At 62.3% G+C, this 54,943-nt stretch carries 52 protein-coding genes and 1 tRNA gene; 27 read left to right on the top strand and 26 right to left on the bottom strand.

The annotated features are described in order from the left end of the window. From WD767_03740 to WD767_03720, 5 genes are all read right to left on the bottom strand, one after another. On the bottom strand, positions 1 to 518 hold a 518-nt coding region (locus tag WD767_03740; GenBank protein ID MEX2615188.1), incomplete at its 3' end, for a PIN-like domain-containing protein. Positions 519 to 679: 161 nt separating this feature from the next. Then, positions 680 to 847 (bottom strand): hypothetical protein, encoded by a 168-nt coding sequence (locus tag WD767_03735; GenBank protein MEX2615187.1) that lies wholly within the window; start codon positions 845 to 847, stop codon positions 680 to 682. 95 nt (positions 848 to 942) lie between these two features. Further along, positions 943 to 1,686 carry a sulfite exporter TauE/SafE family protein gene (locus WD767_03730; GenBank protein ID MEX2615186.1) on the bottom strand — a complete coding sequence of 248 codons (744 nt, stop codon included), beginning with the start codon at positions 1,684 to 1,686 and terminating at the stop codon, positions 943 to 945. A gap of 280 nt (positions 1,687 to 1,966) precedes the next feature. Further along, the gene (locus WD767_03725; protein ID MEX2615185.1) at positions 1,967 to 2,233 is read right to left on the bottom strand and encodes a type II toxin-antitoxin system ParD family antitoxin; all 267 of its coding nucleotides are present in this window, start codon (positions 2,231 to 2,233) and stop codon (positions 1,967 to 1,969) included. A 126-nt stretch (positions 2,234 to 2,359) separates the two neighbouring features. Continuing rightward, positions 2,360 to 3,940 (bottom strand): PAS domain S-box protein, encoded by a 1,581-nt coding sequence (locus tag WD767_03720; GenBank protein ID MEX2615184.1) that lies wholly within the window; start codon positions 3,938 to 3,940, stop codon positions 2,360 to 2,362. 203 nt (positions 3,941 to 4,143) lie between these two features. Between WD767_03720 and WD767_03715 the strand changes: the two genes are divergently transcribed. Next, entirely contained in the window at positions 4,144 to 4,905 is a 762-nt protein-coding gene (locus WD767_03715) for an SDR family NAD(P)-dependent oxidoreductase (GenBank protein MEX2615183.1), read from the top strand. A 13-nt stretch (positions 4,906 to 4,918) separates the two neighbouring features. On the opposite strand, the gene WD767_03710 is transcribed toward WD767_03715, so the two are convergent. Then, a complete protein-coding gene (locus tag WD767_03710) occupies positions 4,919 to 5,770 on the bottom strand; it encodes a TauD/TfdA family dioxygenase (protein MEX2615182.1) in 852 nt (283 codons plus the stop codon). A gap of 62 nt (positions 5,771 to 5,832) precedes the next feature. Then, positions 5,833 to 6,249 carry a cupin domain-containing protein gene (locus WD767_03705; GenBank protein ID MEX2615181.1) on the bottom strand — a complete coding sequence of 139 codons (417 nt, stop codon included), beginning with the start codon at positions 6,247 to 6,249 and terminating at the stop codon, positions 5,833 to 5,835. A gap of 102 nt (positions 6,250 to 6,351) precedes the next feature. On the opposite strand from WD767_03705, the gene WD767_03700 reads away from it, so the two are divergent. Next, a complete protein-coding gene (locus WD767_03700) occupies positions 6,352 to 6,777 on the top strand; it encodes a nuclear transport factor 2 family protein (GenBank protein MEX2615180.1) in 426 nt (141 codons plus the stop codon). Between the two features lie 37 nt (positions 6,778 to 6,814). Here WD767_03700 and phnN read toward each other — a convergent pair whose 3' ends face one another. Continuing rightward, positions 6,815 to 7,378, bottom strand: a complete 564-nt coding sequence (gene phnN, locus WD767_03695; protein ID MEX2615179.1) for a phosphonate metabolism protein/1,5-bisphosphokinase (PRPP-forming) PhnN — start codon at positions 7,376 to 7,378, stop codon at positions 6,815 to 6,817. Between the two features lie 610 nt (positions 7,379 to 7,988). On the opposite strand from phnN, the gene WD767_03690 reads away from it, so the two are divergent. Further along, positions 7,989 to 8,804 carry an aldolase/citrate lyase family protein gene (locus WD767_03690; GenBank protein MEX2615178.1) on the top strand — a complete coding sequence of 272 codons (816 nt, stop codon included), beginning with the start codon at positions 7,989 to 7,991 and terminating at the stop codon, positions 8,802 to 8,804. A gap of 250 nt (positions 8,805 to 9,054) precedes the next feature. Further along, a complete protein-coding gene (locus tag WD767_03685) occupies positions 9,055 to 10,740 on the top strand; it encodes a PAS domain-containing protein (protein ID MEX2615177.1) in 1,686 nt (561 codons plus the stop codon). A gap of 202 nt (positions 10,741 to 10,942) precedes the next feature. On the opposite strand, the gene speE is transcribed toward WD767_03685, so the two are convergent. Both speE and speD read right to left on the bottom strand, forming a co-directional pair. Further along, positions 10,943 to 11,794, bottom strand: coding sequence for a polyamine aminopropyltransferase (gene speE, locus WD767_03680; protein ID MEX2615176.1), 852 nt, complete (start codon positions 11,792 to 11,794; stop codon positions 10,943 to 10,945). Beyond that, the gene (speD, locus tag WD767_03675) at positions 11,791 to 12,210 is read right to left on the bottom strand and encodes an adenosylmethionine decarboxylase (protein ID MEX2615175.1); all 420 of its coding nucleotides are present in this window, start codon (positions 12,208 to 12,210) and stop codon (positions 11,791 to 11,793) included. The genes speE and speD overlap by 4 nt, the downstream gene beginning before the upstream one ends. Positions 12,211 to 12,475: 265 nt before the next feature. Between speD and hutG the strand changes: the two genes are divergently transcribed. The 5 genes from hutG to WD767_03650 all read left to right on the top strand — a co-directional run bounded on the left by hutG (position 12,476) and on the right by WD767_03650 (position 15,505). Next, positions 12,476 to 13,279, top strand: coding sequence for an N-formylglutamate deformylase (gene hutG, locus WD767_03670; protein MEX2615174.1), 804 nt, complete (start codon positions 12,476 to 12,478; stop codon positions 13,277 to 13,279). A gap of 38 nt (positions 13,280 to 13,317) precedes the next feature. Then, a complete protein-coding gene (locus WD767_03665) occupies positions 13,318 to 13,698 on the top strand; it encodes a carboxymuconolactone decarboxylase family protein (GenBank protein ID MEX2615173.1) in 381 nt (126 codons plus the stop codon). Positions 13,699 to 13,728: 30 nt separating this feature from the next. After that, the gene (locus WD767_03660; protein ID MEX2615172.1) at positions 13,729 to 14,517 is read left to right on the top strand and encodes an enoyl-CoA hydratase-related protein; all 789 of its coding nucleotides are present in this window, start codon (positions 13,729 to 13,731) and stop codon (positions 14,515 to 14,517) included. A gap of 126 nt (positions 14,518 to 14,643) precedes the next feature. Then, positions 14,644 to 14,973: a heat shock protein HspQ gene (gene hspQ, locus WD767_03655; GenBank protein ID MEX2615171.1), complete on the top strand. Its 330-nt coding sequence runs from the start codon at positions 14,644 to 14,646 to the stop codon at positions 14,971 to 14,973. A 196-nt stretch (positions 14,974 to 15,169) separates the two neighbouring features. Next, positions 15,170 to 15,505, top strand: coding sequence for a hypothetical protein (locus WD767_03650; protein MEX2615170.1), 336 nt, complete (start codon positions 15,170 to 15,172; stop codon positions 15,503 to 15,505). A 27-nt stretch (positions 15,506 to 15,532) separates the two neighbouring features. Here WD767_03650 and WD767_03645 read toward each other — a convergent pair whose 3' ends face one another. From WD767_03645 to WD767_03605, 9 genes are all read right to left on the bottom strand, one after another. Then, a complete protein-coding gene (locus tag WD767_03645) occupies positions 15,533 to 16,609 on the bottom strand; it encodes a tartrate dehydrogenase (GenBank protein MEX2615169.1) in 1,077 nt (358 codons plus the stop codon). Between the two features lie 299 nt (positions 16,610 to 16,908). Then, the gene (locus WD767_03640; GenBank protein ID MEX2615168.1) at positions 16,909 to 17,397 is read right to left on the bottom strand and encodes a F0F1 ATP synthase subunit B; all 489 of its coding nucleotides are present in this window, start codon (positions 17,395 to 17,397) and stop codon (positions 16,909 to 16,911) included. Continuing rightward, positions 17,397 to 17,888: a F0F1 ATP synthase subunit B' gene (locus tag WD767_03635; protein MEX2615167.1), complete on the bottom strand. Its 492-nt coding sequence runs from the start codon at positions 17,886 to 17,888 to the stop codon at positions 17,397 to 17,399. Before WD767_03635 ends, WD767_03640 begins: the two co-directional genes overlap by 1 nt. A 44-nt stretch (positions 17,889 to 17,932) precedes the next feature. After that, entirely contained in the window at positions 17,933 to 18,157 is a 225-nt protein-coding gene (locus WD767_03630; protein ID MEX2615166.1) for an ATP synthase subunit C family protein, read from the bottom strand. Positions 18,158 to 18,214: 57 nt separating this feature from the next. Further along, positions 18,215 to 18,937, bottom strand: a complete 723-nt coding sequence (locus WD767_03625) for a F0F1 ATP synthase subunit A (GenBank protein ID MEX2615165.1) — start codon at positions 18,935 to 18,937, stop codon at positions 18,215 to 18,217. Positions 18,938 to 18,965: 28 nt separating this feature from the next. After that, a complete protein-coding gene (locus WD767_03620; protein ID MEX2615164.1) occupies positions 18,966 to 19,346 on the bottom strand; it encodes an AtpZ/AtpI family protein in 381 nt (126 codons plus the stop codon). A 140-nt stretch (positions 19,347 to 19,486) separates the two neighbouring features. Beyond that, positions 19,487 to 22,948 (bottom strand): chromosome segregation protein SMC, encoded by a 3,462-nt coding sequence (gene smc / locus WD767_03615; protein ID MEX2615163.1) that lies wholly within the window; start codon positions 22,946 to 22,948, stop codon positions 19,487 to 19,489. A 6-nt stretch (positions 22,949 to 22,954) separates the two neighbouring features. Continuing rightward, entirely contained in the window at positions 22,955 to 23,560 is a 606-nt protein-coding gene (locus WD767_03610; protein ID MEX2615162.1) for a DsbA family protein, read from the bottom strand. Positions 23,561 to 23,656: 96 nt separating this feature from the next. Continuing rightward, a complete protein-coding gene (locus WD767_03605; GenBank protein MEX2615161.1) occupies positions 23,657 to 24,187 on the bottom strand; it encodes a DciA family protein in 531 nt (176 codons plus the stop codon). A 39-nt stretch (positions 24,188 to 24,226) separates the two neighbouring features. Here WD767_03605 and mutY point away from each other — a divergent pair, with 39 nt between their 5' ends. Next, entirely contained in the window at positions 24,227 to 25,315 is a 1,089-nt protein-coding gene (mutY, locus tag WD767_03600) for an A/G-specific adenine glycosylase (GenBank protein ID MEX2615160.1), read from the top strand. On the opposite strand, the gene WD767_03595 is transcribed toward mutY, so the two are convergent. The 4 genes from WD767_03595 to WD767_03580 form a co-directional block, all read right to left on the bottom strand. Then, complete coding sequence (locus tag WD767_03595) at positions 25,312 to 26,421, bottom strand: site-specific DNA-methyltransferase (GenBank protein MEX2615159.1); 1,110 nt, start codon at positions 26,419 to 26,421, stop codon at positions 25,312 to 25,314. The genes mutY and WD767_03595 overlap by 4 nt on opposite strands. Positions 26,422 to 26,499: 78 nt before the next feature. Further along, a complete protein-coding gene (locus WD767_03590; protein MEX2615158.1) occupies positions 26,500 to 27,102 on the bottom strand; it encodes a ribonuclease HII in 603 nt (200 codons plus the stop codon). Next, on the bottom strand, positions 27,095 to 28,534 hold the full coding sequence (locus WD767_03585) for a cation:proton antiporter (protein MEX2615157.1): 1,440 nt from the start codon (positions 28,532 to 28,534) through the stop codon (positions 27,095 to 27,097). Before WD767_03585 ends, WD767_03590 begins: the two co-directional genes overlap by 8 nt. Positions 28,535 to 28,642: 108 nt before the next feature. Continuing rightward, positions 28,643 to 29,722: a PA0069 family radical SAM protein gene (locus WD767_03580; GenBank protein MEX2615156.1), complete on the bottom strand. Its 1,080-nt coding sequence runs from the start codon at positions 29,720 to 29,722 to the stop codon at positions 28,643 to 28,645. 82 nt (positions 29,723 to 29,804) lie between these two features. Between WD767_03580 and WD767_03575 the strand changes: the two genes are divergently transcribed. After that, on the top strand, positions 29,805 to 30,491 hold the full coding sequence (locus tag WD767_03575; protein MEX2615155.1) for a TIGR04283 family arsenosugar biosynthesis glycosyltransferase: 687 nt from the start codon (positions 29,805 to 29,807) through the stop codon (positions 30,489 to 30,491). After that, a complete protein-coding gene (locus tag WD767_03570) occupies positions 30,488 to 31,084 on the top strand; it encodes a TIGR04282 family arsenosugar biosynthesis glycosyltransferase (GenBank protein ID MEX2615154.1) in 597 nt (198 codons plus the stop codon). The genes WD767_03575 and WD767_03570 overlap by 4 nt, the downstream gene beginning before the upstream one ends. Here WD767_03570 and moaB read toward each other — a convergent pair. The 3 genes from moaB to WD767_03555 form a co-directional block, all read right to left on the bottom strand. Beyond that, positions 31,081 to 31,608: a molybdenum cofactor biosynthesis protein B gene (gene moaB / locus WD767_03565; GenBank protein MEX2615153.1), complete on the bottom strand. Its 528-nt coding sequence runs from the start codon at positions 31,606 to 31,608 to the stop codon at positions 31,081 to 31,083. The two genes, WD767_03570 and moaB, sit on opposite strands and share 4 nt — an antisense overlap. Continuing rightward, positions 31,598 to 33,427 (bottom strand): lytic transglycosylase domain-containing protein, encoded by a 1,830-nt coding sequence (locus tag WD767_03560; GenBank protein ID MEX2615152.1) that lies wholly within the window; start codon positions 33,425 to 33,427, stop codon positions 31,598 to 31,600. Before WD767_03560 ends, moaB begins: the two co-directional genes overlap by 11 nt. A 124-nt stretch (positions 33,428 to 33,551) precedes the next feature. Then, a complete protein-coding gene (locus tag WD767_03555) occupies positions 33,552 to 34,379 on the bottom strand; it encodes a uracil-DNA glycosylase family protein (GenBank protein ID MEX2615151.1) in 828 nt (275 codons plus the stop codon). A gap of 103 nt (positions 34,380 to 34,482) precedes the next feature. On the opposite strand from WD767_03555, the gene WD767_03550 reads away from it, so the two are divergent. The 15 genes from WD767_03550 (at position 34,483) to WD767_03480 (ending at position 54,790) form a co-directional block, all read left to right on the top strand. Then, entirely contained in the window at positions 34,483 to 36,132 is a 1,650-nt protein-coding gene (locus WD767_03550; protein MEX2615150.1) for an electron transfer flavoprotein-ubiquinone oxidoreductase, read from the top strand. 95 nt (positions 36,133 to 36,227) lie between these two features. Beyond that, complete coding sequence (locus tag WD767_03545) at positions 36,228 to 37,922, top strand: tetratricopeptide repeat protein (protein ID MEX2615149.1); 1,695 nt, start codon at positions 36,228 to 36,230, stop codon at positions 37,920 to 37,922. Further along, positions 37,919 to 38,800, top strand: a complete 882-nt coding sequence (locus tag WD767_03540) for a 4-(cytidine 5'-diphospho)-2-C-methyl-D-erythritol kinase (GenBank protein ID MEX2615148.1) — start codon at positions 37,919 to 37,921, stop codon at positions 38,798 to 38,800. The genes WD767_03545 and WD767_03540 overlap by 4 nt, the downstream gene beginning before the upstream one ends. Positions 38,801 to 38,984: 184 nt before the next feature. After that, complete coding sequence (locus WD767_03535; protein MEX2615147.1) at positions 38,985 to 40,244, top strand: hypothetical protein; 1,260 nt, start codon at positions 38,985 to 38,987, stop codon at positions 40,242 to 40,244. A gap of 152 nt (positions 40,245 to 40,396) precedes the next feature. Beyond that, positions 40,397 to 40,473, top strand: a tRNA-Gln gene (locus WD767_03530). 184 nt (positions 40,474 to 40,657) lie between these two features. Further along, positions 40,658 to 42,091, top strand: coding sequence for a cytochrome ubiquinol oxidase subunit I (locus WD767_03525; GenBank protein ID MEX2615146.1), 1,434 nt, complete (start codon positions 40,658 to 40,660; stop codon positions 42,089 to 42,091). 4 nt (positions 42,092 to 42,095) lie between these two features. Then, positions 42,096 to 43,100: a cytochrome d ubiquinol oxidase subunit II gene (gene cydB / locus WD767_03520; protein ID MEX2615145.1), complete on the top strand. Its 1,005-nt coding sequence runs from the start codon at positions 42,096 to 42,098 to the stop codon at positions 43,098 to 43,100. A 247-nt stretch (positions 43,101 to 43,347) separates the two neighbouring features. Next, entirely contained in the window at positions 43,348 to 45,768 is a 2,421-nt protein-coding gene (locus tag WD767_03515; protein MEX2615144.1) for an ATP-binding protein, read from the top strand. Further along, complete coding sequence (locus tag WD767_03510) at positions 45,765 to 46,604, top strand: universal stress protein (GenBank protein MEX2615143.1); 840 nt, start codon at positions 45,765 to 45,767, stop codon at positions 46,602 to 46,604. The genes WD767_03515 and WD767_03510 overlap by 4 nt, the downstream gene beginning before the upstream one ends. Positions 46,605 to 47,099: 495 nt before the next feature. Beyond that, positions 47,100 to 47,351 (top strand): hypothetical protein, encoded by a 252-nt coding sequence (locus tag WD767_03505; protein MEX2615142.1) that lies wholly within the window; start codon positions 47,100 to 47,102, stop codon positions 47,349 to 47,351. 107 nt (positions 47,352 to 47,458) lie between these two features. Further along, entirely contained in the window at positions 47,459 to 47,977 is a 519-nt protein-coding gene (locus tag WD767_03500) for an RNA polymerase sigma factor (protein MEX2615141.1), read from the top strand. 125 nt (positions 47,978 to 48,102) lie between these two features. Beyond that, the gene (locus WD767_03495; protein MEX2615140.1) at positions 48,103 to 49,131 is read left to right on the top strand and encodes a FecR family protein; all 1,029 of its coding nucleotides are present in this window, start codon (positions 48,103 to 48,105) and stop codon (positions 49,129 to 49,131) included. A 151-nt stretch (positions 49,132 to 49,282) separates the two neighbouring features. After that, positions 49,283 to 51,838, top strand: coding sequence for a TonB-dependent receptor (locus tag WD767_03490; GenBank protein ID MEX2615139.1), 2,556 nt, complete (start codon positions 49,283 to 49,285; stop codon positions 51,836 to 51,838). An 81-nt stretch (positions 51,839 to 51,919) separates the two neighbouring features. Next, a complete protein-coding gene (locus WD767_03485) occupies positions 51,920 to 53,128 on the top strand; it encodes a hypothetical protein (protein MEX2615138.1) in 1,209 nt (402 codons plus the stop codon). A 54-nt stretch (positions 53,129 to 53,182) separates the two neighbouring features. Beyond that, entirely contained in the window at positions 53,183 to 54,790 is a 1,608-nt protein-coding gene (locus WD767_03480; GenBank protein ID MEX2615137.1) for a PepSY-associated TM helix domain-containing protein, read from the top strand. Positions 54,791 to 54,943 lie beyond the last annotated feature (153 nt).

Here is a 54,943-nt window from a genome sequence, read left to right as displayed (position 1 = left end):
AGCCTGCTCTCAAGCGGATAGGGGCCGTAACATTGCGTTTTTCCGCAGCCTGCTAATGCTGTTTCAAGCCGCTGCACAACATCGTCATTCTTCTCGTAGTCAGGGATTACTGTTCTTTCTTTGTCGATCTTTGCACGGATATCCCCGCACGCTTTCTGAATATCTTTCTCGAAATTCTCAATCAATTCTTTTGGGACAACCCGGCAGCCCCTAATAGCATTGACAGCTGTGCTCATCGCCTTTTCGACTTCCTCGACATGTTTCTTGGCTTTGTCGAAGTCGTTCTCCATGTCAGTAATGACAACGCGTCGGTTCTTCACGAACTCTTTGGCTGTCTGGTGTGATATCCAAAACCTTCCGTTGAAACTCTCCAGCGCAGCCAAAAGCGCGTCGCGCGTCGATTTGTTATAACGGTAGAGATCAAGCATCACGTTGGTATCAACGGTGAGGATACCTTTATCCCAAGCTGCATCGTAATCTGTCTGATCAAGAAAATACCAAGGGAATCTATCGCGCATTTTGCCTCCACCTATGTTACCTGAACTGTGGACCTCGAAATAACTTCTTTCAAGAGGCTGAGTTGGGTGTCCGCTCCAGTGCCTTCCGTAGGCGGGGTCAGATCTTGTTTTGTGCAAGGCTCCCGTCAAAAAAGTAGTCATCAACGAATTCGGCAAAAACCTTACCCCGAAACCGCCGCCACCGAAATCCGCTGCCCCAGCGCGTGAAACGCCGCGTCGATCCGGTCCATGCGCGACGCGTGGTTGAGGTCGAGCAGGCGGTCCACCTGCGGGGCGTGGCAGTGCAGGCGTTTCGCCAGTTCGGCCCTGGTGACGCCGCCGCAGCGCATGGCATTCCGGGTGGGCGATGCGCGCGGCGAATTGGTAAGGCTTCCAACCGGCGACCGAACGTTCCGCACAAATCAAGACCTGCGCCCGGGATGCGTCAGTGGAACGCCTGCCACAACAGGACGACACCGCCGGTGACGATGGCGGCGTCGAAGATGCCGTTGTGAAATTCCGCGGTGAAACGGCGGCTGATCCAGCGCGCGGTCAGGGTCCCCGGCGTCGCCATTGCGCCGATCAGGACCGCCAGCAGCACCATGTTCCATGGCAGCGCGCCGAAACCGGCATAGATGCCCGTGCGGACGACGCCCAGCACGGCGGAAATGGCGGCGTCGGTGGCGATCACCTGGGTTCCGGCCAGTCCCGCCGCCATCAGGATCGACAGCAGGACAACGCCGGTGCCCGGAGTCGCGCCCATCAGGAAGCCGAACCCGAACGACGCACCGATAAATCCGGCGCCTGCCAGCCGCACCCGCAAACGCCGCAGCAGGTACCGCAGCGGCACCATGACAATCAACAGGCAGCCGATCAGTATCTGCGCGCCGCGGCCGGTCAGCAGGGTGAACCAGTACGCCCCCGCCGCCGTCGCCGGCAGGGCGCAGAGAACGACGATAACCGCCTTGCGGCGGTCGATATCCTTCCAGAAGGTGATCGCGCGGGTCGGGTTGCTGATCAGCGCGGCGAGGGATATCACCGGCACCGCCGCCTCCGCTCCGATCAGCGGCACGAGGATCAGCGGCATCAATAGCCCCGTTCCGTATCCGGCGATCCCGCCGACGATCTGTGTGCCGAAGGCCGCGACGGCGACCATCAGCAACTGGGAACAGGACAGGTCGGCGAACATGCGCGCTTCCGGGCAATGGAAAGGCCAAACACGGCAGTCGTGTCGGATCGAAACCGACTACCTCCAGGCGGGGTCAGATCCTGATTTATGCAGGGCTCCCGTCAAGAAAGCAGTCATCAACGAATTCCGCAAAGACCTTATCCGGAAACCGCCGCCACCGAAATATACAGCCCCAGCGCGTGAACCGCCGCGCCGATCCGAGTGAACCGTGCCGAAACGGTCGTCGCCAAATTGCGCGATCTCCCGCAAGTCTTCCGCGGCCCGGCCGGCAAGCCGGTATTCAGCCACGCGTCGCCCGGTGGCGCTGGCGTGCGTCGTCCCATATCTCGTCCACCGTCCGGTCACTGAAACCGCTGCGCTCGCCGTCGATCAAGGCTGCGCGGATGGCCTCTATTTCGCCTGCCGCTTCCCCTTCGCGAATCTGCCGTTCCCGGATCAGTTCCCGGAAGACCTCGCTTTCATTGCCGTAATGGCCGGACTCAATCTGCGCCTTGATCCTGGCATCCTGCCGGTCCGTGACCGATATGCATTTCTTGACCATGGACATTGTGCGGCTCCCGCTGTGATAGGCGTATTATATACTACCAGGTAGGAAAAACCAGATTTGCCGTTTAAATGACCCGCCGACGCGCCTCGACAGCGGCGCGGGGACGCAAGCATACCGGACCGGTCATCAGGATTGATGAATGGCGCGCGGCAGGTACAGGTTCACGGTCGTCCCCTGGCCGACCGCGCTGCGGATCGTCACATGGCCGCCGGACTGCTTGACGAAGCCGAACACCATGGACAGACCGAGCCCGCTGCCCTGGCCGACGTCCCTGGTCGTGAAAAACGGCTCGAAGGCGCGGTCGAGCGTTTCCCGCCCCATGCCCGTACCGGTATCGGATACCGCCAGCAGCACATAGTCGCCCCGGGTCAGGTCCGGATCCGCCGCCGGATCGTCTGTATCGAGGCGCAGATTGGACGTCGCCAGGGTCAGCATTCCGCCGTCCGGCATGGCGTCCCGGGCATTGACCGCCAGGTTGAGCACGGCGCTTTCCAGATAATATGTATCCACATCCGTCAGCCACAGCCCGTCCGCCGGTTCCGTCCGGATCTCCGTCGTGTCCCCGAGTGTCCGGCGCAGCATGCCCAGCATTGCGGCGATACTGTCGTTCAGGTTCACCGGCCCGGGCGACAGGGGCTGCTGGCGGGCAAAGGACAGCAACTGCCGGTTCAGCGACGCGACGCCAAGGGCCGCCTTCATCGCGGGCGCCACCAGGGCAAGGAGGTCGGGACGGTCCCTTAGCGCCTCTTCCAGAAAGTCGAGATTCCCGATAATGACCCCCAGCAGGTTGTTGAAGTCATGCGCGATGCCGCCGGTCAGCTGGCCGACCACTTCCATTTTCTGCGCCTGACGCAGCGAAGCCTCCAGCTCCCGCTGCCGCGCCTCGGCTTTCCTGCGCTCGGTGATATCCAGCAGCGTCACCTGGACCGCTTTCCTGCCCCGCCAGCTGATGGACCTGGAAATCGCCTGGAGATGCACGATTTCGCCGTCCCTGCGGACACCGTCATATTCATAATGGGTCGGGACATCGTTTCCCTGCAGCCGTTCCATGCGGTAAACCGCCAGCCTCTCGCGGTCATACGGCGCCGCCAGGATCGCCGTGCTTTCCAGTGCCAGCACCGCCTCCGCCGATTCATAACCGAATATTTCAGCATAGGCCTGGTTGACATAGAGCGGCTTGCGCGCCGGCGAGATGATGCTGACGCCCTGCAGCGACCCTTCGACAAGATTGCGGAAATTCTCTTCGCTTTCCTCCAGCGACAATTCGGCTCTCTTGCGATCCGTGATTTCGGCGCGAATGGCGACGGTCCCGCCATTCGATGTCCGCCGCTCCTCGCACCGGTACCATTTGCCATCCGTGCTGGCATATTCGTACCGGCCGGCGGGGTTGCGGAAGCGGTCCAGCCTTCTTTTGAAGAAATCATCGGCGTCGCGATAGGCGGGCGGCACGAAATCATGTGCGATCCCGGCGCGCAGGATTTCGGAAAAACTGACCCCGGGCCGCAGGATGCCGAGCGCCGCCAGGCGGGGAAGCGAATCGCGGTAGGCCCTGTTGCAGTACACCAACCGCTCGTCGGTGTCATAAATGGCAAGCCCTTCCGACAGCGCCTCTATCCCCTCGGACAGTTGCGAATGCAGGGCCGGCGCGTCGCGCGCCGCAAGCGCGGCTTCCCCAATTCCTGGTACCTGTTGAACGCCATCTGACATGCCGGAGCCTTCAAGACGCGCCCTCCGTATCCTGAAATACCGCGATACGGAGCCATCGTCGCTTTGTAAAAAGGGGCAATATGGGCCCCTTTTGTTAACATTCCCTTGATCCGGGAATGCCGCGATGATCAGCGCCTACTATCGCATTATCGGCCCCACTCCGCTACCGTCGACGTCTCAGACACGCAAGGGAGGAACACAACATGCGGTTTCGGGGCAGGACGGTCGTCGTCACAGGGGCGGGCGGCGGGATCGGGCGGGAAGTCTGCCTGCAGTTTGCGCGCGAGGGCGCGAAGGTGGCCGCCGGCGACCTGGATACCGCGATGGCGGAACGGGTCGCGGCGGCGGTGACCGGCGAGGGCGGCACGGCGCAGGGCTTCGCGGTCGATGTGACCAGCCCCGATTCGGTCGACGGATTCATCGCCGATGCGGATGCCGCTTTCGGCGGGCTGGACGTGCTGGTCGCCAATGCGGGCGTGCGGGAGATCGTGCCGGTGCTGGAACTGTCCTTCGAGGAATGGAACCGGGTAATCGGCGTGAACCTGACCGGGGTGTTCCTGTCCTGCCAGGCGTTTGCCCGCAACCTGGTCGCCGCCGGGCGCAAGGGGGCCATCGTCAACCTGGCCTCGACGCTGGGCGTGACGGCGGCGCCGAACCGCGCGGCCTACACCGCGTCCAAGCATGCGGTGGTCGGGCTGACGAAAGAAATGGCGATGGAACTGGGCAGGCAGGGCATCCGCGTGAACGCGGTCGGCCCCGGCGTCACCCGCACGCCGATGACCGAACGCTATTTCCAGGACGCCGACGACGCGGAAAAAATCCGCTCGATCCACGCGCTGCACCGCTGGGGCGAACCGCATGAAATCGCCAGCGCGATCCTGTTCCTCGCCTCCGACGACGCCGGCTTCTGTACCGGCACGACCCTGATGGTCGATGGCGGCTGGACGGCGGGGAAAAGCTTCTAGGACCCGACGACAATCAGACCGGCACGTCGCCGATGATCGTGGTGCGGTGCATGTGCCTTGTATAGGCCGGGTTGTAGGGCACCGCGTTGTGCATGGTGCAGCGGTTGTCCCAGAAGATCAGGTCATGCGGCTGCCAGACATGGCGGTAGATGAATTCCGGCCGCTTGCTGAATTCGAACAGTTCCTGCAGCAGCGCCTCGCTTTCCTCCGGGTCCATGTCCTTGACGTATTCGGTGTGCCCTTCGGACACATACAGCGCCTTGCGCCCGGTTTCCGGATGGGTGCGGATGATCGGGTGGGTGGCGCCCGTGGTGCGGGCGATCTGTTCCGGGGTCAGCGCCTTGCGGTCGGCATTGCCGGATTTGAAGCGGTTGTATTCGCGCTGGTAGTTGAAGACCGCATATTTCCCTTCGATCCGGGCGCGCAGTGATTCCGGCATCGCCTCCAGCACCGCGTACATGTTGCAGAACAGGGTGTCGCCGCCTTCGGGGGGGATCTGCTGCGCGTGCAGCAGCGAACCCATGGCGGGGATGCGTTCATAGGCCTGGTCGGAATGCCAGTGCCGCCCCGCATCGGCGATGCCGACGGCCTTGCCGTTTTCGCGCTTGTTGGAAATGCGGGTGATTTCCGGGTATCCGGGCAACTGGAAATCGGTCAGCACATGGACCGACAATTCGCCGAATCGTTTCGAGAAGGCAATATGATCGTCCGGCGCGATATGCTGGTCGCGGATCACGATGATGCCGTTATCCAGCAGCGCCCGGTGCAGCGCCGCCGCCTGCGCGTCGTCTTCCTGCCGCGACAGGTCGGCGCCGATGACTTCCGCGCCCAGAACCGCCGACAGGCGGTTTACCGTCAAGTCCATTTTCTTCTTCCTCCCGGGATAAGGGCCGGGCGGAGTGGTAACCCCGCCCGGGTCTTGCGGCGCTACGCGACCGGCGCCGGTTTGGCGTTGTAGTCCTCATCGCTGACATGCTCGAACCACTGGGTGCCGTTGCCCTGGTCGTCGATTTCGGACATCGCCAGATGGGTGAACAGCCGGTCGCCGGCCGAACCGTGCCAGTGCCGCGTGTTGGGCGGAATCACGGCGGTGTCGCCCGGATGCAGTTCCTGCACCTGCTCGCCTTCAAGCTGCACCCGGCCGACGCCGGAGACAACATAGAGTGTCTGTCCCACCGGGTGCGAATGCCATGCGGTGCGTGCGCCGGGGGTGAAGGATACGTTGGTCGCCCTCATGCGCGACGGCGCCTTGCCGACGATGACAGGATCCTGCAGCACGACGCCGGTGAAATTGTCCGCCGAGGCCTGCTTGGTCTGGCGCGAATTGGCCCTGTGAAGCTCCATCTTGAATTCCCTCCTGTGGTTTTGTTAGCCGTTGCGCGCAACAGTAGCGCAAACGAACCGCGCGTGTCATCGTGCTGTTAAACCTGATTGCAGGAGAATGTCATGGCGACGCCGTCGGTCGAGGACCGCAATGCGATCAACGATCTGTTCGTGCGCTATATGTGGGCGCTGGACGCGGGCGATGTGGAAGGCGTGATCGGCTGCTTCGCGCGGGACGGTTCGCTGGAAAGCCCCTCGGTCGGCAGGTACAGCGGCCAGGCGGGGCTGCGCGAATTCGCGACGCGCTTCGCCGGGTTCCGCCGGCGCGGCACGGCCCTGCGCCATTTCATCACCAACATGATCATCGACGTGACCGGCGATACGGGCCGCGCGCAATGCTACCTGGCGGTGTTCCTGGTGAAGGACGGGGCCAGCCGGCTGCTCGCCCCCGGCCGCTACGACTGCACGCTTGTGCGCGAGGACGGGATCTGGCGCTTCCAGAACCGCCTGGTGGTCATGGACCACGACTACGAACTGGAAGGTATCTGAACGAAAAAGGCGCCGGCATGGCAAGAAGTTGTTCCGGCTATCGGAGGGAAAGGCGCGTCAGCACATCCGCGAAGGCGGTGATCGCCTGTTTCACAGGCAGGTCGTTGCGAAATACCACATCGCCGACGCCCGCCGACGCCACCTTACGGTCCAGCCGCCGCTGCGACTGTTCGGCCGATTCCCGCCCGCGGCTGGACAGCCGTTCGGCGATCACGTCGCGGGATGCGGTGACATGCACCGCGTGGAACGGGCTGATCCGCGCGCGCGCATCCTCGACAACCCCGCGCGACCCGTTGACGACAACGGCGCAGCCATTGCGAAGGTCATCGACAATGGCGCCGGGCACGCCGTAATGGAACCCGTGCGCCGACCAGTGCAGCAGGAATTCGCCGCCGGACAGCATCAGATTGAATGCCTCCGGGGTTACCGGCACATGATCCTCGCCGCCGTAATCGGCGGGCCGCGTGATATAGCGCCGGGGAAAAACGAACCGGCCGGCATCGCCCAGCTGCGCGCGGGCCCCGGCGATCAGCGTGTCCTTGCCGACGCCGCTGGGTCCGACGACCAGGATCAGGGGTCCCTGTTTGCGGGCCTTGGACATTGACTGCGAACCTTCAATTTTTAACGCCACCTACAGGACCTTCACAGGTTTGTTGGATCGCCACAGGCGATTCCGACCGGACACGATCTGATCTGGGCCATAGTCATAACTTCGCAGCCAAATCCGTAAAGACGCAAGTTTCACCGCGGCGAGGAAGATGAGCGGGTTTTGTCATAACGGGTGGTGATGACCCGGAACTATTTTGAATTTATCGAAGAAACGATCGATCTGATTGCGCTGGCGGTGGAGCCACCTGCTGAAGGCGAAGGTCTCCTTCCTGGTGCGCTTGGCGGGAATGTTGGCCCAGGCGCTGCTATCCCAGGCGCTGCTATCATTGTCGCGGACGGTGACTCTTTCGTGACAGGCAGATGACAGTTTTCTTGACGTTTTACCGGAGGCGACAGTGTCGCGGCTTCCGCTTTTGCTACAGCGGGCCGTTACGCTACAATCGCGGCGCTTTTGTTTTACACACGCAACGGGTCGCGAATGTTGAAGCCGGTTCGGCCCGATTTTCGCCGCAACGTCATGCAGGAAAAATTCGATACGCAACGATCCGGCACGACCGGCGCAGGCCTGCCTTCCAACGCATTTGACAACACGAGGTGACCCCATGAACGCGACGAAGCTCAGACGTACCCTGAAATCAGGCGGCCGCGTGTTCGGCTGCATGCTGTCCCAGATGGCGTCGACACGGTTCGAATCCGTGCTGGCCGGCAGCACGCTTGATTACGCGATTATCGATTCCGAGCATGGTTCGCGCGACCGCGCCGAAATCCAGCAGCTCTGCGGGATGCTGCGCCGCGCGGATATCACGCCGGTTGTCCGCGTGCCGATCCCGAAATCGGAATGGGTCGCCATGGCGCTGGACGCGGGCGCCGCCGGCGTGCTGGTGCCCTATTGCGAAACGGTGGAAGAAGTGCAGGCGGTCGTCGCCACGGCGAAATGGCATCCGCTGAAAGGCGAATACCTGCGCCGCGCGGTGGAGGAAGGCGTCCTGCCCAGCCCGGAGACGAAAAAGTACCTGACCAACCGGCGCAAGGAATCCTTCGTCATCATCGGCATCGAATCCGAACCGGCCTACCGGAACCTCGATGCGATCCTCGATGTCGGCGGCATCGACGGCGTGTTCATCGGACCGAACGACATGTCCACCTCGCTCGGGGTGCCGGACGACTATTCGAACAAAAAATACCTCAACGTGGTCGCGGATATCATCAAACGCTGCGAGGCGCGCACGATCCCGGTCATGGTCCACCAGCAGACGATCGAAACGTCCAGCAAGGCGATCGAACTGGGCGCGCGTTTCGTGCTTCATTCGTCTGACGGCCGGATGCTGCAGCGCATTATCCAGAACGAAATGAACGCCCTGCGCAAGGCCGCCGGCGCGGGCGCGGCCAAAACGAAGGATACGGTGGAAACGGTTTAGCGGCCGGTCATGCGCCGTCCTTCTTTCCGGCGACGGGAGGGACGCAACCCCGCCGCTACCGTCGCTCGCCTATAACGGGCATCCGTCATGACTGCAAAACATTTGCCGGATTTGCGGAATCTTTCGCCATGCCGCGAGTGTTAACCATATTTTAGCACTAAAAGTTGATAATCTGCCGCGCCTGCATCCATGCTGAAGAGCATCGGCGCCACTCTGACGCGTTTGGATCACCTGACGGAAAGTCCAGCCCATGGCGAACGACGTCGCGGAAGAACAGAAACTGCGAGTAACGGCGCTGGAGAGTTCGGCAATGCCGTCCGCGGGGAAAGCGGCGTACTGCGGCCCGTGCGCCAGCCCGGACGATATCCTGGCGATTGCTCCCGGACGATGGACAGACGAGAAGGCGCTGCGCGACAGCGAGGCATATCTGCGGGCGATTGTCGAAAATTCGCCCTGGTGCATCTCCGTCAAGGACACCGAGGGACGCTATCTCGTCATCAATGACGCCTATGCCAGATGGCTAAATACCGACGGCGCGCAGATCGTCGGGAAGACCGGATCGGAAGTCGAAAACCTGCGCGATGCGGACAAGATCAGGGCCCATGACAACGAAGTCATTCAACAGCGCCGGGCCATAACCTATGAACGCGATGCGCAGCGCCATGACGGCGCCCGCCAGATATGGTCGGTCAGCAAGTTTCCGGCCATGGACAGGGACGGAAAGCTCTTTGGCGTCGCAACGATCGGCATCGACATCACGGCGCACCGGGAACTTGAAACCTCGCTGCGCCAGGCCCAGAAGATGGAATCCGTCGGGCAACTGACCGGCGGTATTGCGCATGACTTCAACAATATCCTGGGTATCATCATCGGAAATCTCGATCACCTGTCGGAAGCGCTGGCGGAGGATTCCGACCTCCACGGGCTGATCGAACCCGCGGTGCGGGCGGCGCTCAGCGGCGCGGCGCTGAACCGTCAGTTGCTTTCCTTTTCGAGTAAGCAGGCGCTGATGCCCGAGGTATTGAACCTGAACGACGGCGTCTCGGCGATGCTGGGCATGCTGGACCGCACGCTCGGGAACGCCGTGGAGATCGAGGCGAAACCGGATGACGGACTGTGGCTGACCTATGTGGACCCCCATCACCTGGAAAGCGCGCTGCTCAACCTCGCCATCAATGCCCGCGACGCCATGCCGGCGGGGGGGAAGCTGACCGTCGAGACATCCAACCTGCGGCATGACGGCGCCGGTACGGCGGCGCCGGCGGATCTTCGCCCCGGCGAATACGTCGTCATGACAATAACCGATACCGGAACCGGCATGGCGCCGGATGTCCTGGAACACGCCTTCGAGCCGTTTTTCACGACCAAGCCGGTCGGCCAGGGCAGCGGACTGGGACTTTCCATGGTGTTCGGCTTCGCCAACCAGTCCGGTGGCCATGCGGCGATCGTCAGCGCGGCCGATCAGGGGACGACGGTAAGACTGTACCTGCCGCGCGCGACCCGCCTGGACGCACCCGTCGAGAAAGATCGGGGCGAAGGACCGCAGATCGGAAGCGGAACGGTGCTGGTCGTCGAGGATGACCTGAACTACAGGGATGTCGTCGCCCGGTTGCTTCGCGACCTGGGCTACCGGGTCCTGACGGCGCATGACGGTGTGTCCGGTCTCGAAAAAATCGCGCAGGCGGCGCCTGTCGATATCGTCCTGGTCGACGTGGTCCTGCCCGGCGGCATGAGCGGCCCGGAATTCGCCGCCGAGGCCGCCCGGCGCCAGCCGGACATCAGAATCGTATACATGTCCGGCTACCCGCGGGCCGCCGCGGCGCAGCGCAGCGGTTTGCACAATGGCGCAACGATTCTTGAAAAGCCGTTCCAAAAGGCCGAATTCGTTGCCGGATTACGCAGTGTCCTCGGCGATGGCCCCGCACCCGTAGCATAACCGGCGCGGACGCGCGTCCGGAACCATCCCTGTTCCATATTGGTTTATTCAGTGCATGGGTAACACTTCTGGCTTTTGGCTGGACGTGTGATGCCGTGGAGAGAGACTTCGGCGATGGAGGAACGTCTGCGTTTTGTCGCCCGGTACCGGTATCGTCTCTACATAACACGACCGGCATGGAAAACATGCATCCGGTGTAATGTCAGCCGATCAGATCCTGAACATATCGCGGCAGGGCGAATGCCGCCTGATGAACCGAAGGGCAATAATAGCGTGTTTCGATACTGGCATCCTCGAAACGCGATTCCAGTAGCGGCAGGCCGGTGGTGCGCAGCGCTGTGTCATCCGTCGCCCAGCCGAACGCCATGCTGCCGCCCATATAAGTCGGAACCGCCGCCAGATAGCAGCCGGCATCCGCGAACAGGGCGCGCATCGCCGCCACGGATTTCGCCAGTTCTCCCGGCTGCATGAAGGGTACGCCGTTCTGCGTCACCATCACCCCGCCCGGCGCAAGACACCGCCGGCAGGCCCGGTAAAAACGATCGGAAAAAAGCGCCTCGCCCGGCCCGATGGGATCCGTCGAATCGACGATGATGACGTCATAGCGGTCATGGGTCGTTTCAGCGTGAAACAGCCCGTCGGCGATGACGATACTGGTGCGCGGATCGTCAAACGCATCGCCGCAGATCGCGCCGAGGTATTTTTTAGAAAACTCGATAACCCCGGCATCGATTTCCACCAGGGTGACGCGGCTGACGGTGCGATGCTTCAGGACCTCCTCGATCATGCCGCCGTCGCCGCCGCCGATGACCATGACCTCGCGCGCCTGCCCGTGCGCCAGCACCGGCACATGGGTCAGCATTTCATGATAGATAAATTCGTCCGCTTCGGTGGTCTGGACGACGCCGTTCAGCGTCAAGACCCGGCCGAAGCGATCATTTTCGAACAGTTCGAGGCGCTGGTGTTCGCTATCGCCCTGATACAGCAGCCTGTCTATACGGAGCCGGGAATGTACGCCGGGGTAGAGCGTTTCCTCGAACCAGTCATCGCTCACAACCTGCCCCGGCGATGTTCCCCCACTTCAATACGTTCCGGCTTGAAGGCGCGCCGCAGGACTTCAACAGCCAGATGCGGCTCCGTTTCGCCGCACATGAACACATCCATTGCCGCATAGCCGTATTCCGGCCAGCTATGGATACTGATATGGGATTCCGCCAGAACGGCCACGCCGGATACGCCGCTGTTTTCCGTGAAATGATGCAAATGCAGATGCAGCAGGGTGGCGCCCGACACCTTGATACAATCCCGCAACGTCGCGTCGATGAATTTGATATCGTCCAGCCGCTTTGCACCGAACAGGTCGATAATCAGATGCTTTCCTGCGAATCGGACACCATCCTCTTCCACGAAATGATCGGTATTGGGTGTAAAGCTCGGTGCCGTCTCCGGGTTCGTATCGACGGAATCCATCGATACCAGAGGGTACTCGGCGGTGAGGTTTTCGGTCATCGGGCGCATTCCCTACTCAATGGCGAAACCGGCGTCGCAAGAGCCGCGCTATATGCCGTCAAGCTGGCTCGTTTGCAAGGGAAAACTGGTCATTCCGCCATGATTTTGTCTCGCGGGAAAATTACATGCGCCGCAATTCATCGCCGTATCGTGCATCGCGGGAAATTTGCCGATATGCTGCACCTGTCGCAGCAGGCGTCAGTATTGTGAATGGCAGCAATTCAGCATGAAACTTTATGAAACGTCGAAGGGTCGTTCGCCCCTGCTGATCAGCGTTCCGCATGCCGGCACCCATATTCCCGAAACTTTGGCGGCCCGCATGACGGCGTCCGCGGTGACGTCGCCCGACGCCGACTGGCATGTCGATCGCCTGTACAATTTCGCACATGACCTCGACGCATCCTTCATTGTCGCAACGCATTCGCGCTATGTCGTCGACCTGAACCGACCGCCGGATGGCAGTTCCCTGTATCCGGGACAGGACGTCACGGAGCTCTGCCCGCTGCTGCAGTTCGACAAATCGCCGATTTACCGGCCCGGGGCAGCGCCGGACAAGGCGGAAACCGCAGCGCGGCGCGATGCCTATTGGCAGCCCTATCATGACAGGCTTTCCGACACCCTTGCGGAGATCCGCGATGCCCATGGCTATGCCCTGCTGTGGGATGCGCATTCAATCCGCTCGGTAGAGCCGCGCTTTTTCGAGGGCCGGCTTCCCGACATCAACCTGGGGTCGGGCAACGGAACAGCCTGCGCCGGCGCCCTGGCAGCCGAGCTTGTCGCGATCGCGGAACGGGCCGTCGGCTACAGCGCCATCCTGAACGGCCGCTTCAAGGGCGGCCATATTACCCGCCATTACGGCGACCCGTCGAACGGTATCCACGCGATGCAGTTGGAACTGTCGCAGATCACCTATATGGAAGAGCAGCCGCCATACAGGTTTCGCGAAGATCTGGCCAACGGCATTCGTCCCGTGCTCAAACAGTTTCTGGAGGCCATGCTGCGCTGGGGCCGGGACCATGGCGCCGGATAAGCTGAACCCAACCATCCAGGAGTGAAAGGAACATCCACATGACGAGCGAAGCATACAAGAAAGGCGAACAGGTCCGCCGCGAGGTCCTGGGCAGCAAACGCGTCGATTCCACAATGAAGGATCCGGCGGATTTCAGCCGCGCCATGATGGAGGTGACCACGGAATTCGCCTGGGGGCAGATATGGACGCGCCCCGGTATCGACCGGCGGACCCGCAGTTTCATGACCCTTGCCATGCTGGCGGCGCTGAACCGGCCGCATGAAATTGCCGTGCATGTCCGCGGCGCCCTGAACAACGGCCTGACGCGCGACGAAATCAAGGAAATCTTCCTGCATGTCCTGCCCTATTGCGGCGCCCCGGCGGCAATCGACGCAACCAGCGTCGCCAAGCAGGTTTTCGCTGAAATCGACGCCGAATAAGACCCGGACGCCACTGGAAAGCCGCCGGCCATGTCCTACGATACCCTGTTGTTCGAAATATCCGGGCAGGTTGCGCGGATTACGCTGAACCGGCCCGATGCGGCCAACAGCCTCAACGACGACATGGCCCGGGACCTGATGCTGGCGGCGATCCGGTGTGACGAGGATCCTGCCATTCGCGCGGTGCTGCTGACCGGCGCCGGAAAAATGTTCAGCGCCGGCGGCGACCTGAAAACCTTCAGCCGGTTCGGCACGGAAACGGGCGCCAGGCTGAAGGAAATCACGACCTGCTTCCATGCGGCGATATCCCGTTTCACCCGCATGGACGCACCGCTGGTCATCGCGGTGAACGGCATGGCGGCCGGCGCCGGGATGAGCCTCGCCGCATCCGGCGATCTGGTGCTGGCGGCGCGCGGCGCGCGATTCACGATGGCCTACACGGCGGCGGGACTTTCCCCGGACGGCGGTTCGACGTGGTTTCTGCCGCGGCTTATCGGCCTTCGGCGGACCCAGGAACTGATGCTGACGAACCGCATGCTCAGCGCCGGGGAAGCCCTGGAATGGGGCCTTGTCAACCGGGTCGTCGACGACGGCGCGCTGATGAAGGAAGCGGAGTCCCTGGTGGAGTACCTGGCAGGCGGCGCCACACAGGCGCTGGGCATGGTGAAGAAAATGCTGGTGGAAAGTTTTACCAACCCGCTGGAAACACAGATGGAACTCGAATCGCGCGCCATTGCGGAGATGGCGCGGAGCGATGACGGCCGCGAAGGCATCGCCGCCTTTGTCGGAAAACGGAAACCAGCATTTACCGGCCGCTGACCGGCGTGCAGGCGCCGCGTCATGACGCCACACATGTTTTTCACCTTCGAATTCCGTTGGATATGGCCTGACAGCCCAAGAATGTTGTATAATCAGGTCCCACAATCCGTTGCAGGACTACACGAATTGACCATAAGAACCGCAAAATTCGGTATTGGGCATATCGTTCGCCATCGCGTGCATTCGTTCCGCGGCGTCATATTTGACGTCGATCCCGTATTTGCCAATACGGACGAATGGTGGGATTCGATTCCGGAGAAAAACAGGCCGTCGAAAGACCAGCCCTTCTATCATCTTCTCGCGGAAAATTCGGACACGACCTATATTGCCTATGTTTCCGAACAGAACCTGCTGTTTGACGAATCCGGCGATCCGGTATCGCATCCGCAGGTGAATGAGATTTTTTCGGGTATGCAGGACGGTTGCTACGTGGTCCGCCACGGCAATTCGCATTGAGCGGATCGTGCTTGGCTGGAATCGCCTGTTGCGGTTCCCTTGAAACCCGATGTGCGATAATTTCGCATCGGGCCATGAAAAATTCAGTCGCCAACCCATTTGGGTGACGTATTTGCGTGTTAAAAAATTGTTTATTCACCCCCGCAATTGAGCCGGCACCGCAAAGAGTGCCGAATTCGTATGCAGGGGAACCGCGATGGCCAGCAACGACATACATTCAAACGCCTTCCTGAAACCGGAAACCTTCGCGAATCGCGCCGCAGGGTTCCTGTTGCTCGTTTATTTCTCGCCCCTCATCCTGTTCATTTCCGCCGCGATGGTCATGCGGTCTCGCCAGGAACCGGTCTTTGTCGCCGTGGAACTGCCGTCAAACGACGGATCAGGACAGAACAGCAGGGTCCTGTGGCGATTCCGGTGCGATGACAGCAACACATTCTTTAACCGCTTCATGACCCAGTCCCGCCTGAACCTGCTGCCGCAACTCGCCAATGTCGCCCAGGGCGATATTCCGGTTACAAAGGCGCTGCGGTAGGCTTCCCGCCGTCCGGCTCCGCGTCGTCTACTGGTTTTCGATCCGAATCGCATCGCATACGGCCGCCGTGACATCGGCTGTCGTTGCCGTGCCCCCGAGATCCGCCGGCATGACCTCTCCGGCCGCCGTAACGCGCTCTATGGCCCGCATGAGGCGCTTCGCCGCCGCGGGCTCCCCAATGTGCTCCAGCAGCATTACCGCGGACCAGAAGCTGCCAATGGGGTCGGCAACGCCCTTTCCCATGATATCGAATGCGGAACCGTGAATCGGTTCGAACATCGAAGGGAATTTCCGTTCCGGGTTCAGGTTCGCGGTCGGCGCGATGCCAAGACTGCCCGACAACGCCGCCGCCAGGTCGCTGAGCACATCGGCATGTAAATTACTCGCCACCACGACGTCGATACTCTTCGGATTCAGGACCATGCGCGTCGTCATGGCGTCGACCAGCATCTTGTCGGTGGTCACGTCGGGGTATTCGGTCTTCACTTCCGCGAATATATCGTCCCACATCACCATGCCATGGCGCTGCGCGTTGGATTTCGTCACCACGGTCAGCAATTTGCGCGGTCGCGTCCGCGCCAGTTCGAAGGCGAAGCGCATGATCCGCGCCACGCCTGTGCGGGTAAACACGGCAACATCCATGCCGACTTCCGCCGCATGGCCGCGATGCGCCCGCCCGCCGACCCCGGCATATTCGCCTTCGGAGTTTTCACGCACGATGACCCAGTCGAAATCGCCGGGACCGTATCCGGACAGCGGGCAGGTCACGCCCGGCAGCACCCGCGCCGGTCGCACATTGGCGTATTGATCGAAGCCCTGGCATATCGCCAGCCGCAGGCCCCACAGCGTGATGTGGTCGGGAACGTCCGGATCGCCGGCCGAACCGAAATAGATCGCATCGAAATTTCGGATCCGGTCCAGGCCGTCTTCCGGCATCATGGCGCCCGTCCGGCGATAGCGGTCGGCGCCCCAGTCGAAATGCGTAACGTCGATGCGGAAATCGCCAGCACGCTCCTGCAGCACGTTCAGCACTTCCAACCCGGCGCCGATGACTTCCGGCCCGATCCCGTCGCCGGGTATTGAAGCGATTTTATATTGCCGCATATCCGAAGCTTCCTTTCCTGGTCAGAGACTAAGGCGTGAATCTGCTCTATTTTTTTGGATTAAAAGCAAATTCACGTGGTTCATCGGAATCACCCGGGTGATTCCGATTAATCACGATTTGCTTTATCGCCGATCCGCATCAGACAAAAAAGTCATCCTTGCCAATCCGGGACATGTCAGTATCGCTGGCGGACAGCCTGTTGGGTACATGGCGCGTTCCAGGCCCGCTTTGCGGAAAGGCGCACAAAAAAAGCCGCCCCCGGGACGGCTTCGTCACAACGCAATCCTGTCATTGCGTCTTAATGCAGACGGTCCGGCAGGGCGCGGATCGAATCGTCGATCAGGGCGTCGCCGGCGCTGCCCGACAGCTTGCCTTCCAGCAGATTCGCGGTGGCGGACACCGCGACTTCCACCGCGCGGCGCTGTACCGCCAGCACCGCGGCCGCTTCCGCCTGGGCAATCTTGTCGCGCGCCAGCGCTTCCTGGCGTTCCAGTACGGCCTTCAGCTGTGCGGTGGCCTGTTGGCGATGGGACTCTATTTCAGCCTGGGCGCGGGCCATCAGCGCTTCCGCCTCCTGCGCCGCATCCCGCTGCTGCCGCTGATAGGCCGCCAGCGTCGCCTGGGCTTCCTCGCGCAGGCGCTGCGCTTCTTCCACCTCATTGCGGATCTGGGCGATCTTGTCGTCCAGCGCGCCGCCAATCGCATTCTTGCCGGGCTTGAACACCAGCGCGACAAATATCAGAAAGGCAACGGCAACCCAGAAAGTGGGATCGTTCAAAAGTTCCATCAGCGGCCGCCCCGCATCACCGCTTCAACCGCGGCTTTCGCTTCTTCCTGACTGATCGGTTCGCTGGTCAGGCGGCCCGCCGCCATCAGCGCCAGATCAGCCGCCATCGTACCGATATCCGCAACGACACGCCGGGTCTCGTCGGCGATCCGCTGTTCCGCATCGGCGGTTTCGTCCGCCAGCCGCTCGGCGAGCGCCTCGCGCTGCCGGGTCGCTTCTTCGGCCATTTCATGCGCCGCATCGCGAATGGCCGTCTGCGCCCGCGCCGTCGCCGACGCGATGGACGCCTCGTATTCCGCCAGCGCAGCTTCGGCTTCCGCCCGCAGTGTTTCGGCCCGTTCCAGATCGTCCTCTATCCGCTCACGCCGCGCGGCGCGTATATCGGTAATACGCGGCAACGCCACCTTCCAGAGGATGAGGTAGAGCGGGATGAAGGTCAGCACCAGCCAGAACAACTGGGTGGCAAAGACTGACGGATCAAGTTGCGGCATGGATGCTCCGCTGGATCAGTTGAAACGCTACGGGACGGACTGACTTAACCGAACAGGATAAGCAGCGCGATAACGAGCGCGAACAGCGCGATAGCTTCGACGAGGGCGAAGCCCAGCATCGTCATCGTGAACACTTCACCGCGCGCGGCCGGATTGCGGCCAACCGCGAGAATGAAGGAGGAGAACACATTGCCGATACCGATACCGGAACCGATCATGCCGATAACGGCGAGGCCGGCGCCAATAAGTTTCGCAGCTTCAATGTCCATGGTCAGTTTCCTTTTTGCAAAGTCGTGTTGAATTCGATTTACGGGAAGGCGCGCCGGTCAGTGCAGATGCAGCGCGTCATTGATATACAGGCAGGTGAGGATCGCAAAGACATAGGCCTGCAGGAAGGCAATCAGGATTTCCAGGCCGGTCAGCGCCACCACGAAGACGAGCGGCACCACCCCGGCGACTCCCAGCAGCCCGATGAATCCGGCAATGACCTTCAGCAGTGTATGCCCGGCCAGCATGTTGGCGAACAGACGAACCGACAGGCTGATCGGCCGCGAAAGATAGGAAATCACCTCAATCGGGATCAGGAGCGGATACAGCGGCAGCGGCGTGCCTGGCGGCACAAAGAAGCTGAAGAAATGCATTCCGTGCTTCACGAAACCCAGGATCGTAACGCCGATGAAAACCACCGCCGCCATCGCAAAGGTCACGATGATATGGCTGGTGAACGTGAAGCTGTATGGCGTCATGCCCAGCAGGTTGCCAATCAGCACGAATATGAAGAGCGTGAAGACGAAGGGGAAATAACTGCGCCCCTGGCTGCCGACCGTATCGCGCAACAGATTGGCGATGAATTCGTATGAAATTTCGACAGCGGCCTGCAACCGCCCCGGAACCACGGCGCTGCGCCGCGTGCCCAGCAGCAGGAAACCGGCGCACAGGACAACGGTGGCGACCATGTAAAGCGACGAATTGGTGAACGATACATCCACGCCGAAGGCGTACAGGGGAATGATCGGGTTGATTTCGAACTGCTCTAACGGACTCGCCACTATTCAACCCCGCCGTTTTTCGTTCCGATCATGTTCCGTCCTTCGAACCCTTAGGGGCTTCAACACCGTCGTCATCGTTGGTCTTCTTGTAACCGGCAGCAAGGCCGTATCCGCTGACCAGACGGAAAATGTTCAAAAAACCCGCCGCCGCGCCAAGCAGGAAGAACACGATAAGAAACCAGGGTTTTGTCTCAAGCCAGTAATCAAGAAGTACACCGATGCCAACACCGACGACCAGCGCCGCCACCAGATCGGTACCGATTCGCAGCGCGAATCCAAGGCCGTTCTGGTCGTTTTTCTTCCCGCCCTTGCCCGATTCTCCCCTGTCACCCTTGTCGTGTTGGTTTCTTGCGACGCTCAAACGCGCTTTCAGATCCCCCAGCGATGCCCGTTTTGGATCCTCGGTCATAGGTCAGTCCCTGTCCCGAATGCCATAGGCCATGCTGAAAACGCGCGCACCATACTGGCGGAAAAAGTCGAAGTCAAGGCGCAATGGACTGGATACATGCGTCCAAAAGCCGCAGAAAACCGCGCCTTTCAAACACGCGGTCAGGCGATTGCACGAAGCGCCTGCGCACCCTGCAAATCCACGGAGACAAGTTGGCTGACCCCCCGTTCACCCATTGTGACGCCGAACAGCCGATCCATCCGGGCCATGGTGATCCGATGATGCGTGATCACCAGGAACCGCGTGTCGCTGTGCGAGGCGATTTCATCAAGCAACAGGCAGAACCGGTCGACATTCGCATCGTCGAGCGGCGCATCGACCTCATCCAGCACGCAGATCGGCGCCGGGTTGGTCAGGAACACCGCAAACAGAAGCGCAATCGCGGTCAATGCCTGCTCCCCGCCTGACAGAAGCGACATCACCTGCAGTTTCTTGCCGGGCGGGCTCGCCATGATTTCGAGGCCCGACTGCAGCGGATCCTCCGCTTCGGTCAGTTCCAGATACGCCTTGCCGCCGCCGAACAGTTTGACGAACAGCTCCTGGAAATGGCCGTTGACCGTCTCAAAGGCCGTCAGCAGGCGCTCGCGCCCTTCGCGGTTCAGTTGCGAAATTCCCTGCCGCAGCCGCCCGATCGCGGCCAGCAGATCGTCGCGTTCGCTGCGCATGGAGGCGATCTGCACTTCCAGTTCCTCGGCTTCGAGTTCGGCGCGCAGGTTTACAGGACCCATATTGTCGCGTTCGCGCATATAACGGTCCAGTTTCGTCTCAACCTCTTCGGGGTCCGGCAGCACCGATTCGGCGTCGATATTGGCTTCGCGCAGGATAGCCCCCGGCGCGCAGCCCAGCCGTTCGGCAATCCGTTCCCGGACCACCGACTGGTCGCTGACCGCCTGTTCGACCTGCGCCTCGTTGCGCACCCGCTGCTCGCGGCATTCCGCCAGGCTGGATTCCGCCGCGCGCAACGCGCGGTCAGCCTCGGTCTGGGCGGTCTCGCCTGCCGCCAGCCGGTCGGCGGCGGCGCTGCGACGCGCTTCCGATTCGGAAATGCTGCCCAGCAGCGCATCGCGCTGTTCGGCGATCACCGCCGGGCGCCTGGCCAGGTCGTCGCGTATCGCTTCCGCAGCGCTGCGGCGTTCCTCCAGATCCGCGAGACGCGCCGCGGTTCCCTCCAGCCGGCTGCGCCAGACCTCGATTTCCCCGGCGACGACGCGCCGGCGGGCGATACGGTCCTGCGATTCCCGTTTCAGCCGGTCATAGGCGCTGCGCTTTTCGGACTGCTCCGCCCGCAATTCAGCCAGCTCCGCGCGCAGCACCTCGGCCCTGGCCCGTTTCGCGGCGAGATCCTCGAGACCGTCCACCGCCTGCCGGATCGCCTTCCATTGCAGCTCGGCCTCTTCCAGGTCGACGCTGGTCTGATTCGCGGCATCGGCCAGCGCCGTCAGCCGCGACCGGGCGGCGGCGGCGGCGCTGGACATGGTGCCGAATTGCTGGCGCGCCTCGTTCAGCGCGGCATAGGCGGAATTCTGCGCCCGGCGGGTTTCCTGTTCGGTCGTTTCGGCAACGGCCCGCGCGGCCTGCGCCGTTTCCAGCGCCTTCCGGCGCACAGCCTGTTCCGGCGCCATGCCCGCGTGCTTTTCGCGCAGCGCGACCAGCCGGTTCCGCTGACCAAGCCGCGTTGCAGCCGGGGTCGGCGCACCGGCGGCAATCCGGAATCCATCCCAGCGCCATAAGGCGCCATCCTTCGAAACCAGGCGCTGCCCCGGCCGTAACGCCGCATGCAGGGCATTCCCCTGGGCATCGTCAGTGACGACACCGATCTGCGAAAGGCGGCGATGCAGGACTTCCGGCGCGCGGGCGAAGCGCGACAGCCGTTCAACGCCCGTCGGAAGATCCTGCAAGATATCCATTGGCGGCAGGACCGCCCAGTGCACCGGCGCCGCGGTTTCCACCGGCGCCTCGATATCCTCGCCCAGCGCAATGCCAAGCGCCGATTCGTAGCCCGGTTCCACCGTGATCGCTTCGATCAGCGGCGCAAAAAAGTCGCCTTCCGCCGGCTCGACCAGTTCCGCCAGCGCCCGGATGTCCGCCGCAAGGCGGTCGCACTCCGCGTCGAATGCCCGGGCATGGTCGCGCGCCTCGCTCTCCGCGTCGCGTGCCGCCTTCAGCGCCGCTTCCGCCGCGGTCGCCGCCTCGCGCACTGTCGCGACGCGTTCTTCGGCTGCGTTCACCGTCGCCTCGATCTCGTTCAGCGCTGCATCGTCCGCGATGCTGTCGGCGAGTTCGATGCGTTCCCCATCAAGTTCGTTCGCACGCCGTTTCAACCGCTCGATCCGTTCCGATAACTGGTCGCGCTGGCGTTCCAGGGTCACCCGCCGCGCTTCGGCTTCCGCGGTTTCCGCCACCAGGTTGTTGCGCTCGGTTTCCTTGGCGTCGACAAGTACGGTGGCGCTCTCCAGCGCCGCCTGCGCCTCCGATTCGGATGTTGCCTCACTGTCCCGCGCCGCGTCCAGGAGCACGGCCTCCTCGGTCAGCCGCTTATTGGCGGCGCCGGCATCCGCCGCAAGCGCGCCTTCGCGTTCGATATCGGCGGTGACCTGTTCCACCCGCCGCGTCGTTTCGGCCCGCGCCTGGGTGAGACGTTCCTCTTCGCGCTCCAGTTCGCCGCGCGCCAGCAGCAGTCGCTGCAATTCGGCTGCCGCTTCGGTCTCGGCCTGCCGAAGCGCCGGCAGACCGGCGGCGATTTCCGCCTGCCGGGTCGCCGCGGCGGCGGCCGCCTCGGTCCGTGCGGCGACCGCCTGTTCGGTCAGGCGCAGCGATTCCCGCGCGGCCTCCACCGCCCGGGTGGCCGCCGTCCAGCGCAGATGCAGCAGGATCGCTTCGTGATAGCGGATATTTTCCGACAGACGGCGATACCGGACCGCCTGGCGCGACTGCCGGCGCAGCGCTTCCAGCTGCCCGTCCAGCGCCTCGATCACGTCATCGAGCCGTTCGAGGTTGGTTTCCGCCGCGCGCAGCCGCAATTCCGCTTCATGGCGGCGGGAATGCAGCCCCCGGATACCGGCGGCTTCTTCCAGCAGAACCCGGCGTTCGGTCGGTTTCGAGCCGATCAGCGCGCCGATCCGCCCCTGGCTGACCATCGCCGTCGAATGCGCGCCGCTGGCGATATCCGCGAACAGCAGTTGTACATCTCGCGCGCGGACTTCCTTGCCATTGACCCGGTATTGCGATCCCTGGCCGCGTTCAATCTTGCGGGTTATGTCGATTTCGTCGAATTCGTTGTAGGCCGCCGGCGCGTCGCGGCGCGAATTGTCGAGGCGTAACAGGACTTCGGCGATATTCCGCGACGGGCGGGTGGTGGTGCCGCCAAAGATCACGTCTTCCATTTCGCCGCCGCGCATGCTCTTGGCGGAGGTTTCGCCCATGACCCAGCGCAGCGCTTCCACGACATTGGATTTGCCGCAACCGTTGGGCCCGACAATACCTGTCATGCCGGGCTCGATCAGGAGCTCGGCCGGGTCGACGAAGGATTTGAAGCCCGTTAGCTGGAGCTTGCTGAAATGCACGTAGACCTAATCTGAAAGTTTCTTCAACAGGTCGTCAAATACCTCATATGGCTGGTTACCGACAATGCGATTATTGTCGCCGATCAGAAATGTCGGCGTGGACTTCACGTCGAACTGCTGATTGGCCGTCAACCGGGTCTGCAACATGCCATCGACAAGTTCCTTGTCTTCCAGGCAGGCCTTGAAATCCTCGCCGCTCAGCCCGCCGAGCTTGCCGATTCGCATCAATGCGCCGAACGGGTCCGGGTCCTGGGTCCATTTATCCTGATTCCGGAACAGGACGTCGAGAAACTGGAAATATCGGTTTGGCGGGGCGCAACGCGCCAGGACGGAGGCCATGAGGCCCTGCTGATCGAAGGGAAAGTCCCTGTAGATCAGCTTCACCTTGCCGGTATCGATGTAATTTTCCTTCAGGTCCGGCAAAACTTCGAGATGAAAATCGCGGCAGTGCGAACATGTCAGCGACGCATATTCAATGATCTCTATGGGCGCATCCGGATCGCCCAGGATCCGGTCTTTCAGCGCATCCGCCGCAGACGGCGGCGCCGCCTGGGCCGTCCCCACGAGGAAGAGGGCCGCAATGCCGGCCAGGCTGGCGAGGATTCGGGTCAAATCGGTCTCCCATTAGGAAATTCCTGTTTATCGCGGGCGAGTATAAAGGCGCAAATATGGCGCTATCAAGGAAGCCAACGGGATTGTGATGCGGCGCTAGCCGGAGTCTTTCCGGCCCGCTTCCCGCTGCAGAATGGCCATGCCGATCCGTTCCAGCACGGCGCGCGTTTCGTCGTCCGTCACCTTGCCGACGACTTCGCGCAAACCGGCCTTGAGCTCAGGATCCGGGACGGCCATGACTGCCGGTTTCCGGCGGGGCGACTGACGCCGGTTCATCGGCGCGTGCACCAGCCGCAGGCGCGCGACGGCGCCGTATCCGAAATGGCTGTTGATCCGCTCGACGATCAGCGGTTCCTGATGCTGCAGCTCCGTTGCAACCCCGCCTTGTACGCGGATATGCAGCACGCCGCCCGTGCGTTCTCCGCGGGAAAAGGCCAGTTTTTCGGGCTGCGACACGGCGGCAAGTTCATGGCCGACGATCGCGGGCCAGTCGGTGATCAGCGACCCTTCGCTAAACCCATGCCTGCCGATCGCCTTCGCCGTCAGTTTCTGCAGCGACGCGGCGACAGGACGAGGCCGGCCGATGCGTTCCGGCGGTTTCGGGTCCGATGTCTTTGGCTGCTTCACGTTCTTTCCACCAACGCCCATCCACTATAGTTATGCCGCATGACGACGCCGCACGATACCGCTGCCGCAAATGCGGTCAACGACCGCCCCGGGGCGATTCTCGCCTGGTACGACCGGCATCGCCGCAGCATGCCCTGGCGCGCGTTGCCCGGCGAAACGCCCAACCCTTACCACGTCTGGCTATCGGAAATCATGCTGCAACAAACTACGGTCGCCACGGTTGGCGCCTATTTCCGGCGGTTCATCGAACGCTGGCCGGACATGACGGCGCTGGCCGCAGCCGACCAGGACGACGTGCTGCATGCCTGGCAGGGACTGGGATATTATGCCCGGGCGCGAAATCTGCACCGCTGCGCCGAAACCGTTGCCGCCGAACGCGAGGGCATACTGCCCGATACGGAAGCCGAACTGCTGACCCTTCCCGGTATCGGACGGTATACCGCCGCCGCGGTCGCCGCCATTGCCTTCGGCCGCCGGGCCACTGTCGTCGATGGGAATGTGGAACGGGTTATGGCGCGGCTGTTCCGCGTGCAGACCCCGCTACCCGATGCCAAGCCGGAGCTGTATGCGCTGGCGGAATCGCTGACGCCGGACGAACGGCCCGGAGATTACGCGCAGGCAGTCATGGACCTCGGCGCCACCATATGCACGCCCCGCAATCCGCAATGCCTGATCTGCCCCTGGTCGGAAGGCTGCGCCGGGCGCGATATTGCGCCCGAACTGCCGCGCCGCGCCCCCAAGAAGCCACGCCCCCTGCGCCGTGGCATCGTCTTCTGGCTTACGAATTCGAATGGCGCGGTACTGCTGCGGCGGCGGCCGGAAAAGGGGTTGCTCGGCGGCATGATGGAATTTCCCTCGACCGAATGGCGCGAGGGCGCGGTTGTCGATATCGGCGCCGCGCGACGGGAAATCCCGCTGCCGGCGGCGGACTGGCGGCAACTGCCCGGAATCGTTGAGCACGGCTTCACCCATTTCCGGCTTGAACTGACGGTTCTGACGGGTACCGCCAATGGCAGCGCGGGAAACAGTATGCTGTGGTGTCCGATCGACCGGCTCGGCGGCCAGGCCCTGCCGACACTGATGAAGAAGGTCGTTCGGCACGTCAGGGACGCCGACAGCGAACGTTAATGCAGTTCGGCCCGCAATTTCTGGCGCAGCATATCGATGGCAATCGGCTTGCCTTCCACATTCAGGCACCAGAATGTCCAGCCGTTGCAGCTTGGCGCGCCCTGCACCGCCGCACCGACCTGGTGGATGGAACCGCGATGATTGCCGCGATGATCCGAGGCGACCACCGAACCGTCGGCCCTGACCCGCGCCGCCCAGCGCTTGCACGGGCTGGTCAGGACATCGCCCGCGGACAGCAAGCCGCGTTCGACCAGCCAGCCGAAGGGAATTCGCGGTTCGCGGCGCTTCGACGGCGTTTCGAGCAGGGCGGTGTCGCCCGGCGTCGGCGTTTCCGCGATTCGCCTTCTGGCCACCTGTGCATAGGTTTCCTCGCGTTCCAGTCCGATAAAGCAGCGGCCCAGGCGCTTTGCAACGGCGCCTGTCGTCCCGGTTCCGAAAAACGGATCGAGGATCACATCGCCCGGATTTGTCGAGGCCAGTATCACCCGGTGGAGCAGGGATTCGGGCTTCTGCGTCGGATGCGCCTTGTCGCCGTTCGAATCCTTCAGCCGCTCATGGCCGGTACAGATCGGGATAACCCAGTCGCTACGCATCTGGAGGTCTTCGTTCAGCGCCTTCATCGCTTCATAATTAAAGGTGTAGCGCGAATCCTTCGACTTGGAGCACCAGAGCATCGTTTCATGCGCATTGGTGAAACGCTTGCCGCGGAAATTCGGCATCGGGTTGGTCTTGACCCAGACGATGTCGTTGAGGACCCAGTACGACAGGTCCTGCAGCGTGGACCCGACGCGATAGATGTTGTGATAGCTTCCGATAACCCAGAGGGTCCCGTCCTTTTTCAGGATGCGCCGCGCGGCGGTCAGCCAGGCACGGGTAAACCGGTCATACTCCGCGAAGCTGTCGAACTTGTCCCACTGCTCTTCGACACCGTCGACCCGGGAATTGTTCGGCCTGTGTAAATCGCCCGCCAACTGCAAGTTATAGGGTGGATCCGCAAAGACCACATCGACCGATTCTTCGGGAAGACTATTCATCAACTCGATGCAGTCACCCAATAGAATCTGATTAAGCGGAAGTTTACGCGGGGATTCATTATGCTTTTTCATGCTGAGAACATGATTCAAGCGATTCTACGCGTCAATACTCAATTTTTGCCTAGTAATTATATTACCATATATGGTGTTTTACTTGATTCGTGACGCTATCGGTTTGAAGCTGCGCCGATGGTGGATAGTGACGCCAAGCCGGTCGAGACCGTCGCGATGCGCCGCCGTGCCATATCCCTGGTTGGTTTCCCAGCCATAGCCGGGGAAATCCGCGGCAAGTCCGGCCATGATACGGTCCCGCGTCACTTTCGCGACAATCGACGCCGCCGCGATGGATGACGACAGGGAATCGCCCATTACGACGGTCCGCACGGGACAGATCAGGTCCGGCGCGCGGTTGCCGTCAACCAGGGCAATATGCGGCGGGGCCGCCAGCGCACCGACGGCGCGGCGCATCGCCAGCATTGTTGCGCCCAGAATGTTGAGTTCATCGATTTCCGCCACGCTGGCGATGCCGAACGCGATGGTCGCATGGCGCAGCAGACCGACGAAAAGCCTTTCGCGGACGGCGGCGGACAACTTCTTCGAATCGTCGAGCCCATCGATAAGATCACCCGGCATTGTCGCGGGGTCGAGAATTGCGACGCCGGCAACGACAGGACCGGCCCAGGGGCCACGGCCGGCCTCGTCCACCCCCGCGACAATGCCGCCTGCGGCGGCTTCCATAGTCAGATCAGGCATCGTCCTTCAGTTTGTCCCGCTCTTCCTCATGCGTCCCGGCCGGCGTTTCGGATTCGCCGCCGTCCGAATGGGGTACCGTCGACGAGTTTTCGGGTTTCGGCGCCGCCGGAATGACCGTTTCGCCCTGACCGGCGATTTTCGCACCGCTCCTGCGATGGAACAACCACTGCGTGCCGCCGGCGACGGCGGCGGCGACGATTTCACCGATCCGTCTGGTGAACCGCCATTCGCGAAAATAGATGAGCCGCAGCAACCGGCGCAGGCCGACGGGCCGCTGGGCCGCACGATGGTGCAGGCGCCGGGCCGCGTCGAGCCAGAGGGGGCTGGTCACCAGCGACAATACGGTCACCGCGACAATCATGCGGTAAACTTCTGTGTTGATGACATCGCGGTTGATGGCCGCGCCGCCGATGACAAAAGAAAACTCGCCGATTTGCGCAAGAACGAGACTGGATAGAAAGGCCCGCTGGATCGGTTCGCCCATGAAACGCAGGACAAGCGTGTTCAAGATCGTCTTGAATCCGGCGATGAACAGCCAAACCAGGATCACCACCCAGATATTTTCCCACAGAAACTCCAGATCGATCAGCAACCCGATCGACAGGAAAAACACCATCAGCAGGACGCTTTGAATCGGTTGCGCCGACTCGCTGACAATGTGGCGCTGGCGGCTGCTGCTGACCAGCAGCCCGGCGAAAAACGCGCCGAAGGCGGGCGACAGTCCGATCAGGCCGGCGACTGCCGCAAAGGCGAAACACCAGGTCAGCGCCGCCACGGGCGTCAGGTCCATCCCGCCGGCGGTGACCGCGGCAAGCGGAAGGTTGATCCTGCGGCGGCGACTCAAAAAGATTGTGGCGCCCGCCAGCAGGGCAACGGTCAGGGATATCTTGAAGACGACAGCGCCCGGATCGCTATCGCCGGCAAGCGCATCGACCACGAACAGCATCGGCGCGACCGCAAGATCCTGGGCGACAAGGATACCGACCGTGATACGCCCGACGCGGGTTCGCAATTCACCGATTTCATCCAGCATCCGGATCGCGACGGCGGTGCTGCTCAACGCCAGCACAAAGCCGAACAGCACCGCATGCGACGCGGGCCAGCCGAAATACCGGGTCAGCGCCAGCACCAGCCCCACGCTGACACCGATCTGGATGAGCGCGCTGAACACGGCGATGCGCCAGGCGCGGCGGAAATTGCGCAGCGACATTTCCATGCCGATGAAATACAGCAGCATCAGCACGCCGAGTTCCGCCAGCGCCCCGACCTGGGTCCGGTCCGATATCAGTTGCAGCCCTGAAGGGCCGAGCAGGATTCCGGCAAGGATATAGCCGACAATCGCAGGCTGGCCGAGGCGCGTCATCAGCGTGCCGCAAAGCGTCGCCGCGCCGGCAACGACCGCAATCCCCGTCAGTTCAAGTCCCGCATCCATGGAACCGTTATACATGCAACGGATTGGTAAGGGATTATTTTCACTTTCTGTTTCAGACAAATGATGCAACGCCCCATCGCGGCCAGGGGCCGCCGGCCGAATCGCGCGCTACAGCAGGGTTAGCTGGTCGCCCGTCGCCGGCGGCGGCCGGAACCGATTTGAATCGAGGTCGAAACGCCGCCTGTCGAGGCCGAGTTTGCGCCGCGCCAGTCGAAACCGTGTCGCCAGCAGGTCGGCATAGACGCCGGTACCGCGCGTCCGCAAACCCCACCGGGAATCGTAATCGGCGCCGCCGCGGGTATCGCGGACCAGCGACATCACCCGCGCCGCGCGGTCCGGAAAATGCGCCTCAAGCCATTCCACAAACAGGTCGCGAATTTCCAGTGGCAGGCGCAGCAGCGTATAACCCGCACTGGTCGCGCCGGCCTCCGCCGCTGCCGCAAGGATCGATTCCAGTTCGGCATCGTTCAGCGCCGGAATCATGGGCGCGGCAAGAACGCCGACCGGCACGCCCGCTTCGCCGAGCGCCCTGATCGCGGCGAGCCGCCGACCCGGCGTCGCTGCCCGCGGCTCCATCTTCCGCGCCAGCGTGCGGTCGAGCGTTGTCACGGAGAGTGTCACCATGGCGAGCGACTGTCCGGCCATCGGCGCCAGTATGTCCAGGTCGCGCAATACCAGCGGGGATTTGGTCACGATTGCCACCGGGTGTTGGAAATCGGACAGGACCTGCAAGATGCGGCGCGTCAGCTTCAGGTCTTTTTCGATCGGCTGATACGGATCCGTATTCGCGCCCAGCACGATGACGGCCGGGCGATAGCGTGGATTGCGCAATTCCTGCTCCAGCAATTGCGGCGCATCGGGCTTCTGGAACAGTTTCGTTTCGAAATCGATGCCCGGCGACAGGCCGTAATAGGCGTGGGTCGGCCGCGCAAAACAGTATATGCAGCCATGTTCGCAACCGCGATACGGGTTTATCGAGCGGTCGAAGGGAATATCCGGCGATTCATTCGTCGCGATGATCCGCCGCGCCGCGTCCACCCCTACAGTCGTGCGCAACGGCGGCAACGGGTCGCCATCGCCGTCCCAGCCATCGTCGATTGCCACCCTTTGCTGCGCCTCGAATCGCGGCGTCCGGTTGGAGACCGCGCCACGGCCCTTGCGAGGGATATCCGGTATCTTCGAGTCCATGAGGCATTATGGAACAAAACAGGAACTTTTCAAGGCGATTCTGTATTGCCGTTTGTACCGCATTGCGTCATAACGGTTTCTCATGGGTGAACTGAGTATCATAATACCAACCCTGAATGCGGCGCCGCACCTGCGGAACAGCCTGCCGCCACTTGCCGCGTTTGAGGCAATCGACCTGGTCCATGAGGTTATTTTCGCCGATGGCGGATCGGGCGATGACACGGCGGAAATTGCGGAAGCGATTGGCGCCATTCACGTGAATGCCGAAAAAGGCCGGGGCATGCAGCTTGCCGCCGGCGCTGCGATGGCGAAAGGGCGATGGCTGTTGTTCCTGCATGCGGATACGCGCCTTGCCGCCAACTGGCATGAAGCGGTGCGGGATTTCGTCGGGGTGCCGGAGAACAGTCGCCGCGCCGGATATTTTCGCTTCCGGCTTGATGACGACAGCCTGCGTGCCTTCCTGCTGGCCAAGGTCGTGGCCTGGCGCGCGCGCGTATTCGGACTCCCCTATGGCGACCAGGCATTGCTTATTTCCAGCGACCATTATCGCCGGATCGGGGGATTCCAGGCAATCCCGCTGATGGAGGACGTGGCACTGGTCCGCCGCATCGGACGCCGTAACCTGTCGCCGTTGAAGCCGGACGCCGTTACCTCCGCGGAGCGCTACAGGCGCGATGGATATTTTTTGCGGCCGATCCGGAATTTCCTCTGCCTGATTCTGTTTTTCCTGGGGACGCCGCCGCGGGTCATCGCCAGAATATACGGGTGAAAAAGACCCTGGTCATATTCGCGCGGGCGCCGCGCCTCGGCCGGGGCAAGCGGCGGCTCGCCGCCGGTCTTGGTTCCGTCGCCGCCTGGCGGTTTCAGTGCTGGGCGCTGGATCGGGTTATTCGGCGGCTTTCCGGCGACCGCCGCTGGCGCTGCGTCATTGCGGAGACAGGGGGCCCGGCAAGATGGCCCGCAAACCTGCGCCGCATTACGCAAACCGGCGGCGACCTGGGGCGGCGCATGCACCACGCGATGCGCGGGCATGAAACCGGGCCGGTGGTACTGGTCGGCACCGACGTACCGGATATCGCGCCGCATCACATCGCCGACGCCTTCAGCGCCCTGGGCCGGAACGATGCGGTGTTCGGCCCGGCGGCGGATGGCGGCTACTGGCTGGTCGGATTGCGGCGGCCGGCATCGACGAAAGTCTTCACGGGCATCCGCTGGTCGACCGGGCACACGCTTGCGGATTCGCTGGATCGGCTTGGCCAGCGTCAACGCCACCATCTGCTGGAAACCCTGCCCGACATTGACGACGCCGGATCCCTGCACCGCTGGCGCGTGGACCGTAAACCGCATAGCCGCCGAAACTAACGTTCCTGCAACCGGGGCATCAGTTCGACGAAGTTACAGGGACGAAAGCGGTTATCGAGCTGGTTGGCCAGGATTTCATCCCAGCCGTCGCGGCAGGCGCCGGTCGATCCCGGCAGCACGAACAGATAGGTGCCTTTTGCGACCCCGGCATCGGCGCGGCTCTGTATCGTCGAACTGCCGATCTTCTGGTAGCTGATCCAGCGAAACAGTTCGCCGAACCCCTGGATTTTCTTTTCACAGACCCGGTCGAGCGCTTCCGGCGTGACGTCGCGGCCGGTGACGCCGGTGCCGCCCGTGGAAATCACGCAGTCGATTTCGGGGTTGTCGATCCAGGCCCGGAACCGGGTCTCGATCAGCGCCGCGGCGTCCTTCACGATGGCCCGGTCCGCCAGCACGTGCCCTGCCTGCTGCAGGCGCTCCACCAGCGTGTCGCCCGAACGGTCGTCCGCTTCGGTCCGGGTATCGGAAACCGTCAGGATGGCGATGGATACGGGCAGAAAGCGCCGCTTTTCGTCAATCGGCATGGCTCTCGCTCTGGGTTATTGCTTCGTCAAAGGGGATATAAACCGGCCATTCGCCCGCGGCAACCGCCTCCAGCGACGGGACGTCCTGGCCGAGGCGCAGCCGGTAGACCCAGAAATTCGTCAGAACCCGCTCGATAAAATTCCGCGTTTCCCGGGCGCGGATGCTTTCGATGAACAACAGCGGGTCATCGCGGTAATCCACCTGCCGCTGCCATTTGCGGAGATTGCCCGGCCCCGCATTATAGGCAGTGGCCATGTAGAAGAGATTGTCGCCGATGGCGGGGTCGTCGATCAGGTGCTGGATGTATTTCTGACCGAGCGACATATTGGTTTCCGGATCGTACAGGTCACGGCGCCCGCTAAATGCCGCGTCGCCACGGGCGATGAACCGGGCCGTCGCCGGCATCAACTGCATCAGCCCCGTCGCGCCCGCCCTGCTTCTGGCATTTGTCCGGAACCGCGACTCCTGCCGCATGAAGGCCAAAAGCAGCGCCTTGTCGAGCGCGTACCCGCCCTGCGGTTGCCAGGCCGGCACCGGGAACAGGGCAGCGTCATATGTTTCGCCCTGGCTCCGCTGCATCCGGCTTCCGAGACGGATGGAAACATCGGGCAGGTTCGCCTTGCCGACCAGCGCCAGAAGAACCCGCGACAATTCGGGTGACGGCGCACCGGTCAGGCGTTTCAATTCGCTTTCCGCCAGAACCGACTGACCGACTTCCAGCAGGGCAAGCGCGCGCTTCGCCGCCGGAATATGCTGCAAAAGGTCTATTTCAACAGCGCCCAGGGTCGGCAGGTTCCAGTTGAAGGGAACGGCGTCATCGAGCGCCTGAATGGCCAGCAGGCCATAGAATGTCTGCGGGAATTGCGCCGCAATGCGCAGCATAGGCGTCACGTTTTCCGGTTTACGGGCCTGCAGCCATGCCCGCGACGCCCAGAAAGCCGCCGCGGAACGCGCCCATGCGTCGCCGGCGCCCTTATCCTGCGCCAGCGCGGCAAAATGCGTCGCCGCAGTCTGGTATTCCCCAAGCCGCCAGGCCGCCAGCCCGGCCCACCAATAGCCATCGGGCACGGACAGGCCGGACCGCTTGACCGCCCGTTCCGCAAGGGACAGGGCGTCAGCATTCTTGCCGGCATGAAAATAGCCGCGCGCGATTATCGCAAGATTGTTATCGAACCCTACCGGATCGAGAATGCGCCGGAATTCCTTCGATTCAACCAGCTTTAGCGCCGCGCTGGGCCGTTCGCGCCGCACGAGGCTCTTGATCCGGTTCGTCGCCTGCCGGATGGCGATGTACTGCTTCCGGCTTAGCCGCCTGGAATCCTGTTCCGCGGTTCCGGTCGCGGCGGCGGCGGCCACGCTGCTGACGGAAACCGTCACCGGTTTCTTCGGGGCCTTCCAGTTTTGCGGCTTGCGGCGGAGCGCCAGGGCATAGATCGCCGGCGCGCCGGGATGATCGGCATATTTGTCCAGCCAGCCTTTCAATTCGGCATATCTGGAGCGATAGGCGGTGGGGTGCATATATCGCTGATACAGCACATGCCCCATCAGAAGGTTATCGGACAGTTGCGCGATAAGTCTGTCGGCAGCGGACCATCTGCCGGCTTCCTGAAGCCGGAAAATTTCCTGGTATCGCGCCGTATCGGCAAGGTCGATAACCCGCGGCGCCGTTGCTTCGGGATTCTGCCCGTCACCGCCGCGCGGCAGCGATGCGGTTTCGAGCGCGGCCGGATTCTGCGCCGTAACCGGCGCCGCCCAGCCCGTGAACAGGCCGAGAAACACAACCGAAAAAAGCCGAAACCCACCGCCGGAACGTATCATTTCACCCCTTGGAATGCCGGCCCGCAGGCATATCGCGGCGACCCCACACTCTGATTATTATGCCATATTTCCTAACGATTTTTTTTCAGACCCGCAAGCAACCGGAAATCCGCGATACCTGTCCCTATGCGCCAGGTCCCGCCAGCCGGGACTTTATTGCCAGGAAGTCGCGCCACACTTCGCGTTTCTGGCCGGGAGAGCGCAACAGATAGGCCGGGTGGAAGGTCGCCATCGCCGGAATCGGCGTCTCCAGCCCCGGGCAGGTGAAGTCATACCACTTGCCGCGCAGACGCATGATTCCTTCCTTGCGGCCGAGCAACGCCTTGGCGGAAGCGCCGCCGACGAAAACCAGCACCTTTGGCCGGACCAGCGCGATATGGCGCTGCACGAAGGGCATGCAGGCGGCCACTTCCGCATCGGTCGGATTGCGGTTGCCCGGGGGCCGCCAGAACAGGACATTCGAAATATAGGCGCTGGCGCGATCGCGGCCGATGGCTTCCAGCATGCGATCCAGCAGTTTTCCGCTGGCGCCGACAAAGGGAAGGCCCTGCCGGTCTTCCTCCGCGCCGGGGGCTTCCCCCATGATCATCAGATCCGCTTGCGGATTGCCGTCGGCGAACACCATGTTCGTCGCGGTCTGCTTGAGCGCGCAGCCCTCGAACGCCGCGACCGCGGCGCGCAATTCAGCCAGGTTTCCCGCCTTTGCCGCGGCATTGCGGCTTTCCGCCACGCCCTGGCTGGGCGCCAGCGGCGCCGGCGCGGATTGCCGCGCCGTCGGCTCAACCGGTTTGGCAGTCCGGACAGGCAGGGTCGGCGCAGGCGCCTGTCGCGCGGCAAGCTGCGCCGCCGATTCGGCGTACCGGTCGACCGGCGCATCGAGCACGGCTTCGTCCGCGCCCATCGCTATCGACCAGCGCAATGCATCCAGAGGCGAGATTGTTCCCATTGGCATGACAAGCGAGCCTGTTTGTTTCGTGCGACATTGTCTACAAAACCCCGCCACTTTGATATAGAGAATGGCGCGTAACAGTCGGGAACAGGCAAGAGGACAGAAAATGGAACGCGAATCGATGGAGTACGACGTGGTTATCGTCGGCGCCGGACCGGCCGGACTGTCGGCAGCGATACGTCTGAAGCAGCTCGCGGCCGCGCAGGAACGCGACGTCGAGGTCTGCATCCTGGAAAAGGCATCGGAAGTCGGCGCGCATATCATGTCCGGCGCGGTGCTGGAGCCGCGCGCCCTGAACGAACTGTTTCCGGACTGGAAGGAAATGGGCGCGCCGCTGAACACGCCGGTCACCGATGAAAAATTCATGTTCCTGACCGAAACCGGCGCCCTGTCCTGGCCGACCGCCCTGCTGCCGCCTGTCCTGCACAATCACGGGAACTATATCATCAGCCTGGGCAATCTTTGCCGCTGGCTGGGTGAGCAGGCGGAGGCGCTGGGCGTCGAGATATATCCCGGCTTTGCCGCCGCCGAGGTTCTGTATACCGGCGACGGCGCGGTACGCGGGGTCGCGACCGGCGACATGGGCATCACAAAGGAAGGCGAACAGGGCCCGAATTACCAGCCGGGCATGGAACTGCACGCGAAATACACGTTCTTCGCCGAAGGCTGCCGCGGCAGCCTGGGCAGGGAACTCATGACAAGGTTCGATCTTCGGGCCGATTGCGAACCCCAGACCTTCGGGCTGGGCCTCAAGGAATTATGGGAAATCGAGCCCGAAAAACACCAGCAGGGACTGGTGGTTCATACCGCCGGCTGGCCGCTGGCGTCCGATACCTATGGCGGGTCCTTCCTGTATCACCTGGAGGACAATCAGGTTGCCGTCGGCTATGTCGTCGGGCTTGACTACAAGAACCCCTACCTGTCGCCCTACGAGGAATTCCAGCGCTTCAAGACGCATCCGAAAATCCGCGAAACATTCGAAGGCGGCCGCCGGATTGCCTATGGCGCGCGCGCGATCAATGAAGGCGGCGTGCAGTCGCTGCCGAAACTGACCTTCCCCGGCGGCGTGCTGATCGGCTGCGAGGCCGGCACGGTCAATGTTCTCAAGATCAAGGGCAGCCATACGGCCATGAAGGGCGGCATGCTTGCCGCGGAGGCCGCATTCGATGCGCTCGCCAAGGAAGACGCGGGATATGACGAACTGACCGCCTATGCGGACGCCTTCCGCGATTCCTGGATTTACGAGGAACTCTCGCGGGTCCGGAACTGCCGGCCCGCGTTCAAATGGGGGCTGCTCGGCGGGACGCTATATACCGGAATCGACCAGGTCGTGTTGCGCGGCCGGGCGCCCTGGACGCTCAGGCATGGGCATGCCGACCACGAAACGCTGATCAAGGCGTCGGACGCGCAGCCGATCGGCTACCCGAAGCCCGACGGCGTCATTTCGTTCGACCGGCTTACCAACCTGGCGTTTTCGGCCACCAATCATGAAGAAGACCAGCCAGGGCACCTGAAGCTAAAGGATGCGTCAATTCCGGTGGACGTCAACCTCGCGCTCTATGATGCGCCGGAACAGCGATACTGCCCGGCGGGTGTGTATGAAATCATCCGGAACGACGACGGTTCCAACCCGCGCCTGCAGATCAACGCCCAGAACTGCGTTCACTGCAAGACCTGCGATATCAAGGATCCGACACAGAACATCGTCTGGGTCACCCCGGAAGGCGGCGGCGGTCCGAATTATCCGAATATGTGACCCTCAAAACCCTCTATATTGGATTCGGCCCCGGGAGGCCTATCTTTAACCTGCCAGACCGGACCGGAACCCGGGTCAGTATTGGAGAACGCACGATGCCGATGACATTTCGCAAGGTTCGAACCGGGTTGCTGGCGGCGGTTTCAGCCGGAAGCATCCTGATTCCCGTCGCAGCAATGTCGAATTCCGAATTTGGCAAATTCCTTGCCGGTCAGCACGCGGAGGCACTGCAGGACACCGAAAACGCGGCAAGCTTCCTGCTGCATGTCCTGGAGGAAAACCCCGACGACCAGAAGCTGCTGCGCCGCACCTTCGTCCTCGCACTGACGGGGGGACAGATGGAATTGGCGATTTCCCTGGCCAGACGCATCGACGAATCCGGCGGCCAAATGCCCACCGCGGATCTGCTGCTCGGCGTCGAACTGCTCCGCCAGGGAAATTTTGAGGCCGCGCGCGACAGGTTCGACGCCATGCCGCGCAACGGTCTAGCAACCTATTCGGCGCCGCTCGCGCTGGCCTGGTCCCTGGTCGGGCTCCAGGCCGTCGATCAGGCGCTGGCCGCGCTGGCGCCGCTGGACAAGGAAAGCGGCTTCGACGCCATGCGCGACCTGCATACCGCCCTGATCAGCGAGGTTGCGGGTCGGAATGCGGCGGCGGAAGCGGCGTATCGAAAAATTGCCGACCCTCTCGACGCAGCCCCCATCCGGGTTGTCCGGGCCGTTGCCGCCTTCCTCGAACGGAACGGCCGCGCCGGGGAAGCACGCAATATCTACGAGGGCTACCTGCGCCGCGACCCGCGGAGCCTTGTCATCCGCGGGGAGCTTGAGCGGCTTAATGCGGGTGGTCCCGCAACACCGCTCGTCGACAGTCCCGCCGACGGCATGGCCGAAAGCCTGTTCAATATAGCCTCCGCATTGCCGCGGGACCGCGCCGGGAATATCGCCATCGTTTACGCGCGGCTCGCGCTGTACCTGCGACCCGAATTCGAACTGGCGCGGCTGCTGATCGGCGAATTGATGGATGAGGAAAAGCAGCCCGAAATCGCCAACGCCATTTATGCGTCAATCGACCAGTCGTCGCCCTATGGCTGGTCGGCGCGCCTGCGGATCGCCGATAATCTGGCTGACTTGGGCGACGTGGATCAGGCCGTGTCGATCCTGGAAAAAATGGCGGCGGAGCGGATGGAACGGACCGACGCGCTGATCCGGCTCGGCGGCATTCTGCGCAGCAAGGAACGCTATGCAGAAGCGGTCGGCGCATACGACCGGGCCGCTGCGCGTTTCACCGAGGCCGATTCAGGAGACTGGTTCTTTTACTATAACCGCGGCATTGCGCTGGAGCGGTCGGATTTGTGGCCACGGGCCGAGAAGGATTTCCTGAAGGCGCTGGAGCTGCAACCGGATCAACCCTATGTCATGAACTATCTGGGGTATTCCTGGGCTGAAAAAGGCATGCATATGGACCGGGCGCGCGCGCTGATCGAAAAAGCCGTGGAACTGCGCCGCAATGACGGCTTCATTGTCGACAGCCTGGGCTGGGTCCTTTACCGCCTCGGCGACTACACGGAAGCGGTAAGGCAGCTTGAACGGGCCGTACGGCTGCGGCCAAGCGACCCGGTCATCAACGATCACCTGGGCGATGCGTATTGGCGGGTCGGCCGGAAACTCGAAGCGCGGTTCCAGTGGCAGCATGCGTTGGACCTGAATCCGGAGGAATCCGAAATCAAGAAGATCCAGCGCAAGCTGACCAACGGCCTGGATGACGAGAACGCAGACAGTTCGGGCGGATGAGCGGCCATCCGGCAGGCACGGCCGTCGTTTCGGCGCCTGCGAAAATCAATCTTTACTTCAATGTCATCGGGAAACGCCCCGACGGCTATCACGTGGTCGACAGCCTGATCGGATTCACCCGGCTGGGCGACGTTCTCGCCATTTGCGACAGCGACTCGCTGGATGTCGTCTGCGACGGCCCCTTCGCAGGAAAAATGCCTTCCCCCGACCGGAACCTGGTGTACCGTGCTGCGCAGCGTCTCGCGGATGCCGCCGGCGTTTCCGCCCGCGCCCATATCGCCATTACGAAAAACCTGCCTGTCGCCTCGGGGATCGGCGGCGGCTCCAGCGATGCCGCCGCCGCCATGAAGGGGCTTTCCTCGCTCTGGAGGATTCCCGATGGCGCAGTGAATCTGCCCGAAATCGGCCTCGCGCTCGGCGCGGACCTGCCCGTCTGTCTGCTGGCGCGCACGGCGTTCGCGGGCGGTATCGGCGAGGTGCTCGAAGACGCCCCGGCGCTGCCGCCTGCCGGTATCCTGCTCGTCAATCCGGGAATCGGGGTTGCGACCGCATCGGTTTTCGGCGCGCGAAAGGGCGATTTTTCGCCGCTGAACCGGCCGCAGCGTTCTCCCGGGGACATTGCCGGCCTGGCCAGCATGCTCGCGGAACGGGGCAATGACCTGACGGATGGCGCCATACAGCTATGCCCGGCGATCCGCACCGTACTGAGGACCCTAGAGAAGACTCCGGGTTGCCTGCTGGCCCAGATGTCCGGTAGCGGCGCCACCTGCTTCGGCCTGTTCGCGGACGCGGCGGCGGCAAGACGCGCCGCAGAGACAATCCCGCATGACGGCTGGTGGGTTGCGCCGACGGAACTGACGGGTAGCCATTCGGCCTGACGCGTCCCGGTATCGGTCCACGCCACGTCTGACCGGGTTGCAGAAATTGCCGGTAAAAAAAGTAACAACTTTTCACTGTGTTTATTTTGAATTTGTGAGGCCGAAGACTATTCTCACAGCCGCTTCTGCAACAAACCGTTATCGCGACTCGATTGGGTCCGCGACCTGGTAGGGCAATAGCCGTATGTTTTACGTATCGACCTGGGGAGGCACCGCATCGGGCTGGTTCGCGCGCGCCATGTCCTTGCATCCCGAAGTTGTCTGTTTCCAGGGGACCCGAAGCATCCCGCCCTACCCGGCGGGAATCATGCCCGACATGGAGCCGGACGCGTTCGCCGAGGGCCTCCATCAGCTATGGGGCACCAGCCGGCATACCAAAATATTCGGCGCGACCAACGGCTTTCACGGTCTTGCGATGAAGACCGCCATCGAAGAAAGGAATGGAACCTTCGCGTCGGCAGTTCGCCATCCAATCATGCGGATACACGGACTCTATTGTCACTATGCAACGACCGTGACCGATGCCCGGCTTGAGGGACCCGACGTGTACAGGCCGTTTCGTGAAGATATGAGCGAATTTGCGGAACTGGAACTCGTGGACCAGACGTTCCGGCTGAAACCGTTTTCCAGGGAATTCCTGATGATGGCGTCGCCCACGGTCAAATATGACATGATCGCGATCCGCAACCTGCCCCTTGAGAACATTATCCGGTTCGAGGAACTGACGAGGAACCGCGAATACTTCGCGCAATGCTTCCGTATGCTTGTCGGCCGTTTCACCGACTATGCTGCCAGCCTGTATGACAACCCCGATACGCGGGTGTCAGTCGGCTATTTCGACATGAAACCCGAACCGACCGAGGCTTACCTCGATACCGTCTTCAACCAGCCGCGCTACGGGTCCAAATCGCGCGGCATGGACCTCAATACGCCAGAGGAAGTGTTCGACGCCTGGCCCGATTTCTACAAGTTCCTGTTCGCAATGTGCCTCAAGGCCGAAGGCGGGATAACCGCCGTGGAGGATTACCGCAAGCTTGGATATAACCTTCCCGAAGTATACTCGAAGATCAACTACCCGCGCCTGTCCCCCGCTATCTGGCGAGCTGTCGCCGGGTATGACGGGACAATCGACTCTCTTCTGACCCGTGACGCCCTGCTCTGCGAATGCATCGAGAAAGAGGTGGCCTTGCGGACCACGGCGCTTCGGGCGGAGATAGAGACGGCCCGTGCGGAGACGAAAGCAGCCGAACGGGAAGCAAGCGCAGCAAGGGAGCGCGCTGATGCGGCGACGGCGGAGGCCATTGCGGCCAGGGCGATCACCGACCTTGCCAAAGGCGAGGCCGAGACGGCAAGGGCGGATCTGGATGCCCTTCGGACTGACAATTCCTGGCGCATTTCCGGACCGTTTCGCGCCCTCGGTCGTCGTCTGCGCGGATCGGATTAAAGCGGGAGACTGTCACGATCCGACAATCCCGAAATAATCAGCGCCGACCGGACGGTCGGGTGCGGTTCGGTATTTTGCATCTGTTCGCGGTTGCGGGCATTCCGCGATGAGCATACATTCCCGTTGCGCAATCAGGAACAATTTGTGAATGGTGGGGCGTAGCCAAGCGGCCTAAGGCACCAGGTTTTGATCCTGGCATACGGAGGTTCGAATCCTCCCGCCCCAGCCAAACCACGATCGTTTGCGCCTATCCTGCCGCAACGTCCAAATCCGCAAGCGTGACGGTTTGAACCGCCCCGGGAGGGCCATAAACGGAACAGAAGCACTGTAAAAGCGTTGATGGACCGGGGCGGCAGGTAAACTGGCCTGCACTCAAAATTCCCGGCGCTTCCGGATGAGACGGGTCCGGGCAGATGGAGAGGACACCAGTGCCTGAATTCCCCGATGCATTAATTCTGGCGCGTTTCCAGTTCGCCTTCACGATTTCAGCGCACATAATCTTTCCGGCCTTTTCAATCGGGCTCGCAAGCTACCTCGCGGTGCTGGAAGGCCTGTGGCTCTGGCGCCGGGACGAAAGATACCTGGCGGCGTTCCATTACTGGAAGATTATCTTCGCCATCGTCTTCGGCATGGGCGTCGTCTCCGGTATCGTCATGAGCTATCAGTTAGGCACCAACTGGAGCGTCTTCTCCGACAGGACCGGCCCGATTCTTGGGCCGCTGTTGGGCTATGAGATACTCTCGGCGTTTTTCCTCGAAGCAGGTTTTCTCGGCGTGATGCTGTTCGGTTTGAATCGCGTCGGGCCCGGGCTGCACTTCTTCGCGACCCTGATGGTCGCCGCCGGGACACTCTTCTCCGCGTTCTGGATCCTCGCGGTCAATTCGTGGATGCATACACCGGTCGGTTTTGCCATCAATGACGCTGGCCAGTTCGTCCCCGACGACTGGTGGGTTGTCATCTTCAATCCCTCCTTCCCTTACCGCTTCGTCCACATGGTGCTGGCCGCCTATCTCACGACCGCCCTTGTGGTTGGCGGCGTCGGCGGCTGGCATCTCCTGCGCACGCCGGAGGATCGCGGAGCGCGGATCATGTTTTCGATGGCGATGTGGATGGCGCTGATTGTGGCGCCGCTTCAGGTTGTCGCCGGCGATTTACACGGGCTGAATACGCTTGAACATCAGCCGGCGAAGGTGGCGGCCATGGAAGGTCATTACGAGACGCAAAAGGGAGCACCGCTGATTCTCCTTGGCCTGCCCGACGACGAAGCAGCGGAGATGCGCCATACGCTGGAGATACCCCGGCTTGGCTCCATGATCCTGACGCATTCGTGGGACGGCGAGGTTCAGGGCCTCAAGTCCTGGCCCAGGGAGGACCGTCCGCCCGCAGAGATCCTGTTCTGGAGTTTCCGGATCATGGTCGGCCTGGGGTTCGCCATGGTGGGCCTTGGACTATGGAGTGCATGGGCGCGGTTCCGGCGCCGCCTCTACGACGCGAAACGACTGCAGCGCGCCGCTGTCATCATGGCGCCCTCGGGCTTCGCGGCCGTCCTGGCGGGCTGGGTCACGACCGAAGTAGGGCGGCAACCCTGGACCGTGTACGGACTGCTCAGAACGGCCGATTCCGTATCGTCGCACGACGCGCCGGCCGTCGGCGCGTCTCTCATCGCCTTCATTCTCGTCTACCTTACCGTCTTTGGCGCAGGGACGTTATACATATTGCGGCTGATGTCGAAGCGACCCGACGACGAGCTGGACGAAGTCCTCGGTCCGATCCGGTCGGCGGGAATTACACCCGCACCTTCGGTCGACCCGGACCGGACGATAAATCCCGCCAAGCGAGAAAGCTGAGCCTATGGAATTCGACCTTCCCTTCATCTGGGCCGCGCTGATCGCCTTCGCTGTTCTTGCCTATGTTATCCTGGACGGCTTCGATCTCGGCATTGGCGTGCTGTTCCCGCTTTTCAGGAGCGAGCAAAATCGCGATCTCGCGATGAATTCCGTGGCGCCCGTCTGGGACGGAAACGAGACCTGGCTCGTGTTTGGCGGTGGCGGGCTTTACGCCGTTTTTCCGCTCGCCTACGCCACTATCCTGCCCGCGCTCTATGCGCCGATAATCGCCATGCTGATCGGTCTCATCTTCCGCGGCGTCGCTTTCGAGTACCGCTGGCGCACAAAACGCGGCAAATTTCTCTGGGACTGGGGCTTTGCAGGCGGCTCGTTCGTCGCTGCTTTCGCCCAGGGGATCACCCTCGGCGCCCTGGTGGAGGGCATTGAGGTTGTCGACCGAGCCTATGCCGGCGGCTGGTGGGACTGGCTGACGCCGTTCAGCCTGTTCACCGGCATCGCGCTCGTCATCGGTTACGCGCTGCTCGGTGCGACCTGGCTGGTCATGAAGACGGCGGGCGACCTGCAGGACCGCGCGCGGAAATTTGCCTGGATAACGGGGGTTGCCACGCTCGTTCTGATTGCGGCGGTTAGCCTTGCGACGCCGTTCCTGAACCCGGCCTATTTTGAACGCTGGTTCGCGTGGCCGACGGTCTTGTTCAGCCTGGTTGTCCCGGCACTGGTTATCGGTTGCGCCTGGGCGCTTTTTCGTGGCCTTGCCGACAATCGCGATGCACAGCCCTTCCTGGCAGCACTGGGTCTCTTCTTCCTTTGCTATGCGGGTATCGGGATCAGTTTCTATCCCTACATCGTGCCGACCAGCGTCACGATCTGGCAGGCTGCCGCCCCCGACAGCAGCCTTTTGTTCCTGCTTGTCGGCGCCGCGATTCTTATCCCGATAATCCTTATCTATACCGCTCACAATTACTGGGTATTCCGTGGCAAGGTCGATCCTTCGGAGGGATATCATTGACGCCTTTCGCCCGTCGCCTCCTGTGGTTTATCGTTCTCTGGGTCGCGGGGGTCCTTGCCCTGGGCATCGCCGGATATATTATCAGGCTGATGTTCCTTGTCTGAATGCGGAACTATCGCGACACCGGTCCGTTGGTCGGTGCGTATGGTTTCGGCACGACCGGCCTTCCCCGGAGGTTGAGCCAGATCAAAGCGCCGGAGCGTGGTGTCGACTAAAAAATATGAAGCTGCGATCAAAGGAAACGCCCATGCAACCGGAACCGATATCAGCGAATATTCTCAGCCGCCGAACCGATCCTGCCATGTTCACCTTCAAATCGACGGAGGAACTGGACGAATCGCAAGCCTGGTTCGGCCAGTCCCGCGCGGTGGACGCAGTCCGGTTCGGCATCGGCATGAAGCGCGCCGGTTTCAACCTGTTCGCCCTCGGATCCAGCGGGTCGGGCAAACACAGGCTCGTCCGGAAATTTATCGACGAACAGGCGGCGACAGAACCAGCCCCGGACGACTGGTGCTATATCCAGAACTTCGCGGAACCCTACAAGCCGATCGCGCTCAACCTGCCCTCCGGCCGAGGCATGCCTTTCCAGAAGGACATGGATCGCCTTATCGAGGAGTTGAAAACGACCATACCCGCCACTTTCGAAAGCGACGATACCCGGTCGCGCTTCGAGTCGCTGGGCGAGGAATTCAACGAGCGCAGCGAAAAGGCGTTCGGCGCGCTTCAGGAAAAGGCGCGGGAAAAATCCATCGCGCTGATCCGTACACCGGTCGGCATGGCGCTGGCGCCGATGCGCGACGGCGAGGTGCTGGGCCCCGAGGCATTCCAGAAACTGCCCGAAGACGAACAGAAGCGCATTCAGGCGGATATAAATGTCCTGCAGGAAGAATTGCAGGCCATCCTTCGCGAGGTGCCTCGGTGGGGCAAGGAGCACCGCGATCGGGTACGCGCCCTGGGAAAGGAAATCACCCTGTCCGCCGTCAGCAACATTATCGGTGAACTGCGGCAGAAATATCAGGATATCCCGGCGGTAATTTCCCACCTGGATGCGGTCGAGCAGGACATTGTCGAAAATGCCGGCGATTTCCTTTCCGCTCTGCAGGAGAGTCCACCGGATGCCGCCGCCCAGCCGGACGGCGCCAAAGGGCCCCCTTCGTTCCAGCGCTATGAAGTCAACCTGCTGCGGAACCATGCCGGCGACCGGACGGGTGCGCCGGTCATTTACGAAAACCATCCGACGCATGGCAATCTGCTGGGACGGGTTGAATACATCGCCCAGTTCGGCGCGCTGAGCACGAATTTCACGCTGATCAAGCCGGGCGCCCTGCACCGGGCAAACGGCGGCTATCTGATTCTGGATGCGCTGAAGGTGCTGATGCAGCCCTTTGCCTGGGAGGAACTGAAGCGAACCATCAAGGCGCAGGAAATCCGGATCGAAAGCCCCGGCCAGGCGATGGGACTGATCAGCACGGTTTCCCTTGAGCCCGAACCGATCCCCCTGAACGTCAAGGTGATTCTTCTGGGCGACCGCCGCCTCTATTACATGCTCGCGGCGCTGGATCCGGAATTTCCGGAAATATTCAAGGTCGCTGTCGATATCGAAGAGGAAATCGACCGGACACCGGAAACGACAGATCTGTTCGCGCAGTTCGTGGCGGGGATCGCAAGGCAGGAATCCCTCAAACCGCTTGACGCCGGCGCGGTCGCCCGGGTCGTCGATCATGCCGTCCGTCTGGCGGGAGACGCCGAAAAGATATCCTGCCACACGCAAAGCATTACCGATGTCCTTTGCGAAGCCGATTACCGGGCCGGTCAGTCGGGCAAGGCGATTGTAACGGCGGCGGATATTCAACAGACCATCGACGCGCAGATCCATCGCGCCGACAGGGTCCGCGAACGCACCCAGGAGGCGATCCGGCGCGGCACCATTCTGATCGATACGAAGGGCGCGCGCGCCGGGCAGGTCAACGCGCTTTCCGTCCTGCAGCTTGGCGGATTCGCCTTTGGCCAGCCATCGCGCATTACCGCCAGCGTGCAGCTTGGCAAGGGCGACGTGATCGATATCGAACGGCAGGTCGAACTCGGCGGACCGCTGCATTCGAAAGGCGTGCTGATTCTGTCCGGCTTTCTTGGCGAACGGTTCGGCCTGACGCGGCCGCTCGCGCTGAAGGCCAGCCTGGTCTTCGAACAGTCCTATGGCGGCGTCGACGGCGACAGCGCCTCTTCGGCGGAGCTCTACGCCCTGCTTTCGGCCCTCGCGGATACGCCGATCCGGCAGGGTTTCGCGGTGACAGGGTCGGTCAACCAGCACGGCCAGGTGCAGGCCATCGGCGGCGTGAACGAAAAAATCGAGGGATTCTTCGATGTTTGCCGGCAGGGCGGGCTGACCGGCGACCAGGGCGTAATGATCCCGGCGTCGAACGTGAAGCACCTGATGCTGCGGCACGATGTGGTGCAGGCCGCGACAGACGGCAAATTCCGGATTTTCCCTGTCGAGACGATCGATCAGGGTATGGAAATACTGACCGGGGTTCCGGCGGGCGCGCGGGACGACTCCGGCGAATATCCGGCCGACACCATCAATGGCCGCATAGAACGGAAGCTTGAGACACTGTCCGACGTGGTCCGGAAGTTCAACGCGAAAGCCAATTCGGAGAGCGACAGATGACCGAACGCGGCATACTGGTCAGCCGGATCCTGGTGGCGCTCGATTCCGGTACGACCGTGTCGGCGGGCCTGGAGGTCGCCGCGGAACTGGCCGGACGGTTGCGCGCGGAACTGCAGGGGCTGTTTGTCGAGGATGGCGATCTGTTGCAGGTCGCCGCCCTGCCGTTCACGACCCAGGTGAACCTTATGACGGGCGGCAGCCTGCCGCTCGAATCCGCCGACCTGGAACTGCAGATGGCCCGGCTTGCCAGCGCCGCGCGGCGCCGCTTGTCGGCGGCGGCGGAACGCGGGCATGTTCCGTGGTCGTTCCGCATCGTCAGGGGGCGGATCGCGCAGGAGGTCGCGGCGGCCGCGGAAACGGTCGACCTGGTCATTGTCGAAGGCGGGCTGCATCGCGGACCGGTACTGGCGCGGCTCGGCCTGCCGGCCAGAACGACGATCCAGAACCTCCGGCGCCCGGTGCTGGTGCTGCGGGCCGGGCGCCACCTGACAGGCCCCGTTGCGGTCGTCTTCGATGGCACGGAAATCGGGGAAAAGGCGCTGCAATTGGCGGACATCCTCACGCCGGACAATAACGCGCTGACGATTCTGTTCCCCGAAGCCAATCCGGAAAACCGGCAGGCGCTCGAGGCCCGCGCCAGGGAACTTCTGGGCCCCGCCGGCAATGCGGCGCATTTCCGGACGCTCAGGGCCGCGTCGCTGCCGGCGCTTTGCGAGGCGGCGCACGGCCAGAAAGCCGGCCTCCTCGTTCTCGGCGCCGACAGCCCCCTGCTGCCGCGCAGCAATGCCGCGGAAATCCTCGATTCGCTGGACTGCCCGGTGCTGCTGGTGCGATAGCCGGATCGGGCCCCGGTTGTAGAATCAGAGCATCCAGAAGGAGGCTTGGTGGTGGACGCAGTCTGGTGCGAACCCGTCTCCGCATGAGTTTCCCTGTTAAACAGGGAACATACAGGGAAATTTTCCCTGGATACGGGATCAGGGAAATGGTCTATCGATATCAGGCAGGGTTTGCGCACAGCAGGGAATTAAAAGATCGCCATTGTAGTTTCAAATCAGGGGCTTGCTGTCATCTCAAATTGCCGTAACAGGTTGCGGCCTAGCTGTGTCTACCTCCAACGTTACATATCCGGGTTTCCGGAGAATTTGGGAGAGGAGTTCGACAGTCCGTTCACTCGCCTGGACTGGGTCAGCCGCGACCGATATCCAGTGGCATGGCGCACCGGAAAATAGTTCCGCCTCTATCGCAGCCTGTCGCTGGCCGAGGCCTTGAAGACCGTCGAAACCGACGGCCTCCTGCATCCCCTATAGAACCGCCGCCGCATCGCTCACCGGATGATTACGGGACGGGCGGCCAATGAGCTCGACCTGCTGCCGGACGGATCGACCATTGCCGAATTGCTCGCCGATTACGACGTGGCGAGGAAGCAGACGCGGGCGTGCATGACGGCCATCAACCACCCGCGCGAAACCCGGATTACCGACAATCGAACCAGCACTGAGATACCGGTCGTCTTCGCTGTGGAGACCGAATCTTCCTGCTCGACACGCAGATTTATCATTGCGAATGGATTGCATTCGCAGTAGCGTGCCTGCCAGATCGAAACGGTCGGTACCTCCGATAGCGACGTTGAGGACGCGAGCAGAGAAGGCGGCGCGTCGAAGGGTTGCCGGGATAATGACGGGATGGACGAATGGGAGCCTCGGGACAGAACCTCGCAGTGGAGGAGCTTTACCTCCGGCATCACGCGGCACTGCGGCGGTTCCTGGCGCGCATGCTCCGCTGCGAGGAGACGGCGGCCGAGGTGGCGCAGGAAGCCTGGCTGCGCCTGATCCGCTTGGCGCCGGGACGTACCGTGGACGAGCCCCGCGCCTACCTGTTCCAGGTGGCGGCGAACGCCGCCCGCGACCGCATGGCGCGCGACCGCACGAGCACGTCGGTTATCGACGGCGGCCCGGTGCCCGAGGTGGCGCCGTGCGCCGAACCCGATGCCGAAACCGCAGCGATTGCGCGGGAGCGCCTGTCGCTGCTCGCCGATGCCGTGGACGAGCTGACCCCGCGCTGCCGCGAGGTCTTCTTGATGAGCCGGCTCGACGGGCTCACCAATGGCGAGATCGCCGCACGGCTCGGCATCTCCCGCAACATGGTGGAAAAGCACATCATCCGCGCCATGCTGCACTGCCGCCGTCGCCTCGACGCCGCCGGAAAATAATTGCATCTTCCCTGTCAGGAGTCGCCGCCTTCAGGCAGTCTATGGTAATGTAAGACGGGCTGGCGCCCCTCCGGGCTTCGGGCCCTGGGGTGGTCCGGCATGCGAATGGTTGGCAAAACGGCAGGATGATGAGGTCGAGGAACCGTTCCGCGAAGACCGGCCCCTGCGACGAGGCGCGCGTCGAGGAGGCGACCGCATGGTTCGTGCGCATGACGTCGGACCTCGTCACCGAAGCGGACCGCCGGGCCTTCCGCGCCTGGATCGACCGCGACCCTGCTCACCGCGCGGCCTATACCGAGGCCGAGGCGCTGTGGGGCGCGATAGGCGGCATCCCGGACCCGCGGCTCGGCTTCGGCGCCGAGGGCTATCCCTCCGGCGAGCGGGTCCGGCGCGAGGTGAAGGTCCGTCCGCGTCAGCGTCGCCGCTTGCGCCATGCCGCGGCCGCCGCCTCGCTCCTGCTTGCCGCTGTCGTCGGCCTGTGGTTCGTCGGCGGCACGGATAGCCTACGCGCCGACCATGCGACCGCGGTGGGCGAGACGAGGGAAATCACGCTCGCCGACGGCTCGGTCGTTCATCTCAACACCGACACGGCGATCACGGTCGATCTGAGCGACGACTGCCGCTGCGTCGGGCTATTGCGCGGCGAGGCGTTCTTCACCGTGGCGCCCGAACCGAAGCGCCCGTTCCGGGTGGCGGCCGGCGGCGGCGCGTCGCAGGCGCTTGGCACCGCCTTCAACGTGCGCGAGGCGGGCGAGACCGTCACCGTGGCCGTTGCCGAGGGACGGGTCCGCGTGACCGGCGAACTCGCCGCATCCGGAGAGGCAGGCAGGGTCACGCTCGCGGCCGGCGAAACGGCGCGCTACGCCGCCGCGGGCGGCATCGAGACGGGGCGCGCCGACGTGGGCCTGCTGACCGCCTGGCGCCAGGGGCGGCTGGTCTTCGCCGACAGGCGCCTTCGCGACGTGGTGGCGGCGCTCGACCGTTACCGCCCCGGCGCCATCCTGTTTCTCGATTCGAGTATAGCCGACGAGCGCTTCACCGGCGTGTTCGGGCTCGGCGACACGGACCGGGCGCTCGCCGCCATCGAGGCGGCCCTGCCCATCGATGTGGTGCGCGTCACGCCCTGGCTCACCCTGCTCCGCGCCCGCGGCTGAGGCGGCGCTCGCGCGGCGTCTCGGGCCTTTTTTCGCTCCCTCGCAAAGTTTTTTCGCTTTCGGAGATCAGGAGTCCGGCCCCTCGACCGGTCTAACCCTGTGAAACCGACGCGGAGGCGGGCCTGCCGCCACGCGCTGCGGGGCGAAATCGATGAGAGGACTGAAGCTGATGAGCGGACAAGCGAACACGGGCGACAACGGGATCGGCGCGTGCAAAGACGCCTTCCGGCGCCGGTCTCACTCACTGCTGGCGGGGGTCTCGCTTCTGGCGCTGGCCGCAGCGCCGGCCTTGGCCGAGGATTGGCAGCAGCGCCTGCGCAACATGGAAACCGGGGCGGCTCCGTCCTTCGATCTCGGCCCCATCCAGATCGCCCAGGTCACCATGGCCGAGTCGCGCCGGTTCGACATCCCGGCAGGCGATTTGCAATCGGCGCTGCTCGCCTTCTCTCAGACCGTCGATCTGCAGCTTCTCTACCCGGCAGAAATGACGGCCGGACTTGCGACCCAAGGCGTGCAAGGAGAATACACGCCTGAAGAGGCCTTGCGGCGCCTGCTCGACGGCACCGGCATGACCTATCGTTACGCAAGCGCCGACGCGGTGACGATTGAGCGCGCCGCCGGACGCCCCGATCCGAAATGGCTCAGGCCAGTGATCGTGACGCCCAAGCGCGTGGGGGAGGCGGACGACCCCGAACGTTATGACCGGATCGATCCGATATCCCGGCTGACGCGGGAGCAGTTCGGGGATCTCCCGAATGATCGTCGCCTTAGCGATGTTATGGACCGCATGCCTGGGGTGTTCTTCCGCGGGCCGGTCGGAGTCAATCGCGATATCAAGTTCCGGGGGCTGGATAAGGGATTCAACCGTTTCGAACTCGACGGAATCCAGCTTCCAGGCGTTTCCGGCGAGCGCGACTTCCGCGTCAACCGGCTGTCTCCTCTGGAAATCGACGTCATCGAGATTCTCAGAAATCCCGGAGCCTCCTACGAAGGCGACGGTATTGCCGGACGGATAGAGGCGACTTCCCGGCCGATCCCGGATGAACTGAAGTTCGAACTCGAAGCGCTCGGAGGAGGCGTCGATACCCTCGATGGTTCGTTCCGACAGTTTCGAGCCGCCGTTGGAGATCGTCCGAACGAGAACTACGGATACAACATATTCATCGATCAGGCCCGAACACCCCGCGAGAAAGACAAGACCAAGACCACGTTCGATGCGGCGAACGCCTTTAAGGAGCAGGAAATCGAGGATGAAACGGTCATCGAAGACAGCTTGAATCTAAGCGGTCAACTGGCTGTGTATCTCGGCGACGATACTTTCCGGCTGAAGCCGAAGATTAACATCCAGGAAAGCGCGAAGGACAAGCGAAAGGACAAGATAAAGCCGGGCAAGGACGTGGAGACGGAATTCGAAACAGGATCGAGCGACGACATGACCGCGGGAGCCACGCTGGAGCATGAACGCAAGTTCAACGGCGGGGTGCTTCTAAAGTCTGATTTGAGCGGGTTCCTCACGACGGAGGACGCAGACAAGCTGAAGCGCGTCTTCAAGGGAAACACATTCGATAAACAGGAAGAGGAGGTTTCCGAGCTCGACGACTATCAGGTGCAGCTGCGTTCGTCGGCAAGAATCCCGATTGACTACATTCTGCCCCAGGATTTCCACACGGGCTTTCAGCTCCGGAACAGGGTTCGTGACCAGGGCAAAACAAAGGTCGAAACCAAGGCGGACGGAACGGTCACCGACAAGACCGAACCAGGTGACAGCTTTACTGTGGATGAGCGCCTTTATGCGGGATTCATCGAATCCGAGCTCTTTTTTTCCGACAACACCAGCATTAAGCCGGGAGTTCGCGTGGAGACTCTGCAGCGATTGTCGGAAGCGTCCGGAAGTCCGAACAGTTCCACTATCCGCACCGATGTTCTGCCGTCCTTGCAGTTCCGTCATTCGCTGGACCAGAACACCGTCGTCAAGGCGGCGGTCTCGAAGAAGCTCAATCGGCCGAAGTTCGAAGAGGTTGTTCCCTTTAGCAAGGAAAAAGGAGACAGGTTCGAGGTCGGTAATCCTGATGTGCAACCGGCGGAGGCGTGGAACTTCGATCTCGAGGTAACCCATGCCACGAAATCTTATCTTTTCTCTGCGCTGCTCTTTCGCAAAGAGATATCGAACGTCATAGATATCACGAAAACAAACGAGAAAAAGAATGGCAAGGACGTATTTCAGGTCGAGAATGTCGGCGACGGGTGGGTTCACGGACTCGAGCTGGAACAGCGGATCAACATGCAGGTGTTTAACGGGAACCTGGACGGTCTCGTTCTATGGGCAAATGAGGGCATCTACGACTCGGAGCTGACACTCGATGACACAGGAGAGAAGCAGCCCTTCGCCGAACAGCGCAAATTTCTGCTGAACGCCGGCGCTGACTATCAGTTCCCGGACAAACGAACCAAACTGAATATCGCCGCGAAATATCTTGGCAGTCTGACCAAGGTAAAAGCTGTCGACGAGCGCGAAGTCGAAGACTCGCGTCTGCTCATCGATGTCGGCCTCCGCCACACCGTAACACCGAACATTACCGTTACATTCGATGTGATCAACGTATTCGATCCAGATCAGGACAAGAACCTTTTCAAGGGAACGGACACAACATTCGACTCCGAAACCTCCGGTCGCGTCTTTTTCCTGGGGTTACAGGCGAAGTTTTGATCGGACAGGACCCTCTCCGGAACTCGCCGCCCAGCTTGGGGCGAGGCGCCTCGGAGACCGTACAGCAAAGGACATGAAGCCATGAAGACAGGTGCGTTCACAAACAGGTTGGCGATGATCGCTTTTCTGCTCCCGGTTGCGTTGCCACCGGCGGCGGCGCTGGCGATGCCGAACAACCCCATACTCCTCGCTCACCGGGACGAGAGGCTCGAAGACGCAGTCGAGGCCGCGGAGCCAAGCGCCCGCAGCCGCTTCCAGGCATCCCAGATCTACGCGCAGGTCGGGCACAAATTCGTGGTGTTGGGCCATGGGGACGAAGGGCGCGACCTGATCAATCGTGCGGAGGCCCTGGCGGAAACAATCGATGTGCCGCTGCTGCGCGATGAAGCGCTTGCCCACCTGGCGAATGAAATCGCGTCCACGGATCGATTCGAACGGGCTTTGGCGGTCCATGCGCACATTGAGGATATCGAGATTCGGACCAAGCTTGGCTGGAAGCTTGTCAACAAGCTGGGCAAGGCGAGCGATATCGCCGCGGCCCGATCGATGTTGGCGAGGATGATCGATGAAGTCCTGCCGATAGAGGACGACCTGGAGCTACGAGCGGAGCTTCTTGCCGGAACCGGGGCGAACCATCGCTTTACCGAGCCCAGCGAAGGCGTACCGTTCGTTTATGAAGCTTACGGTATCGCGCAGGCGCTGTCCGATCCGTACGAACGCGGCCTGTTCTTCAACGAGATCGGCGCCAACCTCATGGATGTGGGACACACGGAGCGCGCACGGCGCGTGTTTGAGCGCTCCCGCGATCTTATCAACAAGATCGGGAATCCGCTCAATCGCGCCCGGTTTTTGGCCATGCTGGGAGGTGAGCAGGCGGAAAAAGGAGACCGTGACGCCGCTGCAAGCGATCTGGAGCTGGGAGTCGAGGCCGCGCTTCGTGTGCCGGCGGGCGAAGATCGCAACGACGTCCTCAGTGAAATCGCTCGTAACTTCGGTCAGAGCTATCGCTTCGAGCGCGGGATCGAAGTCGCCGATGCGATTGCCGATCCTTACCACCGGGCCGAGGGCTATATTCGGATCGCAAAAAACATGCATCGGCAGAAACGGGGGGAGGATGCGCTCGCACTACTCGACCGAACCGAGGCGCTGACAGGCGAGATCGTCGATCCGTACCGGCGCGGCATCGTCCTGCGCAAACTCGCCTCCGAGTGGATATCCCTCGACATGCGGGACCGGGCTGTCGCGGCCCTGCGGGCGGCGTTGGCGGCGGCAAGGCGGCTCGATGGCTGAGAGTAACTGCGCGCGGCTTGCTTCTCACCGAAGGCGCGACGGCGGGTGCTGGCAATGAAGGCGCGCGCCGTCGGGATCGCCTATCGATGGCACCGCGTGCTCGGTGGCGTTCTCGCAGCAATCGTGTTCACGCTCAGCCTGAGTGGCGCGATGAGCGTATTCAAGGATGATCTTGAGACATGGACGCTTGCCGCCAGGATTACCTGCGATTCGGCGACTGTACGGACGCCGGAACACGCAATGCGCCTGTTCGAGACGTTAGCGGACAGCTCATGGAGCGCGCGACGCCTGGAGTTGCATGACGAATGTCCGGGCCCAACCTTGCGCCTCAAGGATGGCAGAATTTTTGCGGTCGGCACCGACGGTGTCCCGATCCGGATCGACGGGATGGGCGGCATTGCGGATTTCCTCGTCAACTACCATACACGCCTGTTTCTGGGACGTGAGGGCCGTTGGCTCGTCGGCATTCTCGGCATCGGTATGTTGGGGTCGTTGGTCACTGGGGTGATCGTCCACCACAAGATACTTCGACAGTTGTTCAGCCTCCGCTTGGGCCGCAGCCTGCGGCTTCTTCTGTCCGATCTCCACAAACTGCTGGGATCATGGACGTTGCCGTTCACGGCGGTCATCGCGATTACAGGGATATGGCTTGGCGTCGCCAATCTCTTCGTGAACGATGAGGCGCTGATTCGGGCGGCAGCCGCAAAAGCGCCGGTGCCGGCGGGTCTGTTTCGGTTCGATTCATCACAAGGCAACGGAACATCACGTCCGAACCTTGACAGGCTAGTCGTGCGGGCGCGCAGCCTGCTGCCGGGTTTCGAGCCGGTCTTCATCGATTTTCGCGACATCGACGGGGCGCCTGCCTTTACTGTTGCCGGCAACCTTCGAGGCGCGCTGTTCCGTCGCCATGTCGGCGGCGCGGTCTTTGACGATCGGGGACGCGCGCTGGCTCGCCATGCACCGGGGGATCTTTCGTCTGCGGTTCGACTGCATTTCGCGGCAGCGCCGCTGCATTTTGGGGATTTTTCCGGGATCGGAGTCCGGGTTCTTTATGCGGTATCGGGGCTGTTTGCGGCAGCGCTTGTGGCCGTCGGCGCCAGCCTTCGCTGGGAGCGCTTCCGATATCAGGAACCGGATACCGGGATACCGGTGGGCGATCGCGTGACCGGCGGCGCCATGGCAGGTAGCTACGTAGCGACACTTGCACTTCCGGCGCTGGCGGTTAGCACTGGCCTTGGCCCTTCCTTCGCAGGGGGCATGCGGTTGGGCCAGATATTCGATGGCTCAGCGGCGCCGGTGCTTGGCGCCTTCCTCGGTTTATGGATGCTAAGTGCGCTCGGCTTTGGGCTGGCGCGATCGCCGCGTTCGATGTGGCGGGCAGCCTTGCTCTGCGGCGCCGGTCTCTTCGCTGGCGCGGTTGCCATCGCCGCTTGGCCTATGTCCGCCGTAACGGGCGGTTTCGCCTCGCAAGGCGGAATGTTTCATGAGGTGACATTGGTTCTTGGCGGGCTGGCAGCGCTTCAGTTGCTTGCCGCCCTGAGCTTGATGCGCGCCGTTAGGCGCCAGCAGCCGGCACAGTTGAGGTGGGGCGTTCGCCGCGCCTTGGGGAACTCGCGCACCACCGCTCTATTCCGACACAATCGTGAGAACTCAGAGCGATGAGCCATATCGGACGCACCACTTTAGCCTCTTTCCTTCTCCTTCTTGGTGTTTCAACGACGGGAGCCTTAGCCGTTGAGGGCGCCGTGCGTATCGAGCTCAACAAGCTGGAGCCGAACGGCGCGGCGTGCCGGGCCTATCTGGTGCTGGAGAACG

The organism is Alphaproteobacteria bacterium (genome assembly GCA_040905865.1).
Lineage (GTDB): Bacteria > Pseudomonadota > Alphaproteobacteria > UBA8366.
Note: the sequence above shows the minus strand (reverse complement) of the source record. Positions and strands in the feature narration are given on the sequence as shown.

What these genes read in the sequence shown, in the direction of transcription:
- WD767_03620 (MEX2615164.1), bottom strand. Translation starts at nt 19,346, where the DNA reads ATGACCGAGGATCCAAAACGGGCATCGCTGGGGGATCTGAAAGCGCGT.
- WD767_03495 (MEX2615140.1), top strand. Translation starts at nt 48,103, where the DNA reads ATGATGAGGTCGAGGAACCGTTCCGCGAAGACCGGCCCCTGCGACGAG.
- WD767_03650 (MEX2615170.1), top strand. Translation starts at nt 15,170, where the DNA reads ATGGCCAGCAACGACATACATTCAAACGCCTTCCTGAAACCGGAAACC.
- WD767_03560 (MEX2615152.1), bottom strand. Translation starts at nt 33,427, where the DNA reads ATGATACGTTCCGGCGGTGGGTTTCGGCTTTTTTCGGTTGTGTTTCTC.
- WD767_03545 (MEX2615149.1), top strand. Translation starts at nt 36,228, where the DNA reads ATGCCGATGACATTTCGCAAGGTTCGAACCGGGTTGCTGGCGGCGGTT.
- WD767_03535 (MEX2615147.1), top strand. Translation starts at nt 38,985, where the DNA reads ATGTTTTACGTATCGACCTGGGGAGGCACCGCATCGGGCTGGTTCGCG.
- WD767_03730 (MEX2615186.1), bottom strand. Translation starts at nt 1,686, where the DNA reads ATGTTCGCCGACCTGTCCTGTTCCCAGTTGCTGATGGTCGCCGTCGCG.
- WD767_03540 (MEX2615148.1), top strand. Translation starts at nt 37,919, where the DNA reads ATGAGCGGCCATCCGGCAGGCACGGCCGTCGTTTCGGCGCCTGCGAAA.
- WD767_03735 (MEX2615187.1), bottom strand. Translation starts at nt 847, where the DNA reads ATGCGCTGCGGCGGCGTCACCAGGGCCGAACTGGCGAAACGCCTGCAC.
- moaB (MEX2615153.1), bottom strand. Translation starts at nt 31,608, where the DNA reads ATGCCGATTGACGAAAAGCGGCGCTTTCTGCCCGTATCCATCGCCATC.
- WD767_03665 (MEX2615173.1), top strand. Translation starts at nt 13,318, where the DNA reads ATGACGAGCGAAGCATACAAGAAAGGCGAACAGGTCCGCCGCGAGGTC.
- phnN (MEX2615179.1), bottom strand. Translation starts at nt 7,378, where the DNA reads ATGTCCAAGGCCCGCAAACAGGGACCCCTGATCCTGGTCGTCGGACCC.
- speD (MEX2615175.1), bottom strand. Translation starts at nt 12,210, where the DNA reads ATGGATTCCGTCGATACGAACCCGGAGACGGCACCGAGCTTTACACCC.
- WD767_03705 (MEX2615181.1), bottom strand. Translation starts at nt 6,249, where the DNA reads ATGGAGCTTCACAGGGCCAATTCGCGCCAGACCAAGCAGGCCTCGGCG.
- WD767_03505 (MEX2615142.1), top strand. Translation starts at nt 47,100, where the DNA reads ATGATTACGGGACGGGCGGCCAATGAGCTCGACCTGCTGCCGGACGGA.
- WD767_03550 (MEX2615150.1), top strand. Translation starts at nt 34,483, where the DNA reads ATGGAACGCGAATCGATGGAGTACGACGTGGTTATCGTCGGCGCCGGA.
- WD767_03725 (MEX2615185.1), bottom strand. Translation starts at nt 2,233, where the DNA reads ATGTCCATGGTCAAGAAATGCATATCGGTCACGGACCGGCAGGATGCC.
- WD767_03485 (MEX2615138.1), top strand. Translation starts at nt 51,920, where the DNA reads ATGAAGACAGGTGCGTTCACAAACAGGTTGGCGATGATCGCTTTTCTG.
- WD767_03710 (MEX2615182.1), bottom strand. Translation starts at nt 5,770, where the DNA reads ATGGACTTGACGGTAAACCGCCTGTCGGCGGTTCTGGGCGCGGAAGTC.
- WD767_03660 (MEX2615172.1), top strand. Translation starts at nt 13,729, where the DNA reads ATGTCCTACGATACCCTGTTGTTCGAAATATCCGGGCAGGTTGCGCGG.
- cydB (MEX2615145.1), top strand. Translation starts at nt 42,096, where the DNA reads ATGGAATTCGACCTTCCCTTCATCTGGGCCGCGCTGATCGCCTTCGCT.
- WD767_03630 (MEX2615166.1), bottom strand. Translation starts at nt 18,157, where the DNA reads ATGGACATTGAAGCTGCGAAACTTATTGGCGCCGGCCTCGCCGTTATC.
- WD767_03700 (MEX2615180.1), top strand. Translation starts at nt 6,352, where the DNA reads ATGGCGACGCCGTCGGTCGAGGACCGCAATGCGATCAACGATCTGTTC.
- WD767_03575 (MEX2615155.1), top strand. Translation starts at nt 29,805, where the DNA reads ATGGGTGAACTGAGTATCATAATACCAACCCTGAATGCGGCGCCGCAC.
- WD767_03585 (MEX2615157.1), bottom strand. Translation starts at nt 28,534, where the DNA reads ATGGATGCGGGACTTGAACTGACGGGGATTGCGGTCGTTGCCGGCGCG.
- mutY (MEX2615160.1), top strand. Translation starts at nt 24,227, where the DNA reads ATGACGACGCCGCACGATACCGCTGCCGCAAATGCGGTCAACGACCGC.
- WD767_03690 (MEX2615178.1), top strand. Translation starts at nt 7,989, where the DNA reads ATGAACGCGACGAAGCTCAGACGTACCCTGAAATCAGGCGGCCGCGTG.
- WD767_03645 (MEX2615169.1), bottom strand. Translation starts at nt 16,609, where the DNA reads ATGCGGCAATATAAAATCGCTTCAATACCCGGCGACGGGATCGGGCCG.
- WD767_03640 (MEX2615168.1), bottom strand. Translation starts at nt 17,397, where the DNA reads ATGGAACTTTTGAACGATCCCACTTTCTGGGTTGCCGTTGCCTTTCTG.
- WD767_03480 (MEX2615137.1), top strand. Translation starts at nt 53,183, where the DNA reads ATGAAGGCGCGCGCCGTCGGGATCGCCTATCGATGGCACCGCGTGCTC.
- WD767_03510 (MEX2615143.1), top strand. Translation starts at nt 45,765, where the DNA reads ATGACCGAACGCGGCATACTGGTCAGCCGGATCCTGGTGGCGCTCGAT.
- WD767_03720 (MEX2615184.1), bottom strand. Translation starts at nt 3,940, where the DNA reads ATGTCAGATGGCGTTCAACAGGTACCAGGAATTGGGGAAGCCGCGCTT.
- WD767_03500 (MEX2615141.1), top strand. Translation starts at nt 47,459, where the DNA reads ATGGGAGCCTCGGGACAGAACCTCGCAGTGGAGGAGCTTTACCTCCGG.
- WD767_03685 (MEX2615177.1), top strand. Translation starts at nt 9,055, where the DNA reads ATGGCGAACGACGTCGCGGAAGAACAGAAACTGCGAGTAACGGCGCTG.
- WD767_03525 (MEX2615146.1), top strand. Translation starts at nt 40,658, where the DNA reads ATGGAGAGGACACCAGTGCCTGAATTCCCCGATGCATTAATTCTGGCG.
- WD767_03580 (MEX2615156.1), bottom strand. Translation starts at nt 29,722, where the DNA reads ATGGACTCGAAGATACCGGATATCCCTCGCAAGGGCCGTGGCGCGGTC.
- WD767_03715 (MEX2615183.1), top strand. Translation starts at nt 4,144, where the DNA reads ATGCGGTTTCGGGGCAGGACGGTCGTCGTCACAGGGGCGGGCGGCGGG.
- WD767_03595 (MEX2615159.1), bottom strand. Translation starts at nt 26,421, where the DNA reads ATGAAAAAGCATAATGAATCCCCGCGTAAACTTCCGCTTAATCAGATT.
- WD767_03635 (MEX2615167.1), bottom strand. Translation starts at nt 17,888, where the DNA reads ATGCCGCAACTTGATCCGTCAGTCTTTGCCACCCAGTTGTTCTGGCTG.
- WD767_03490 (MEX2615139.1), top strand. Translation starts at nt 49,283, where the DNA reads ATGAGAGGACTGAAGCTGATGAGCGGACAAGCGAACACGGGCGACAAC.
- WD767_03555 (MEX2615151.1), bottom strand. Translation starts at nt 34,379, where the DNA reads ATGCCAATGGGAACAATCTCGCCTCTGGATGCATTGCGCTGGTCGATA.
- WD767_03515 (MEX2615144.1), top strand. Translation starts at nt 43,348, where the DNA reads ATGCAACCGGAACCGATATCAGCGAATATTCTCAGCCGCCGAACCGAT.
- hutG (MEX2615174.1), top strand. Translation starts at nt 12,476, where the DNA reads ATGAAACTTTATGAAACGTCGAAGGGTCGTTCGCCCCTGCTGATCAGC.
- WD767_03590 (MEX2615158.1), bottom strand. Translation starts at nt 27,102, where the DNA reads ATGCCTGATCTGACTATGGAAGCCGCCGCAGGCGGCATTGTCGCGGGG.